Here is a 54886-nt window from a genome sequence, read left to right on the forward strand (position 1 = left end):
AACGTCAAGCACTGGCGGTGTGAGCGGCTTTCTTCTGCCTACTCTTCTTTGCCGCGGCAAAGAAGAGTAGGTGCCGCCCCGCACAGGGGCAACGCCCGCGCCGCGAGGCGCATCGCGGATGCCAGCGCAACGGCAAAAACACCAAAACAAAAGCCGTTGCAAACAAAAGCAAGTGCCGCCCCGCACAGGGGCAACGCCCGCGCCGTGAGGCGCATCGCGGATGCCAGCGATAAGGGCAAAAGAAAGCAGCCCCGCAGACAAAAAAATGAGCCCTTGCCTGCCTCCCCGTTGCGCCGCACAATCTCTGTTCACTCCCCTTCTGGTGCCGCCCATGGCTTATGCTTCGCTCGCCGCCGGCGTGCTGCTCGCCGCAGGATATGGATCGCGTTTCGACCCGGAAGGCGTCCACAACAAGCTGCTCGCCCGACTGCCCGATGGCACGCCCATCGCCCATGAATCCGCGCACCGGCTGCTGCTCGTCGTCCCCCATGTGATCGCGGTCGTGCGTCCCGGCTCCGAAATGCTCGCGCGCGTCCTCAACGACGCCGGCTGTCACGTGATCTTTTCCGTCGACGCCGAGCGCGGCATGGGCGCGACCCTCGCGGCAGGCGTCGAAGCAAGCGAAGACTCCGACGGCTGGATCGTCGCGCTCGCCGATATGCCGCGCATCGCCGCATCGACGATCGAGGCCGTCGCGCGCGCGGCCGACAAAGGCGCGTCGATCGTCGCGCCGTACTATCGCGGACAGCGCGGGCATCCCGTCGGCTTCGGCGTCGGACATCGCGACGCGCTGCTCGCGCTCGATGGCGACACGGGCGCGCGCACGCTCTTCGCGACGCACGCAGTGACCCGCATCGACGTCGACGATCCGGGCGTGCTGAGCGATATCGATACCCCCGAAGACTTGCGCAACCTGTAGCGCTCGACCTGTCCGCCAGCTTCAATCGAAGAAGCGCCGCCCGCGCTCAGGTGAGAAGGTTCGGGACCCCGATGCCCTTCGCGGTGAGCGGATACGGGAAGCCAACCCATTACCGGCTTTGGACCCCGGCTTGTGCGCACAAGCGGACAAAGGCGGGCGCCAAACCGGCACAAACAAAGCCCTCGCAAGCGAGCATCGAACGGGCATCACAAACAGGCAAAAACGGCCACAAGCGGTCACTAGCGCGCACGGCCGGGCACGGCACTTGCGGCCCGCTGCTGCGCCGCGAAAACGGGCGAGCAGGCTTCGCATCGTTGGTCTAAGCTGTCCACGATGACGTCAGCTCTCGCCATGCCGCGCGGCGAACGCGGCACGCCGCCGACCGTATCCGCAGCATCAGCCGCATCAGCCAGGAACCCACCGCACTCTTCTGCCAGGACCCCATGAGCGAAACCAGCCCGCGTCTGTTCATCGTGTCGCCGCATTTCGACGACGCCGTCTTCGGATGCGGCGCGCTGCTCGCGTCGCATCCCGACGCCGCCGTCTGCACCGTGTTCGCCGCGCCGCCCGAGCAGGACATGCACACCGAATGGGACGAGAAAGCCGGTTTCGCGAGCGCGCACGAGTCGATGCGCGCTCGCACGATCGAGGACAACCACGCGCTCGCCGTGCTCGAGACGATTCCCGTGCGGCTGCCTTTTCGCGACGCGCAGTATCACGACTCGCCATCGGTCTCGAAGCTCGCGGCGACACTTGAAGAAACGATCTACGGCTCGACCGCGAACACGCTGCTGATGCCGCTCGGCCTCTTTCACGACGACCATGGCCTTGTGTTCGAAGCGTGCTGCGAAATCCTGCCGCGCATGTCGCATCTCGAATGGTTCGCTTACGAAGAGGCCATCTATCGGCAGATGCCGGGGCTCGTGCAGCAAAGGCTCGTCGATCTCGCCGAACGCGGAATCGTCGCGACGCCTGCCAGCCCGTCGAACGATCATGCGCCCGACCACGAGCGTCAGACGCTGCTCAAGCGCGAAGCCGTCTGTGCATATGAGAGCCAGTTGCGGGCCATCGGGCCACATGGCTACGACGACGTGTTCGCCGCCGAGCGCTACTGGCGTCTGACTGTCGACCGGCAGCGCCGGCACAGGCACTGATCTGCCGCACAACGCGCGGACATGCGCCGCGCGTCCATCAAGCCAGCACGCTCGCCCGTCATCGCCTACGCTATGTAAGCAGGACGCTTCGCACCGTGCCGCCGAGCCGGCGAAAGGGTCCGCTGTCCACTGCCACGAGGTCATGCCATGCACACGAGTCCGATTCCCGACCCGCACGCCGATCCCACGCGCGACCCCGAGGGCGATCCCCTCACGCCGCCGTCGCCGGGCCATCACAACGACGAGCCGCAGCGTCCCGAAGGTCCGCCGGACAAGGACCCTGTCACGACATGACAGCGCAGTGCCGGCGTGCGCTCGCCGAAGCGCTCGCGTCGTCGGCCGTGCGTGGCTGGCGCGCGTTCAGTCCAGTTCGATCGGCTGGCCATGAGGCGTGCGGCGCGCCGCCGCGTCCCATGCGTTCTTCCGGTCGATCAGTCCGTCGTGCGTCACGCAGCCCTTCGCCGTCGCAATGCGTTCGAGCGCCGTCAGCCAGTGCGCGTAATACGTATCGCCGTGATCGGGGTCGCCTTGCGCCTGCGCGTCGCGGATCGCGTCCGCCAGTTGCGCGGCCCATTCGGACCACGTGAATACGCCGCGCTCATGCAGCGCGAGCGCCATCGCGAACGCCGCCGCCTGCCAGGGCGCGGCGAAGACGGGGCCGGCGTCGTCGCGCGGCAAGCCGGGCAACGCGTCGAGCAGCGCTTGAGGCGCAGTCGTGAAAGCCGGCGCGCTCATGCCGGGTGCTCCGCTTCGAGATACGGTTCCCAGCAATCGACGCACACGGAAGCCGCCGTCGTGTCGCGGCCCCACAGTTCGGCGGCGTCGAACCGCACCGTGTACAGCCACTGCGGATCTTCGCCGCGACCGAGCGCATTCGAATCGGGAAACACATGCGCGCCGTGCAAGGCTACGATCTGGCCGCGCTTGCCCCGGCAGTAGCGCGGCAGGCGCGTATGCGTCGACGGGTTGACGAGCCGCGTGCGCACCGTGTCGCCGACTTCAAAGCGCGCCGCACGGGGCGCGGGCCGCGACACGGAACTGCCGCGAAACAGCATTGGCTCGACCTGATCGGCGGCGAGCACGCGCGGCAACGGCGCGGCGGGATGCCGGGACTTGCCGCTGTCGATCTCGTCGTGCGTCGCGAGGCCCGTGTTGATCAGCAGCTTGCGCAAGCCCGCGAACCAGATCTGGTAGTAGCTGCTCGACAGATACTGCGCGGGCGGCAGGCTCTCGCGCGCGGCACGCGACATGTCGATGTTCCATTTGCCCGTTGCGCCCATCGCGATCGTCAGCGCGAGGACGTGCCGCTCCCAGTCCGCGTGGAAATACGGCTCGTCGGCTTCGTGCACGACGGGCCCGAACGACTGCATTCCGCCAAGGTCCTGTGCGCCGTTCATGACCGGCCTCCGCTGCGCGCTGCTGCTTCGTGCGGCGAGAGCGGCAAGCCTGTGCCGATCATCGAGTCGCGCGTGATGAGATCCGCGAGTTCATCGTCGCTCAGCGCTTGCGTGCCGGGCGGGCACATCGGCAGCACGAGATAGCGCACTTCGGCCGTCGAGTCCCACACGCGGATTTCCGTCTCGTCCGGCAGCGCGACGCCGAATTCCTCCAGCACGCCGCGCGGATCGATCACGGCGCGCGAGCGATAAGGCGCCGACTTGTACCAGACAGGCGGCAAGCCGAGCACGGGCCACGGATAGCACGAGCACAGCGTGCAGACGACCATGTTGTGCACGCGCGGCGTATTCTCGAGCGCGATCATGTGCTCGCCCTGCCGCCCCGTGTAGCCGAGCGACGCGATGGCCGCCGTCGCGTCGTCGAGCAGCCAGCGGCGGAAGTCCGCATCGCGCCACGCCTTCGCGACCACGCGCGCGCCGTTGCGCGGACCGACCTTCGTCTCGTACGTTTCGATCAGCATGTCAAGCGCTTTCGGATCGACGTAGCCCTTCTCGACCAGCAGCGATTCCAGCGCGCGCACGCGCAGATCCATCTCAGGCAATGCGCTGCCTTCGTGTGCGTGACGGTGATCGTCGTGATCATGCCTGGCGTCGTGGCTCATCTGCATCTGCCTGAAGAATGCGACACCAAACCAGTATGGTCGGGCCAGGCGTCGAATGCAAACGGGCGCCGCCGTCATGCCGCAAGGCGCGTTCGGAATGCGCGCTGCGCCACATATTTCCGTTCTGCTTAAGGAAGCGGATTGACTTGACTTCGCGAGCGGGCATAGAATCCTCTTATCTCAATTTGAGGGGCGTTGCCTTGGACAGTTGCAGTAGTACGTTTTCGAACAGATTCGCCGCCTGACCGGCAAGACGTCCGCGCCCTCCTCATTAGCCGCCGTCTCGCCAGCAGGCAGACGGTGCGCGTCGCAGTTTCACCCCTCGTGCATCCTGTTTAGCGCCATTGGCGCGTAGCGCATTCGCGCACGCTCGCGGTCGCCCGTCGCGGCCTCGCGTTTGCGTGGCAGCGCTTGCGCCCACGTGTGCGCGTACGCCGGCGCATCGCGGCCATTCGCATCCCGTTTGGCCGTGCATGCCCGCCGCGCCGTATGCGTCGCGTGCCAATGCGCGGGAACAGGTATGTACGCGCCTGTCCCGACGCATCTCGCCGCGAGCCGTTCGAAATCGTGTGCCCTGTGTGTGTCCGTTGTGGCGCGCGCATGACACGGCGTCCCGCGACGCCGTCAACGCATCATCAGCGATAGTGGAGCCGCCATGCCCGACAGTGACAGTCAGCCGATGAATTCAGACACGCCTTTACCGACCTGAGGCAGGCAAGCCGAGCGCATTCGATCACCTCGATTCTCCGGCCCTTGCCGCCTCGCATGCACGAGCCTTCGTGCTGGAGAACCGAAATGCACTTCCTGCTTCTTTCGACATTGCCGCAAACCCGCGAAGCACGCGCGCACTACGACGCGTTCCTTTCGCCGAAGGATGGACGGCGCCGCATGTTTGCGAGGGCCGTTCGCGCGTTTGACGCGATCGTTGGCCGCCTGCGCAGGCGGTCCGCGATTTAAACGGAAATCATTCGACCAACATCCGTTCAAGGGAGAATAAAAATGGCCACGCCACCACAAGCCCTGCCGACGCGCACTGCAGTTCTCGACGACGCGCACATCGGCGACATCCGCGGCGCGTTCGGGACGATCGCGCATCACGACACCGCGCCGCGCAACAGCTGGGGCGCGCGTCTGCGCACGCTGCTCGCGATCGTCGGGCCCGGCCTCATCGTGATGGTCGGCGATAACGACGCGGGCGCCTTCGGCACCTACACGCAAGCCGGACAAAACTATGGAACCACGCTGCTGTGGACGCTGCTGCTGCTCGTGCCCGTGCTGTACGTCAACCAGGAGATGGTGCTGCGTCTGGGCGCCGTCACGGGCGTCGGTCACGCGCGCCTGATCTTCGAGCGCTTCGGCAAGTTCTGGGGTGCATTCAGCGTGATCGACCTGTTCATTCTCAATGCGCTCACGATCGTCACCGAGTTCATCGGCATCACGTTCGTGCTCGACTTCTTCGGCGTATCGAAGATCGCGGGCGTGTGCATCGCGGCCGCATTGACGATGGCAGCCGTCAGCACGGGCGACTTCAAGCGCTTCGAACGCTTCGCGATCGTGCTGTGCGTGATGAGCCTGCTGCTCGTGCCCGTGCTCGTGACGATCCACCCGCCCGTCTCGCAGATGGCGCATCACCTCTTCGTGCCCGCATGGCCTGCGCATGCGAAGCTCTCGGATGTGATGCTGCTCGTGATCGGCATCGTCGGCACCACGATTGCGCCGTGGCAACTGTTCTTCCAGCAGAGCTACGTGATCGACAAGCGCATCACGCCGCGCTTCATGAAGTATGAAAAGGCGGATCTGTGGATCGGCATCGTGTTCGTGCTGATCGGCGCAATCGCGATGATCTCGTTCAGCGCGGCGCTGTTCGTCGGCAAGCCGGAGCTGGGCCAGTTCACCGATGCGGGCGGGATCATCGCCGGCCTCGAAAAGTATGCGGGCCGCACGCCCGCCGTGCTGTTCGCGGTTGCGCTACTCGACGCGTGCATCATCGGCGCGGCGGCTGTGTCGCTGTCGACGGCCTATGCGATCGGCGATGTGTTCAAGATCCGTCACTCGCTGCATCGCGGCGTCGGCGACGCGAAGGGCTTCTATCTGGTGTACTTCGGCATCGTGGCCGCGGCCGCGGGACTCGTGCTGATTCCGGGCAGCCCGCTGGGCCTGCTGACGGAAGCCGTGCAGACGCTCGCGGGCGTGCTGCTGCCGAGCGCAACCGTGTTCCTGCTCCTGCTGTGCAACGATCGCGACGTGCTCGGACCGTGGGTCAACTCGAAGCGGCTGAACCTGTTCACGGGTTCCGTGGTGTGGGCGCTGGTGCTGCTGTCGATCGTGCTGACGGCGTCGGTCGTGTATCCGGACATCAGCGGACACGCGATCATCGACATTCTCGCGGGCGGCACGCTGCTCGCCTTGGTCGTGATAGCGGCAACGACGGCGCTGCGCCGCCTGCGCGGCGCGCAGCCGGCCGCTACTACGGTCCGCTTCGTCAGCATGGCCGAGCGCGACGCATGGCGCACGCCGCCGCTCGCCGATCTGCCGAAGCCCGTGCTGACGCTGTCGCGGCGCATCTGGATGGGCGCGTTGCGAGGCTATCTGGTGGTGGCCGTCGCGCTCGTCATCGTGAAAGTCGTGCAGCTCGCGATCGCGTGAGCAGGAGACTTCCCGCGTCATTTTCGAAGAATCCTGGTACTCGCTGACAGGCTGTTGTGACACAGTATCGGCGGCCGGTCCATGGTGCAGATCACTGTTGGCGCGATGCGGAGCGACGGCGCAAAGCATGAGCATCGCATCGCGGTTGATGGGACGTGGACCGGCCCCGATCGCTCGAACGAATACGACGACACACAAAAACGAGGCGAGCCGCGCTGCGGACTCGCCTCGTTGCATTTGCGGATCACGCAAATGTCATTGCAGACGCGGGTCCTGCGGCATCGGTCCATCGTACGGCATCACGACGGGATGCAACGGCAGTGTCACCTTGGCGGGCATCGTCACGTCGGGGAGCTTGAGCCACGCGGGCGGCTCCGGCGCTTTTATCGTGAGCATGCCGCCACGCACGCTCCTGGCGGTTTCGCGATCGAGTTCATCGACCCTCGGCAGGTCTTTCACAAGCAATGTGTTCATGATGTGTCTCCGGCAACGGTATATGGAATGGTGAGCGCGAGCGGCGCCGTGCTCGGTCCACTTGCTGCACGCACCATGCCATAGCGCCGCAAAGCCTTGTGCGACGGTGCTTGCGTCGACTTCATCACGCCAACGTGATGGCTGCGGACCAACTGTCGCTTGTCGAAGTGTTGCCTGGCGGATGGATGCGGGCGTGCTGCCCGCATGGGTCCATTCATCCGATGTGATGCCGATAAAGCGCCGCGCCCGTTGAACGGAATCGAACGGACGCGACGCAGATTTTTGTGGATTGATCGCGTGCTGATCGCCTGTTTATCGCGGCAGCCACCCAAGCGGATCGACGGGCTTGCCGTCCTTGCGCACTTCGAACTGGATCGACGGCACGCCGTTGTTGTCCGTGCCCACCTCGCCGATCGGCTGGCCTTGCGCGACGGCGTCGCCTTCCTGCACGAGCAGCCGGCTGTTCTGACCATAGGCGGTGATCAGCGTGTCGTCGTGCTTGATGATGACGAGCGGCCCATACGCCTCGATGCCCGTGCCCGCGTAGACGACGCGCCCCGCGGCGGCCGCCCGCACCTGATCGCCCGTACGTCCGCCGATCACGATGCCCTTGGTCCTGCCGGGCACGAACGGCTTGAGAACCGGTCCGCGCAACGGCCACGCGAGCACGCCCTGCACCGGACCGGCCGGAGCGGCGGCGGGCGGCGGCACGGGTGTCGTGGAAGGCGTGGGCGTCGGCACGGGCGTGGTCTGCGCGAAGGACGGCGGCGCGACGCGCAGCACCTGGCCGGGCGCGACGGGCGATGACAGGGTCAGCCCGTTCCACGTGGCCACGTCCTGCGCATGCTGGCCGAACGCGCCCGCGACGCTTTGCAGCGTATCGCCGGGATTCACGCGATAGAAACCGGCGGGCACGCCATTGGCTGCGGCGCCGCCCTGCGTCCGGTAAGTGGGCGCCGGCGCCTGCGTCGTTTCCCACGGATACGTCGTGCACGCGCCGAGCATGCTCGCGGCCGCGAGCGAAACCAGAAGCTGCGTGACGACGTGTTGCCGTTTCACTGTCATTTTTGTGGCCCTCGACGCGGTATGAGACAGCGGCTCATCAGCCGGCCGTCGTTCGAACGTGTAGCGGGATCGAAAATGCAATCTGCGGTGCAAGTATTATGCCTCGCTCATCGGCTTGCAAAATGACGATCGGCCGACGTCGATGAATCAGCATTGCCCGATTCCCAGTCATCTACGCCTGCATCAATTACTTTGCAATCCCAATCAATTTTCGCCGTCCGGCGAGCGGTCATACGCTGCCTTCCGACTCGATCACCAGAATGCGCGCCTCGCCGATGGGATGCGCAACATGCTCGGTGCCGATCGACGCATGGAACACGTCGCCCGTCTCCAGCACCGTCGAGTGTTCGACGCCCGCTTCGCGATAGCGCATCTCCACTCGGCCATCGAGCACGGCGAACACTTCCTCGCCATCGTTGACGTGCCACTTGTACGGCTGATCGGTCCAATGCAGGCGCGTCGTAATGCCGTTCATGTTCGCGATATCGAGCGCGCCCCATGCACGCTCGGCGGTAAAGGTTCTGCTGCGGACAATTTTCATGACCTGCTCGCGAATTCTCAGTGTCGGGAGGGATCATTATAGTGGCCGTCCTGGTCGTGCACGCTGCTTGCTCGCATCCCGCAGACGACCGTTTCATGCGGTTTGCAAGCCATTGCATAGCTGAAGTGCTCGTCTATACTGAACCTGGTGTCCTGTCAGACGAATAGGCGTGCGCGCATGGCGATGCGCGGCGAGACGGTCGGTCCACCATCAGTGGTTCGATGCCAGCGAGGAGGTCCGATGAACAAAGCCCTGTTTCTTGCCGTGCAATTGAACGTCGACGAGATGAGTGCGTCGCCCGCGCTGGTCGAATTGCTCAATGCGCATCTCGTGTTCGCCGTCGATGTCGCCGAAGCCGCCGATGCCCTCGTGCAACTGGCGAGCGTGCGCAAGCTGTCGAGCGGCGTCGAAGCGAGCGTCGAGATTCCTGCCGTCGCCGTCGAGCAACTACGGCAAGCGCTCGAAACTCTCAGCGAATACGACCAGTCGTGGCTCCTCGCGCTGGAATCCGGCCATGCGCTATTCGACGATCTTGGGCGTCGGCAACGCACGCTGCATTGATGCGCCCGCAACCCTGAAGAGGCCGGGCATTTTGCCCGCCTATCGAGGATTCATCGTGAAAAGTCTTCTGCACATGCGTCGCGCGCCGGCCGGCAATGGCGCCGCGCATCAGTTTCACTTCGAAGCGCCCGACGTCTCGCAAAGCCACCCCGCCCAGATCGACGAGGAACCGATGAGCGACAGCACCCCGCCCGACACGCTCGGCCCATCGCCCGTCAATCCGCCGTTGCGCCCTGTCACGCCGCTGCATGCGGTACAGCTCTCGCCCGCGCAGCCGAACGGACGCGCCGTGCAACTGGCGGACGCAGCCGAAGTCGAGCGCATGCTCGACAACGAAGCGCTCACCGTGTTTCACGTATTTCGCACTTTTGACTATTCGGTGAACCTGCTGTTCTATCCGAGAGAACTGAAATACTTCGTCGCGCTGTTGCAGGAAGATCAGCTATGGCGCGTGCTGACCACGAGCGATCTCAACATGGCGAAGCAGCTCTTTCACCACATGCAGGAACAGGCCACACGTCTCGCCGACGGGCAGACGCGGCGCTTGCAGCTCGAAGCGCAGAACGAACAGTTGAAGCGCCTGATCGCCGAATCCGAAACGCAGGCCGAGCGTCTGCGCCAAAGCCTGCAACGCACGGCAGCGCAGGATCAGACCGTCACGAGCCGTCAGCATCAGTTGCGCAAGGAGGTCGCGCAGCTCGAAGCGCAGCGCACGGCCGCGCAGGCCCAGCTGAACAAGATGCATCGCCAGGTGCATCAGCTGAACGTGGCGAGCAACGAAGCGATACCGCATATGCCGCGTTGAACGTCGGCCCTTCGTGCTCTTCGTGCCCTTCTCTTTGGGTATCAGACGCAACAACGCCGGCCAGGGCAATCCTGGCCGGCGTTTCATTTACCGCCTTGCGACGCTTGAACTGTTCAGTCCGGCTTAGTTGCCGAAGAACACCGAGCGCGGACCCTTTTCATCGGCCAGCGAACGGGTGGACGCTTGCGACGTGCCGTTCGTCTGCACGCCGTAGCCGGTCGTGTCGGCTTGCGCGACGGCGTCTTGTGCGTGGACGCGCGCTTCGGCAGCCTGAATGTGCTTCGGGTATTCCGTGCGATCGGACAGCGGATCGTAGCCGGCCTTTTCCAGACGGACCAGATCGGCGCGAACTTCAGCGCGCGTCAGAGGCTGCTGATTCGATTGGGCAAACGATGCGACGGGAGCAGCAACAGCGGCAGCGAGAACGACTGCGGAAATCAGGGCTTTCATGGACAACCTCCGAGAACTTGTTTTTTGATTCGCTTCGAACACCGTGTTCGTTCAGCGTTGAGACTAGTTTAAGGAGGCAGACGAACTAGGGAAATCCCTTATTTGACTAAACTCTATTGTTTGAATTGCAACAATTAGACGAAAACCGCGCGTCATGCGCTTTTGAGATCGTTAAATCGCAACACTGTGTTCCAAAAATCGTGCAACGGGCGGTTGGGAAACCCACTGCGCGGCGCACAAGGAGAAACGCCCCGGCGCCGCGAGTGCGCTGGGGCGTTGCAGGAAGCCGCTCGGCGAAGTGAACCGAAACGCGGCCCACCGGGCCTACCGTTCCGTCAGGACCAGTTCGCGTGGAAGCTACCCGGCTTGTCGACGCGTTCGAACGTATGCGCGCCGAAGAAATCGCGCTGTGCCTGAACCAGGTTCGCGGGCAGACGCGCCGAACGGTAGCCGTCGAAATATGCGATCGCCGACGAGAACGCCGGCACGGGCACGCCCGCCGTCGTCGCGGCGATCACGACGTCGCGCAGCGCGCTCTGGTAGTTCGCGGCGATGTCGCGGAAATACGGATCGAGCAGCAGGTTTGCGAGCGCCTTGTCCTTCGCGTAGGCATCTGTGATCTTCTGCAGGAAGCGAGCGCGGATGATGCACCCGGCGCGGAAAATTTTTGCGATCGTACCGTAGTCCAGATCCCACTTGTACTCTTCCGATGCCGCGCGCAGCTGCGCAAAGCCCTGTGCGTACGAGATCACCTTGCTGAAGTACAGCGCGCGGCGCACGGATTCGATGAACGCGGCGCGGTCGCCGGAGAAGGGCTTCGCCGCTGGCCCTTCGAGCACCTTGCTCGCCGCGACGCGCTGATCCTTCAGCGACGACAGCACGCGCGCGAACACGGCTTCCGTGATCAGCGGCAACGGCGCGCCGAGGTCGAGCGCGTTCTGGCTCGTCCACTTGCCCGTGCCCTTCTGCGCGGCGCGGTCGAGGATCACGTCGACGAGATCCTTGCCCGTCTCGTCGTCCTTCTTGCTGAAGATCTTCGACGTGATTTCGATCAGGTAGCTGTCCAGCTCACCGTTGTTCCACTCGGTGTAGACGGCGCCCAGCTCCTGGTTTGACAGGCCCGCCACCTGCTTGAGCACCGAGTAGCTTTCGGCGATCAGCTGCATGTCGCCGTATTCGATGCCGTTGTGCACCATCTTCACGAAGTGGCCCGCGCCGTCCGGCCCCATGTACGCGACGCACGGCTCGCCGTCGGGCGCCTTGGCCGCGATTTCGGTGAGGATCGGCGCGACGAGGTCGTACGCGTCGCGCTGGCCGCCCGGCATGATCGACGGGCCTTTGAGCGCGCCTTCCTCGCCGCCCGACACGCCCGTGCCGATGAAGTGCAGGCCCGACTTCGCGAGGTCCTGGTTGCGGCGGATCGTGTCGGTGAAATGCGTGTTGCCGCCGTCGATCAGGGTGTCGCCCTTCTCCAGCAGCGGACGCAGCGCGGCAATCGTCGCGTCGGTGCCTTCGCCCGCCTTCACCATCATCAGGATGCGGCGCGGCTTTTCGAGTGAATCGACGAATTCTTCCAGCGTATAGGTCGGAACCAGCTTACGGTCGGGAAACTCCGCGATCAGTTCGTCGGTTTTCTCGCGGGTGCGGTTGAACACCGAAACCGCGTGACCGCGGCTTTCGATGTTCAGAGCCAGATTCCGGCCCATCACCGCCAGCCCCACTACGCCGATTGCCTGTTTGCCCATGTGAATTCTCCAGATTCCAGTAAGTCGTGAAGCCGCGCCAGCCATCGAGGCGCGGCGTCGAGGATGAAAGGATAAAAGAAATGCCCGGATGACGCTCGCGTGCGGTCCGTTCGCCGTCCTTCCTGTCGGGCACGGCATGGACGATGCATGCGTCTTTCGACGCGCTTTCGCGTCGACGGCGCGCATAGCCATGCGGCCGATACCGTCTGCTCGAACGCTTCAATGCGCTCGTTGTCGCGGCGCCGTCGTTGCCTTCGCTTCACCACGATGCGCGCTGGTGCGCGCACGGCACGCCTTTCAAGCTTAGTCCGCGAAACGCGTCGCGGCAGAGCGCGTCGGATGCGTGGGTCAGACTTTCGCCGACGGCCGACGTTTCCGGAACACGAGACTGAAGTTGTTCGCGGGCATCGCGATCGGTTCGTCGAACGCGAAGCCTGCTGCGTCCGCGAGCGCGACGACGTCCTCCATGTCGCGCACGCCCCATGCCGGATTGCGGCTCCTCAACTGCTCGTCGAATGCCGCGTTGCTCGGCGCGGTATGCGCGCCGCCGCGCCGGTACGGCCCGTACAGATAGAGCACGCCGCCCGGACCGATGAGCCGCCCCGCGCCGTCGATCAGCGCCAGCGCCGATGCCCACGGCGAAATATGGATCATGTTGATGCAGATGATTGCGTCGGCGGCATCGATGCCCCATTGAGCATTGCGCACATCGAGAGCGAGCGGCGCGCGCACGTTGGACAGACCGCACGCCGCCGTCCACGCGGCAATCGACGAGCGCGCGCCTTCGTCGGGATCGCTCGGCTGCCAGACGAGTTGCGGCAGCGCCGCGGCGAAGTGGATCGCATGCTGGCCTGTGCCGCTCGCGATTTCGAGCACGGTGCCCGTGGCGGGCAGCACGCGTTCGAGCACGGCGAGGATCGGCGCGCGGTTGCGCTCGGCGGCGGGCGCGTGTTGACGCGCGTTGAGATCAGGCGTGGTCATGTAATTCTGTACCTCGTGATTCAGTACGGACGGGTACGCGTTCGTTATGCGAGGCCCGCGATCATACGCGAGGGCCTGGAAAATCTCATGAGAAATCGCGCAGGCCGATTCGTCAGCCCGCTGCAAGACTCGCCGCCAGCGCCGCGAGCGCATCGCCGCACGGCGCCTGCACTTTCAGCGACAGTAACGGATCGGCGCGCGTGCGTCCGAGATTGATCGCGGCAATCGGCGTGCCCATCCTTTGCGCCCATACGCAGAAACGATAGCCCGAATACACCATCAACGACGAACCCACGACGAGCACGGCATCGGCGGCCTCCAGTGCATGCGTCGCGGCTTCGACGCGCGGCTTCGGCACGCTCTCGCCGAAGAACACCACGGCCGGCTTCAACAGGCCGCCGCAATCGAGGCACGCCGGCACGCGAAACGCGCCGAGGTCATGCCATTCGAGATGTGCATCGCCATCGGCGGCAGGTTCGGCGATCACATCGAGCAACGCGGGATTCTCATCGATCAGCCTCTGCTGGATCGACGCGCGCGAATGCTGTGCGCCGCAATCGAGACACGCCACGGCACCGATGCTGCCGTGCAGCTCGATCACCTCGCTGCTGCCCGCGCGCTGATGCAGGCCGTCGACATTCTGCGTGACGAGCGAGCGCACGTGCCTCGCGGATTCGAGCCGCGCGAGCGCGCGATGCGCGGCGTTCGGCTGGGCCTGCGCGACGACGGGCCAGCCGACCGTGCTGCGCGCCCAGTACCGCTGACGCGACGCGACCGAGCCGAGAAACTCCTGCAGCGTGATGGGCGGCGAGCGCTTCCATTCGCCGTTTTCGTCGCGATAGCCGGGGATGCCGGAATCGGTGCTGATGCCCGCGCCCGTCAGCACGAAAAGCCGTGGATGGCGTTCGACGAAATCTTGCAGTGCGGCGAGCGCCTGAGGTTCGATCAGCGGAGGCGGGATGTCTTTCATGCGTCGGTCATGATCGGTCGGGCGCAAGCATGGGGACGTGTTCTGGTGCGGATTTGCGGCAGGCTCAACGCTTTGCACGCGACTTTTGCGGCTTGCGCGGCTTGTCTGTTCGCGCAGACACGGGCGCGTGCCCGGACGGTTGCGCATGCCGCGCCTCCCACGCATCCAGTGCCGCGCGATACCGTGTGAGCTCGTCTTCGTACAAATCGAAAATGCACGTATCGCAACCGCTATGACAGCACTCGTCGGAGTCGGGCCGCGTCGGCGGCGTGGGGCGCGGATCGTCGTCGGCCGTCTGGCGCGCGGCCTCGTCTGCAGTCACATCCACTTCCAGAGTTCGGGAGAGCGTCCAGTATAAGTCGGGCGGCACGACGGCGCTGTGTCACGCGATACCGTCACGCAACGTCGTCAGGCGATATACCGTCATGCGCCGTGTCATGCGCCGTGCCGCTCGCCACATCGCTTGTCGTCATTCGCGCGCGTCATCCGCGCCCGACGAACGGCATCTTGCTCGCCATGATCGTCATGAACTGCACGTTCGCCGACAGCGGCAGGCTCGCCATATGCAGCACGGCATCGGCGACATATTCGACGTCCATCAGCGGCTCGACGGCGATCGTGCCGTTCGCCTGCGGCACGCCGCGCGCCATCCGTTCGGCCATCTCCGTCGCGGCATTGCCGATATCGATCTGGCCGCAGACGATGTCATAAGGCCTGCCATCGAGCGACACCGACTTGGTGAGACCCGTGATCGCGTGCTTGGTCGCCGTATAGGCGATGCTCAACGGCCGCGGCGCATGCGAGGAGATCGAGCCGTTGTTGATGATGCGGCCGCCCTGCGGCGTCTGCGCCTTCATCATCGCAAACGCAGCACGCGTGCAGAGAAACACGCCCGTCAGATTCGTATCGACGACGGAGCGCCAATCGTCGAGTTCGATCTGGTCGATCTCGACGGGCGGCGCATTGCGGCCCGCATTGTTGAACAGCACGTCGAGCCGCCCATAGCGCAGACGGATCTCATCGAAGAGCGACGCGACGCTCGCCGCGTCCGTCACGTCGCACGCGACGGCGAACGCGTCCTCGCCGCGCTCGCGCGCTTGGTCGGCGAGCGCATCGAGCGGGGCCTGCCTGCGTCCCGTCAGCACGACGCTATAGCCGTTCGCAAGCAGCTTGCGCGCCGTCGCCTTGCCGATGCCGCTGCCCGCGCCCGTCACGAGCGCGACTTTCTTCGCTGCCTGACCTGGTACTTGTTCCTGCGATTGTGCTTCCGACTGTTGCGTCACGACATGTCTCCAGAGTTGATCTGCCCGCGACATGCCGCGACACATGCGCATCAATCGAGCGCGCGATCGTTCGGCTTCGCGAACAGCTGTTTCATCTCCGCCGACAACGGGTATTTCAGGTTGATGCCCTTCGGCGGAATCGGTTGCGTGAACCACTTCTGATAGAGATTCGCCGCTTCGCCCGAAGTTTGCAAGCGCGCGATCACGCCGTCGGCGAGCTTCTTGAAGCCAGGGTCGTCCTTGCGGAACATGCAGCCATACACTTCCGACATCGGCGACGTGCCCGTGATCAGATACTCGTCCGCGTTCGCCTCTTTCGCCTTCGCGCCGTACAGCAACGGATCGTCCATCACGAACGCGACGGCGCGCCCCGTCTTCACGTTGAGGAACGACTCGGCATGATCCTTTGCGCTGATGAGGCGCATGTTCATCGACTTCTCCGCGTTCATCTGGCGCAGCAGACGCTCTTCGGAGGTGCCCGCCGTCGTCACGACCGTCTTGTTCGCGAGATCGCCGAAGTCCTTCACGCCCGAGTCCTTCCTCACGATCATGCGCACGCCGTACTGGAAGAAACTGTTCGAAAACGCGACCTGGTTGTCGCGTTCCTTCGTGTGCGTGGTCGAGCCGCATTCGATGTCGATCGTGCCGTTCTGCACGAGCGGGATGCGGCTCTGCGACGTGATGGGAATCTCGCGAACCTTGAGATCGGCCAGGTTGAGTTCCTTCTTCACCTCGTCGACGATTTTCAGCGCGATCGCCTGCGAATAGCCGATCACATGCTGCTGTTCGTCGTAGTACGAGAACGGCACTGACGACTCGCGCACGCCCAGCGAAATCGCCCCCGTTTCGCGGATCTTCTTCAGCGTCGCGCTCTGCTCGTCCGCGTGCGCGTGGCCGCATGCGAAGGCCGTCGTCATCAGCGCGGCAAGCGCGGCTCTCGTCATCGTCGTCGTTTTCATGTCTTCTCCTGAGTGGTGGTGTAGCGGTTGTTGTTTATATGGCTGTTATTTGATGCAGGCTTTTCGGATGCAGCGGGTTCAGCGATCGTACGCATAGGCCGCGATGTCGATGGATGGCTCGCGCCCCGCGATCGCATCGGCGATCACGCGCGCGCTGCCGCATGCGAGCGTGAAGCCCAGCGCGCCGTGGCCCGTATTGAGCCACAGGTTGCGGTACGGCGTCCTGCCGATCAACGGTTTCGAATCCGGCGTCGCGGGACGGTGGCCGCACCAGGTCTGCGCGCTCGCGTAGTCACCGGCAGCGGGAAAGATCTCCTGCGCGTGGCGCTTCAGCAGCGCGATGCGCCCCGCCCGCTGCGCGTCCTTCAGGCCCGCGATCTCGACCATGCCCGCGATCCGCAAACGCCCGCCGAGCGGCGCATACACGACCTTGCGATGCAGGTCTGTCACGCTGACACAGGGCGTGTTGCGCGGATCGGCGCCGTGAATCGTGAGGCTGTAGCCCGTCAGCGGATAGACGGGCAGACGCACGCCGAGCGCGCCGACCAGCGGCACGCTGCCGAGTCCGAGCGCGACGACGAACGCATCCGCTTCGATATCGCCGTCGGCCGTCCGAGCCGCAACGATGCGCGAGCCGTCGCTCACCAGTTCCCGCACGCGCGTCTCGTAGCGGATCGTCACGCCGTTGCGCCGTTGCAGCACGTCCGCGAGCGCCGAGGTGAAGCGCTGACAGTCGCCCGCCTCCTCCGACGGCGTATGGATGCCGCCCGCGAGCAACGGCTGCGCGTGCGCGAGCGCCGGTTCGAGCGCGGCGCATTGGCTCGCGTCGAGCGCGCGCTGGTCGGAGCCCGCCTCGACGAGCAATTCCATCGTGTGCCGCGCGCGTTCGAACTCGTGCGCATCGCGATAGACGACGAGCTTGCCGTTGCGCACATAGTCGAACGAATCGGACACGAGCGGCTCGCTCCCGACGATCTCATGCAGCGCCGCCTTGCTGAGCGCGCCGAGGCTCAACAGTTCGAGCGCCGTCTGCCGCGCGCGATGGCTGCGGCACGCGAGCAGGAACGCGGCGCACCAGCGCCACTGCCCGATGTCGAAACGCGGAATGAAGCGCAGCGCCGAGTCGCGCTTCAATAGCCACGCGGGCAGCTTCGGCAGCACGGCCGGGTCGGCGAGCGGCGCGACATAGCTGTAGCTCAGTTGTCCGCCGTTGGCGAAGCTCGCTTCGAGCGCCGCGCCGTCGCGCGCTTCGACGATCGTCACGTCGTGGCCGTCGCGGGCCAGACTCCAGGCCGTCGTCAGACCGACGACGCCCGCTCCGAGGACACACACATGCATGAATGCTCACTACCCTTGCGTTTTCATTGCAGGCGAGTGTCGCGCGCCGAAATCGCCGCATCAAATGACGGAAAGCGCGGTTGCATAACCTTAGGTTAAGTCGTTGCAGGAGCGCTTCGCGTCGCGTAACAGCGCCGCGCGCGCCAGCCGTGCGCTTACGCGAAACGCGCGCGCAGCACGTCGATGAATGCGTTGCCTGCCTGCGAGGCCATGCCGCCGTCGCGCCACAACGCGTACACGCCGACCGACAGCGGCGGCGCGATCGGCCGCACGGTCACGGCTTCCGCACCGCTCTTCGCGGTCAGCTCGTCGAGCAGCGCGTAGCCGATGCCGCGCGCGGCCAGCGCGCGTGCGACGTGCCACGTCTGCGCCTCGACGGCGGGCACATGTCCGTCGAGGCCGAGCGCATGCAGCGCATTGCCGATCAGCTCGCCGAGCGGATCGACGTTGCCGATGCTGATCCAGTCGCCTTCGACGAACGTTTGCAGCGTCAGCGGCTCGTCTGCCGGGTTGTCGTCGCGCGGGCCGACGCACACGACGGGCGTGCGCCCCAGCTCGACGGACGCGATGCCCGGACGCGCCGGCGGATTCAGCGCGACGGCGAGATCGAGATCGCGCGTGAGCAGCGCGTTCAGCAGCTCTTCCGTGTGCCGCGTCTGGATCTTCAGCGACACGCGCGGGTACGCGGCCCGGAACGCTTCGACGGTCGATGGAATCAGGCTCAAGCCGAGGCTCGGCAGACAGCCGATGCGCAAATGCCCTTCGGGTTGCAGCGCGAGATTGCGCGCGAGATCGCGGATGCTGTCGAGGCTCGTCTGCAGCTTCTGCGTTTCGGAGAACAGCAGTTCGGCTTCGCGCGTCGGCTGCAGGCGGCCGTGCACGCGGTTGAAGAGGGTCAGGCCGACGCTGCGCTCCGCATGCGCGAGCACCTTGCTCACGGCGGGCTGCGAAACGCACAACAATTCGGCCGCCTTCGACAGCGAGCCGGTGCGCATGATGGCGTGGAAGACTTCGATATGGCGCAGGCGCATGGCGCGGGATCGGGTTCAGCGGATCAGTGGAAAGGGGCAAGCATACTGTCTTTCGGAGCGGGCCAAATTCATGACAGGACACGCGCGAATGGTATCGTTCGCGTTTGACGTGCATCGCAAGACGCCTGCCTGCCCCGCCAAACGGAAGGACGGCAGGCGCAACGCCTCATGAATCAACCGAATCCGCCACTGCGGCGCGACGCCGGGTCGGCAGAGCCCGTCCGCCGCTGGCCGCGCACCGGCAATCCGCCGATGTTCAACGCCACGCTCGCGTGGCATGTGCTGATGTTCGCGGGCTGGATATTCGCGCCGTCGGCGTGGCCCTGGTGGGTCGCGGGCATCCTCGCGAGCCATCTGATCGTCGTGACGATCGGGCTATGGCCGCGCTCGTCGCTGCTCGGCCCCAACTGGACGCGCCTGCCCGACACGCCGCGCAACGCTAACGCCGTTGCGCTCACGATCGACGACGGCCCCGATCCCGTCGTCACGCCCAAGGTGCTCGACCTGCTCGACGCGCACGGCGTGCGCGCGACGTTCTTTTGCATCGGCGCGCGTGCGCAGCGTCATCCGGCGTTGATGCGCGAAATCGTTGCGCGCGGGCATGCCGTCGAAAACCACTCGCAGGTTCACGTGCATACGTTCTCGGTCACGCTGCCGCGTGGGCTGACGCGCGAAATCGACGCCGCGCAGCGCACGCTCGAATCGCTGACAGGCGAGCGCCCGATGTTCTTCCGCGCGCCCGCCGGCCTGCGCAACGTGTTTCTCGAACCGGTGCTGCAAAAGCTCGACTTGCGGCTCGCCGCGTGGTCGCGCCGCGGCTTCGACACCCGCGAGCGCAATCCGCAGCGCGTGCTGGAGCGGCTCGTCGACGGGCTCGCGGCGCGCGACATCCTGCTCGTGCACGATGCGACGGCGGCACTGAGCGCGTCGGGCGAGCCTGTCGTGCTCGACGTGCTGCCGCGCCTGATCGAAACGGTCCGCGCGCGCGGCTTGCGTTTCGTGACGCTGCGCGAGGCGCGCGGCGCGTGACTGCACGGCGGCGCGTGAAGCGTGGCGTCGCGCGGCGTGTACTTGCGTGTGCTTGCGTGTCAGACCCGGCGCGGCGCACGCCGCATCGCACCGGGCTGCGCGACGCCTGTGCGGCGGCGCCTACGCGGCGCGGCGCCGGACGAGATGGTAGATCACGAGCAGCACGATCGCGCCGATAATCGACGCGATCCAGCCCGCCGCCTGCCCCGGCTGATACCACCCGAGCGCGCGCCCGACATAGCCCGCCAGCAGCGAGCCGGCAATGCCGATGACGATCGTCATGATGAGACCCATGCTGTCGTCGCCGGGCTTGAGCGCGCGCGCAATCAGACCGACGATCAATCCGACGACTATCGTACCGATGAGGGAAAGCATGCGAACCTCCGATGAGAGTGGACTCCACGGTGCACTGCTACTGCTCGATACTGCCAGACTGCGCTGCATTTCTGTATGACTGCGTCGCGTGCATTGCGCGCTTTGGCCGCGATGCCGCGCAGCACGCGCCGCCGTCACAACGCGACCGCATGATGGCCCGCCTCATGGCGCCGGACGCCGCGATCAGATGCGGAAATCGGCGGACATGTCGTCGTCGGTGCGCGCCTCGATTTCTCCGCTTCGGCACGCCTTCATGAACGTGTCATAGTCGCGCTCCACCTGGTCCGCGTACGCGGACGCGTACTCGGCAAGCGCTTGCGCGAACTGATCGCTGCGGCCGATATACGCGCCGATCTCGATCGCCTTGCCGCTCGCCTTCGCGTGCGCGCGAGCCAACGCCCAGCCGCACAGACGCGCATAGCCGTTCATCTGGTCGGCATCGAGCAGATCGACGTTCGGCGTCAGCTTCATGTCGCGCAGTTGACGCACATAGAAGTGCCCGCCCGTCGGCCCCGTCGACCAGCCCAGAAAAATATCGCTTGCCGCCTGCAGCATCCGCTGCCCCTGCACGATGCGTTCGCCTTCGTGCCTGGGCTCGGATTTGCGCGAGCCGGCCTTGAAATGCTGCGCGATCACCGAGCGCCGCGCTTCCTTGACTTGCAGGAACAGCGGCTTGCCGTGCGGATCGGCCGTGAGCAGCACGAGGCAGCGCGTGCCGACGCTGCCGACGCCCACCACCTTGAACACGAGATCATGCAGCGCGAAGTTGCCGAGCAGTTCGCGCCGGTCGTCGGAGAGCGTCTTCAGATAGCCTTCGTACATGCCGTGAATCAGCTCGCGCCAGTCGCCGACCCTGAACCAGTCGTCCGCGGAATCGAACAGCGTGCTCGAACCGTGCACGTGAAAGAGGCTGGGCGGCGCGTCGCGGATCACATAGCGCTCCGCCATCTTTTCGAGCATGCTTTCGTGCGTGCGGCCGCTCGCCCTTTCCATCGCGCGCCGGATGAGCCGGCGATTCTCGGCATTCACGGCCGTGTCGACCATGCGATCGAACGTGATGCGCTCGTACCACAGTTCCAGCGCGCCGCTTTGCGCATACTGCGCGATGCGGTCGCGGTACTGGTTGGCGACCGTCATCACGAGATCATAGGCTGCGCCACGGCTGAGCCGCATATGCCGCGCCGCGACGACGAAGCTCGCCGCGAGCCGCTTCAGGTCCCATTCGAAAGGCGCGGCGGACACCTCGTCGAAGTCGTTCAGATCGAACATCAGCTGGCGCTCGGGCGTCGCGAAGCCGCCGAAGTTCAGCAGATGCGCATCGCCGCAGACGGGCAGCGTGAGCGTCGTATGCGGCGTCATGCTGAGGTCGTGCGCCTGCACGATCGCGCTGCCGCGAAAGAACGCGAACGGCGACACTGTCATGCGGCCGTAGCGCAGCGGCACGAGCCGCTCGACGCGGCCTTCGCTGCTTTGGCGCAGCAGATCGACGGGATTGCGATGCATATGGCCGATCGCGCGATGACTGGAGCGCTTAGCGTGCTCGCGGGCCGCGCGCCCGCTGGCTTCCCGTTCCGCGATGGTGCTCGCCTTCATGCTTTTCTCCGTTCTTGTGAATCAGCTTGCGTCGGGGCGCACTGCAACGGCTTGCCGCGACGACGCATCGTGACTTTTGATCGCTTCGGGCTGGCGTGAATGGTCCGCTCCGTGGCTCGCTCGTTCCGTGTTGCGCCGCACAGCGGCGGCAAGCGGCGCTGGCCTCGGGTTCAGTTGCGTTCGGCTATGTCCGGTTTTGCTCGACACGCCGCCGCGTGGTTGGCGCCTGCCGCCGGTTGCCGCTTCCCGTCGATTCTGGCTGCCCCGCCAGAACGTAAACGTCCATCGCTGGACTGTATTAAATCTCGCGCCGCACGGGCACGCAAGTCTACGCGCCGCCGACAGCCGTATGCGGACTGGCCGCGAGCGATGCGCCGAAATCGCGATCGGCGGAAATGCCGATGGCCGCATCGTTGGCCGCCGCGTTGCCGCGATGGCATGGCGTCGCGAATAGGGGCTTCATCGACGAGCAAGCGCTGAAAGCGGCATGCGAAACGGCGAAACGAAATCGATGAGCATCGCTGAATATCCGAAAGGGGACTGTGAAAATAGCGTCAATGACATAGCCCGCGACCGAATTTAGGACAGGTCTCATTTCCCTCGAAGGACCCCGCCGACAAACTCTCCGCCTTTCGACTCCTTCCCGCAGCGTCTCGCCTGCTGCGCCATCGACGTGAATTCGCTACTGCTCAAACGATCCAGCATTGCCTGCTTCGCGCTCCTCACGGCCGCGTGCTCGTTCTTCGTCCCTCACTCCCCGGCGTCGCAAGTCACGCACGCCAACAACGCGCTCGTCATCGCCGCCGCGCGCGAGTTCCCGTATATGCCCGCGCGCGATGGCCACATCACGCCCGACCGCATCGCCAATACGGCGACGACAGCCGTCCTGCTGAAGAAAGGCGTCGAATCGGCCGTTCGCGAAGCGCGGCCGCGTGGCGCAAGTCGGGCATCACCGTGATCACGCGCGACAGGCTGGTGCTGAGCGGCCGGATCGAAGCGTTGTCCGTGGACGATGCGCGCTCGCCCGCCACGTGGACGATGATCGTGTGCTACGTGGTCACCAACGCGTCGACGAAAGAAACCGTCTATGTGAAAACGACGACGGTTCACATGTACCGGCAGAAATTCACCAATCCCGCCTTCTCACTCGACGACATCGTGAAGCTCAGCGTCGATGCACTCGTCAGAGACCCGTCGTTCCGCGACGCGTTGCAGCCCGTGCAGTAAGCGCCCTCCTCCGTGAATCGGCGATGGCAGCGCCGCGCCGCCATTTCGCTACAATCCACTATTCCTTTCCTGATTTCGCTGCCGCGCCGCACCATGCCGATGAGTGCAGCGCGGCGGCCCGTCCCGAGCGAGCCGTCATGTCTCTTACCGCCTGGCTGTTTTTTCTCCCCGCGTGCTTCGCGATCAACATGGCGCCGGGCCCCAACAACCTGCTGTCGATCAACGTCGCGGCGCGGCACGGCTTCATGACCGCGTTCGTCGCCGGCTGCGGGCGTCTCGTCGCGTTCGCGGGCATGATCGTGCTGGCCGCGACGGGCCTCGCCGTCGTGCTGCACGCGTCCGAGCTGTTCTTCCTCGCCATCAAGCTGACGGGCGCCGCCTACCTGATCTGGCTCGCGATCCAGCTGTGGCGCAGCGACGCCGGCCCGATGGACGCGCTCAAGCAGGACGACGCGTCGCTGTGGCGCATCGCGCGCCAGGAATGCTTCGTGGCCGCGGGCAATCCGAAGGCCATTCTCGTGTTCACTGCGTTCCTGCCGCAATTCGTCGATATTGCAAAGCCGATGCTGCCGCAGTTCGCCGTGCTCGGCGGGAGCTTCCTCGTGCTCGAATGGTTCGCGATCGCGCTTTACTCGTGGGCGGGCATGCATCTCGGCAAGTGGCTGACGCGCGCCAAAGTGCGCCGCTGGTTCAACCGCTGCTGCGGGATGTTTCTCGGCGCGATCGGCGTGAGCTTTTTGCTGGTGCGGCGTTCGGCGTGACGAATGGCCCTGTTTTGTGGCCCGGCTTTTGCGTCATGCAACAAGCAGCGGAAGCACGGCCATAAGCGATCGCAAATTCCGTCGGAGAGAGACTTTAACTGTCGCTGATCGTTGCGCGGTCGTATTCTGAGGCCATCACCGCGCAGCCTATGGACGCTCGCCGTGCACTTCCGGCAGGAAACGGCGCCCGCATGCACGCGCGCGCAAAACGATTCCAATGTCAGGAGGCGACAACCATGAAGGTCTGTATCTTCGGCGCGGGTGCGATCGGCGGTTTGATGGGCGTGCAGCTTGCGCGCGCGGGCGCGGACGTCGGCTTTATCGCGCGCGGCCCGCATCTGGCGGCGATGCGCGAACACGGCGCGCGCCTCATCGTCGATGGCGAAGAGGTGTCGGCGCGCGTGCGCTGCACGTCCGACCCTAACGAACTCGGCGTGCAGGACATTGTCATCGTCACGCTGAAGGCGCATTCGCTGCCGGGCGTCGTCGATTCGATGCAGCCTCTGCTCGGCAAGCACACGGCCATCGTCACGGGCACCAACGGCATCCCTTACTGGTATTTCTACAAGCACGGCGGCAGGTTCGAAGGCACGCGCCTCGCGAGCATCGACCCCGACGGCTCGCAATGGGCGAAGCTCGGCCCCGAGCGCGCGATCGGCTGCGTGCTGTACCCCGCCGCCGAGATCGTCGAGCCGGGCGTCATCAAGCACGTGTACGGCAAGAAATTCCCGATCGGCGAGCCGGACGGCGAACGCACGACGCGCATCCAGCAGTTTCACGACGTGATGCAGGCGGCCGGTTTCGAAGCACCGATTCGCGACAACATCCGCGACGAGATCTGGCTGAAGCTGTGGGGCAATCTGTGCTTCAACCCGATCAGCGCGCTCACGCACGCGACGCTCGACGTGCTGACGAGCGACCCCGGCACGCGCGCCGTCTCGCGCACGATGATGCTCGAAGCGAAGCGGATCGCCGATCACTTCGGCGTGCATTTTCGCGTCGACGTGGAGAAGCGCATCGATGGCGCGGGCGCCGTCGGCGCGCACAAGACCTCGATGCTCGTCGATCTCGAACATCGCCGGCCGATGGAAATCGATCCGCTCTTGACCGTCGTGCAGGAGATGGGCCGGCTCGTCGGCGAAGAGACGCCCGCGATCGACATCGTGCTCGCGCTCGTCAAGCTGCGCGAGAAGATGGCGCTTCACGGAGATTGAATCGGACTCGCAATGCCGCGCCGCGCGGGTTTGACGGGAGGGCCGGGCGTGACGCGTCCGGTCCTCTTTTCATTTGCAGCGCCGTCTCTGTCAAAGCTTCAATGCTCGATCGCAAGCCAGATCGCCTTCGGTTCTGTGAAGTTCTCGATCGCGACGTCGCCGTGCTCGCGGCCAAAGCCCGAATCGCCGGTGCCGCCCCACGGCAGGCGCACGTCGGTATAGCCGTAGGTGTTGATCCACACGGTGCCCGCCTTCAGCGCATGCGCGACCCGATGCACGCGGCCGATATCGGCGCTCCACACGCCCGCCGCGAGGCTGTACGCGGTGCCGTTCGCGATGCGCACGGCGTCTTCTTCGTCGTCGAAGGGAACGACGCTCGCGACGGGTCCGAAGATTTCCTCCTGCGAAATGCGCATTTCGTGCCCGACGTTAGCGAACACGGTCGGCTCGACGAAGAAGCCTTTTTGCCCGATCCGCGCGCCGCCCGTGACGATCGACGCGCCTTCGTTCCTGCCGATGTCGACGTAATCGAGCACCGTCTTCAGCTGCGCGGCGGACACGAGCGGCCCCATCGTCGTCTCGCGCTCCGCGGGATCGCCGACCTTGATCGCCTTCGCGCGCGTCGCGAGCCGCTCGACGACGTCGTCGTAGATGTCGCGCTGCGCGAGAATGCGCGAGCCCGCCGAACACACCTGGCCCGTGTTGAAGAAGATGCCGGATGCCGCCGCGCGCACGGCGTTGTCGATGTTCGCGTCGGCGAAGATCACGTTCGCCGACTTGCCGCCCAGCTCCAGCGTCACGCGCTTGAAGTTGCCCGCCGCGCCTTGCAGGATGCCGCGCCCGACGGAAGGCGAGCCCGTGAACGTCACCTTGTCGATGCCGGGATGCGCGACGATCGCATCGCCGACCACGCGCCCCTTGCCCGTCACGATGTTCAGCACGCCGGGCGGCACGCCCGCCTCCAGCGCAAGCTCGCCGACGCGCAGCGCGGACAGCGGCGTGATTTCGGCGGGCTTCACGATCATCGTGCAGCCGCATGCGAGCGCGGGCGCGATCTTCCACATGCCGATCATCAACGGGAAATTCCACGGCACGATCGCGCCGACCACGCCGACGGGCTCGCGCACCGTGTACGTCAGCGCGTCAGGACGCACGGGCACGACCTGTCCGTTGATCTTGTCGCACCAGCCTGCGTAGTACGCGAGCGTGTCGATTGCGGCGGGGACGTCCTGGCGTTTGACGGCTGCGAGCGGCTTGCCCGCATCGAGGCTTTCGAGCGCGACGAGTTCGTCCTGATGCTCGCGCAGGAGTTCGGAGAAGCGCATCAGGATGCGTCCGCGCTCCGCCGCGCGCATGCCGTTCCATACCTTGAGCGCGGCGCGCGCAGCCTTCACGGCCGTGTCGACATCCTGCGCGCTGCCTTGCGCGACGAGCGCTATCGGCTCTTCCGTCGCGGGGTTGATGTTGGTCGAGTATTCGCCCGTGCCGGGCGGCAGCCGTTTTCCATCGATGAGAAGGTCATGGTGTCTGAGGTCGGTTTCAGTGTCCATCTCGTACTCCTTGCGATTAGCGATATGGCATATTCGCGAACCGTCGACTGAACCACCCCTCCCGTCGGCTACGACGCTCTCATCAGCGCCTCGCCTTCAGGGACGAGCGGCATCGGTTCGTCCGTTGCTCCTTGTATTGTTGTGTGAGTTGCAGGTACTGCGCCTAGGTTCGCGTGCGGCCTGACGAGCGGATTCACAAGCGGGCTCACAAGCGTGCTCACTCGCGGATTCGCGCGCGCCGTGGCGCCCGTCGGGGAATCTGCATCGGCGAAGAGCGACCACACCGCGTCGGCATTCGGACGCAGCGAGCGATTGCGGCGGCGCACGAGCATCGTCGTCACCGACACTTCCGGCACGAGCGGACGCGCGACGAGCGAGACGGGCAGCGTCGATGCGTGCGCGCCGATGGGCAGCACGCCGACGCCCAGGCCCAGCTCGACCATGCGCAGCGCCGCTGCCACATGCCCGCACTGGTTCGCGCGCTGCGTGTCGATGCGATGCGTGTTGAGCGCGCGCTCCGTCGCGTTGCGCGTGCCCGCCTCGGCGTTGAGCGTGACGAGCTGCATGACGTGCTCTGTATTGCGCAATGCTTCCCAGCGCAGCGCGGCACCGCATGCGAGGGGATGCACCCGCGGCAGCACGGCGCAGAGCGGCGTCGAGACGAGCGGTTGTGCGTGAAAGACATCGGTGCCCGCGATGTTCGCATCGCACAGCACGCCGAAATCGACTTCGCCCTGCTCGATGGCGGCGAGCACGGCATGTTGAGGCTGTTCCTTCGCAGTGACGATCAGATCGGGAAAGGCCGTTGCGCAGCGTGCGAGCCGCTCGGGCAACCAGCCCGACGACAGCACGGGATCGCACGCGACGACCACGAGCCCCGTGTGCTCCTCGTGCGCGGCGCGCTCTTCGCGCAGCGTCAGCTCGATCTCCTCGATCAGACGCGCGATGCGCCGTTCGAGGCGGGAGCCTGCTGTCGTCAGTTCGACCTGACGCGTCGTGCGATCGAAGAGGCGCAGAGCGATCGCCTCTTCGAGTTCGCGCACGCACCGGCTCACGGCCGATTGCGTCAGGTCGAACTCGCGCGCCGCGCGGGTGAAGCTCCGCTGACGCGCGACGGCGACGAACACCTTCAATTGCTGCAGCGATACGTTCATGTGCTCTGGTCGCCAGGGAGGGAGTGATCCGGACGTTATTCGCCCGTCTGTTCCGGCCAGTGACGCAGGCCGGGGCCGTTTGCCGCGAGCTCAGGCTCGAGTTCGTGCGACGTTTCATTCGATGAAGCGATCCAGCGCGCGCGCATCGGCGCGAGGATGAATTTCGCCGACACGCCCGCCGCGATCGTGACCACGGCCGACACGATGAACACGAGATTCCAGCCGCCTGTCGCCGCGAGTACCGAGGCGATCGGCACGATCAGCGACGCCGTGCCCTTCGCCGTATAGAGCGTACCGGCATTGGCCGCAGCGTACTTGCTGCCGAACGTATCCGCGCAGATCGCCGGGAAGATCGAGAAGATCTCGCCCCAGAACAGGAAGATCAGCGCCGCGAACGTCATGAACGCATACGGGTTCTGGCCGTACTCCATCAGACCGAGCAGCGCGAGCCCTTCGCCGATGAAGATCGCGAACATCGTGTTCTCGCGGCCGATCTTGTCGGAGATGAAGCCGCACAGCGGACGCGTGAAGCCGTTGCAGATGTTGTCGATCGACAGCGTCATCGTGAGCAGCGGCAGCGTTGCGCCGAAGAGCGTCATCGGCAGCTTCGCGAGGCCCCAGTCTTTCGCGATCGGGCCGAGCTGGGCGGTCGCCATCAGGCCGCCCGCCGCCACCGCGACGAACGACAGATAGATCACCCAGAAGACGGGCGCCTTGATCATCTGACCGGGCGTGTAGTCCTTCTTCGTGACGGCGAACTTGCGCTTCGCAGGAGGCGCCTTTGTACCATCCGGTTTGCGCAGCAGCATCGCGAGCACGAAGATGCACACGCCTTGCAGGATGCCGAAGAACAGGAACGTCTGCTCGTAGCCCTTGGCCGTGATCATGTTCGCGATGGGAATCACCGTGACGGCCGCGCCCGCGCCGAAGCCCGCCGCCGTCAGACCCGCGGCGAGGCCGCGCTTGTCCGGGAACCACTTGAGCGCATTGCCGACGCACGTGCCATACACGCCGCCCGCGCCGATGCCGGCGACGACGGACGCGAAGTAAAGCTCCGGCAGCGTCGTCGCGAATGAATTCAGCACCCATGCAAGACCCGCGCAGAGCGCGCCGCCCGCCACGACGGGGCGTGGACCGAAGCGGTCGACGAGCCACCCTTCGACGGGCACGAGCCATGTTTCAGTGAGGATGAAGATCGAGAACGCGAGCTGAACTTCGGCACGTCCCCAATGATGCTTTGCGCTCATCGGTGCGACGAACAACGTCCATGCGTATTGAAGGTTGGCGACGAGCGCCATGCACAAAATGCCGAATGCCAGTTGCCACCAGCGGTTGCGCCAAAACGCAACCGGAGCTTGCTGCGAAATGCTGTTCATGTGCCTGTCTCCGCTATCTATTTAGGGCAACCGGCAAAAACGCCGGTCTCTATCCATGCCGCCTTATAGTTGTGTCCCGACCAAACGGTTTCGGGGTATTTCCTGATGCAATTTCCAGTACTTCTTTTCTCAAAACCTTTAAATCGCTTTACCGATTCCTTTATTGGATCTTTTAGAAGAAAGCCGGTCGTTGTCGCCTGTCTTGCCGCTTCGAGCCTTGTTTTTAAGCGTTAACCCGATGTTTGAGCTTCGAATCGCGCATTACAGAATCCATGCTAGGGTCATTGCTGAATTACTGATAATTAAAGTTTGTTACCATGAAGATTCATCTTCGCTTATACATCTGCCATGACAATGCGTAACGCGACCCTGCGCCAGCTCAAAGTATTCGAAACGGTGGCGCGGCATCTCAGCTTCTCGCGCGCGGCGGAAGAACTGCACCTTACGCAGCCCGCCGTTTCCACCCAGGTCAGGCAGCTCGAGGAGCACGCCGGCCTGCCGCTTTTCGAACAGCTCGGCAAGAAGATTTACCTCACGCCGGCGGGCACCGAAATGCTTCACTACAGCCGCGCAATCATTCAGCAGTTTCATGAAGTCGATGAAGCGATGGGCCAGCTGAAGGGCGTATCGGGCGGCAAGCTGAATGTCGCCGTGATCAGCGCGGGTGACTACTTCTTTCCGCGGCTGCTTGCGGAATTCACGCGCCGCTATGCGGGTGTCGAACTGAATCTTTCGGTGCACAACCGCGAAGAACTGCTGCATCAACTGCAGACCAACCAGACCGATCTCGCGGTGATGGTGCGTCCGCCGCAAGAAATGGATGCGATCAACGAAGCGTTTGCGCCGCATCCGTATGTGATCGTGGCCGCGCCGACGCATCCCCTCGCCAGCAAGCGGAACATCAAGCTGAGCCAGCTTGCGAGCGAAGCATTCGTCGTGCGCGAGCGCGGCTCGGATACGTGGAATTCGATGGAAGAAGGCTTTGCGGGACGTCTCACGAACCTCAAGATCGCGATGGAAATCAAGAGCACGGAGACGATCAAGCAGGCGGTGATCGCGGGCATGGGCATCGCGTTTCTGTCCGCGCATACGATCAGCCTCGAATTGCAGGTCGGGCACCTCGTGGTGCTCGACGTCGAGGGCTTTCCGGTGATGCTCAACTGGTACGTCGTGCATCGCAAGAACAAGCGGCTGCCGCCCGTTGCCGTCGCATTCAAGCGCTTTCTGATGGAAGAAGGCGCGAATCTCATCGAAGAGATCACGCGTGTGAATCAATTGGCGGTTCATAAATGAGCCGCTATGGATTGCCAATAAAACTTTAACTATTGCGGATTCGTTGCGGCTTCTATGCTTGTGTCGGTTCTTATCATTCGACTGCCTGGGAGCATTGCAATGAATCTGTCCGCCGATCCGCACAATGAAGCGCTGTTGAGCGCCTATAACGCCGCATTCAGCGAACTCGGCCTGCGCTTTCGCTGGAGCCAGGCCACGCTGGATTTCTTCGACGATGTCAGCAACGAACTTGCGCGCATCACCGCGTACATCGAGCGCTTTCATTCGCATCTGCTCAACGCGTATGACGCCGACTTTCTCGCGCAACTGATCTTCGACCGGAAGAACCAGTTCTATCGCGAGTCCGTCGCTCAATGACGCAGGGTTGCAGTTCATCGGCACTCTCTTCTTTGGCGTCCCCGCTTCGCGAGTTGCACTCTTTCTGCACTACTTGGCGAAGCAGTGGACGTCATGTGTTTTCGTCAGTGACGCTTTGCCATGTAGCGCTGCCTGCTGCGCACGCGCACCGCTGCGTGCGTCAGATCCATGTTTCGCGCCGACGACGCGCTGCGCGCCTGGGCGGGTCGCGAATTGGTCGTCCAGCTCCAGCGTTGCGTGAAATCGTCTGCGGGTTGCATGTGCGAAGAATCGCCGTCCCACGCGAAGCGCAACGACATCGCGCGCCGCGATGAGAGTCCGCAATGCGCGGGCGTGCGCGCGTGATGCTCGTGCGTCGTCAGCATCACGTGTGCGCCGAGCGCCGCGGCCAGCAGGCTGACAGCAAACAGCGCCGCAATTCCCGGCATCTGCGCAGGCTCGTTGACGAAAGCGTAACCAAGCCAGATACACAATCCGAGCGCGAGCATATCGACGAGCTTGTCACCCGCTGCGCCTTGCCGCATGGTTCGCCTGCCATGATTCATCCGGTTGGCGAGCACCATCGCGGCTATTGCGAAGAGCAACGCACCCGCGAAAACGAACACATATAGTTCCAGGCGCTCTAGCCCCGACCACGCGATGAAGCTCGCACAATCCGGCATGTCGTCTCCTTGCTCTTTGCCGCTTTTTGCATTCGCGGACGTTGGTCCCGTGGTGCTGTCAAATCGCTCCGAAGGTCTGGCTCAAATGGCGCCAGCCGTTCTGAGCGCGTCGATCTGCTTGCGTGAATAGCCGAGTTCGGCCATCACCTCATCCGTGTGCTCGCCAAGCAATGGCGAACGTTTGACGTCCGTCGGGCTGTCCGACAGCTTGATCGGATTGCCCACGGTCAGGTACTTGCCGCGCACCGGGTGCTCGACCTCGACGATCGTGCCTGTTTTACGCAGCGATTCGTCGTCGGCGATCTCCTTCATCGACAGGATCGGGCCGCACGGAATGTCGTGCTCGTTGAGGATTTCCATCGCCTCGAACTTGGTCTTCGTCATCGTCCAGCGCTCGACTTCCGCGAAGATTTCCTTCAGGCGCGGCAGGCGCGCGTCCGGCGTCGCGTAGTCCGGATGTGTCGCCCACTCTTCCCTGCCGATCACGTTGCAGATCTTCACCCACACCGGCGCCTGCGTGATGAAGTAGATGTACGCGTTCGGATCGTGCTCCCAGCCCTTGCACTTGAGAATCCAGCCCGGCTGGCCGCCGCCCGATGCGTTGCCCGCGCGCGGCACCGCCTCGCCGAACGTGCCGTTCGGATACTGCGGGTACTCCTTCATCACGCCCGTGCGCTCCAGACGCTGCTGGTCGCGCAGCTTCACGCGGCACAGGTTCAGCACGCCGTCCTGCATCGCCGCGAGCACCTTCTGGCCGCGGCCCGTCATCGTGCGCTGGTAGAGCGCCGTGACGATGCCCAGCGCCAGATGCAGGCCCGTGCCGCTGTCGCCGATCTGCGCGCCCGTCACCACGGGCGGGCCATCGTCGAAGCCCGTCGTCGACGCCGCGCCGCCCACGCACTGCGCGACGTTCTCGTACACCTTGCAGTCCTCGTACGGCCCCGGACCGAAGCCCTTCACCGACGCGACGATCATGCGCGGATTGAGCTCCTGGATGCGCTCCCACGTGAAGCCCATGCGGTCCAGCGCACCCGGCGCGAAGTTCTCCACCAGCACGTCGCACTTCTGGATCAGCGCCTCGAGCACGAGCTTGCCCTCGGGATTCTTCGTGTCGATCGTCACCGAGCGCTTGTTGTGGTTGAGCATCGTGAAGTACAGGCTGTCGGCGCCGGGCACGTCGCGCAGCTGCTCGCGCGTGATGTCGCCCGCGCCCGCGCGCTCCACCTTGATCACGTCCGCGCCGAACCACGCCAGCAGCTGCGTGCACGTCGGTCCCGACTGCACATGCGTGAAATCGAGAATGCGCACACCGTCGAGTGCTTTGCCCATGTTGTCCCCTCCGAGCAATTCGCCTGACTATCTTTGTTCGTCCGATTTTGTTCGTCCGTGTTCAATACGGTATGTGATATATCAAAACGCCGCAAGCGCTTTCAGCCGCGTAAGGATAATCCCGGAGATACGCCGTAAGCCTTTAAAAACAAGGCTTCCCGGGCGAACGACGAAACCGGCGCGCAATTCGCAAAGGGAAAACCCCGATCGATTTGCCCGCTTGAGAATCGCTGATATATCACATACCATATTTCCACCCTGAGCCGACCGCCTACTTTTTGCGCCGTCAGGCGCCGAATTCAACCAGCGAGGAGACAGGTGAACATTCACGAATATCAGGCGAAAGAGCTGCTGAAGGGCTATGGTGTCGCCGTGCCGAACGGGCGCGTCGCTTTCACGCCGCAGGAAGCGGAAGACGCGGCGCTCGCGCTCGGCGGCGCGGCTTGGGTCGTCAAGTCGCAGATTCACGCGGGCGGGCGCGGCGCGGGCCGATTCGCGGACGATCCGGGCGGCAAGGGCGGCGTGCGCGTCGTCAAGACGGTCAGCGATGTCGGTTTGCACGCTTCGCAGATGCTGTCGCATCTGCTCGTCACGAAGCAGACGGGGCCGGCGGGCCGCGAAGTGAAGCGCGTCTATGTCGAAGAAGGCTGCGCGATCGAACGCGAGCTGTATCTGGGCATGCTGATCGATCGCAGCACGTCGCGCATCACGGTGATGGCGTCGACGGAAGGCGGCATGGAGATCGAAGAAGTGGCCGCGCGCACGCCGGAGAAAATCCTCAAGGTCGCAATCGATCCCGCGACGGGCCTGCAACACTTTCACGCGCGCCAGATCGCGTTCGGCCTCGGGCTGACGGGCAAGCAGATCAAGTCGGCGACGCAGTTCATCGCCAACGCGTATCGCGCGTTCGTCGAGCTGGACGCGTCGATCGTCGAGATCAATCCGCTCGTCGTCACGCAGCAAGGCGACGTGATCGCACTCGACGCGAAGATCAATTTCGACGACAACGCCCTCTTCCGCCACCCCGCCATCGAGGCGCTGCGCGACGAAGCCGAAGAGGACGCAGCCGAACTCGAAGCGGCGAAGCACGGCCTGAACTACGTGACGCTCGACGGCAACATTGGCTGCATGGTGAACGGCGCCGGTCTCGCGATGGCGACGATGGACATCATCAAGCTCTATGGCGGCGAGCCGGCGAACTTTCTGGACGTGGGCGGCGGCGCGACCAGGGAGCGCGTCGCGACGGCGTTCCGGCTGATTCTGCGCGATCCGAAGGTCCAAGGGATTCTGGTCAACATCTTCGGCGGCATCATGCGCTGCGACGTGATCGCGGAAGGCGTCGTGAGCGCGGCGCGCGAAGTGGATCTGCGCGTGCCGCTTGTCGTACGGCTCGAAGGCACGAACGTCGAGCTCGGCAAGCAGATTCTGCGCGATTCGGGACTGCCCATCGTCTCCGCCGATCATCTCGCCGATGCGGCCAGCAAGGTCGTCGCGGCAGTCAACAACACGGCCAAAGTGGCTGCAACGTCGGAGGCGAACTGATATGGCCGTTCTGATCAATCGCAATACCAAGGTGATCTGCCAGGGCTTCACGGGATCGCAAGGCACGTTTCACTCCGAGCAGGCGCTCGCCTACGGCACGCAGATGGTGGGCGGCGTGACGCCCGGCAAGGGCGGCGCGACGCATCTGGGACTGCCCGTCTTCGATACCGTCGCCGATGCCGTCGATGCGACGGGCGCGAACGCGTCCGTGATCTACGTCCCACCGCCGATGGCCGCCGACGCGATTCTCGAAGCCGTCGATGCGGAAGTTCCGCTTGTCGTCTGCATCACCGAAGGCATTCCCGTCATCGACATGGTGCGCGTCAAGCGCGCGCTGGCCGGCTCGGCGACGCGCCTGATCGGACCGAACTGCCCGGGCGTCATCACGCCTGGGCAATGCAAGATCGGCATCATGCCGGGACACATCCACCGTCAGGGCAAGATCGGCGTGGTGTCGCGCTCCGGCACGCTGACCTATGAAGCCGTCGCGCAGACCACGGCGGCGGGCCTCGGCCAGACGACGTGCATCGGCATCGGCGGCGATCCCGTCAACGGGACGAACTTCATCGATTGCCTGGAAATGTTTCTCGCCGACGACGACACGGAAGGCATCATCATGATCGGCGAAATCGGCGGCTCGGCCGAAGAGGACGCGGCGCAATTCCTCAAGGACGCTCGCACGAACAAGCCGGTGGTGGGATTCATCGCTGGCACGAGCGCGCCGCCCGGACGGCGAATGGGTCACGCGGGCGCGATCATTTCGGGCGGCAAGGGGACGGCGGGCGCGAAGATCGACGCGATGCGCTCGGCGGGGATTCATGTCGCGCAATCGCCGGCGGCGCTCGGCGAGACGATGCTGCACGCGATGCGCTAACGGTACGCTCCAAGCCATGAAAAAGGCCAGCGGACATTTCAGGTTCGCTGGCCTTTCTTTCACCGACGCTCGGCTCAGTCGAGAAAATCGCAATTCGCTTCGACAAACGCCGCAAGCCCCAGCGAGTGATCGCGCACCAGGCGCTCGGCGAGTTCGGTATCGCGCTTTTCGAGTGCTTCGACGATCCGCAGATGATCGACGATCGAGCGCGACGCGCGGTCGCTCTGCGAAATCGTCAGGCGGCGGATCGCGCGCACGTGAATGAAGATGTTCTTGATCGTGTCGAGGATGATCTGCGACTTCGACAATTCGACGATCGCCTGATGGAACGCGATATTCGCATCCGAGTACTCGGCGATATGTTCGGCAGGCGTCGAATCGCGGAACTGGTCGAACATGTGACGCAGCCGCGCAATCTCCTCGTCCGTCGCGTGCAGCGTCGCGAGACGCGCGGCCATGCTTTCGAGCGCGGCCCACATCTGCACCATTTCGACGATCTCGCGCTTGCTCTTTCGCACGATGTAGATGCCGCGGCGCGGCACCATGCGCAGAAAACCTTCCTGCTCCAGCAGCGTCATCGCCTCGCGCACGGGCGTGCGGCTCACGCCGAGCGTCTCGCTCAGCACGCGCTCGTCGAGACGGATCTCTTCGCGCGACGCGTAAATGTCAGCGTCCGCGATTGCCTGACGCAACATTGCGTAGGCCTGATCGCGGAGGCTGGCGTTGTTGCCGATGGGCTGCAACGCCAGGGGCAGGTTCAGTGCAGGCGTGGCCACAGCTTAGTTCGACGAGCCAACCGCATTCATCGCCGCTTCGACGCGCGCGCGGTACGGCGTGGCTTCACGAACGGTAGCGGCCGCGAGACCGACATAACGGCCGTGCTTCGATGCGAGCTCGGCCACATGCTGCGGCACCCAGCGGGTCATCAGCACGGTTGCGGCCGAGCCCAGGCCCACGACAGCGACGGCAAAGAAAGCAAGCGAAACGAAATCCATTTGTTGCTCCGGTCATTGAGTGATTGGATGACTCAATCATATGCTGCGTCGCGACAAAAATCAAGTATCTTGTATGTGATATATCAAATACTGTTGTTCAGAAGCAGCAACAGTCCAAACGTAGCACGGGAACCGCAAATCCACAGTGGATAAAGCTTCGGACGAATATTGTGCTTTGCGCGGCATCGGCAAACTGTACCTGTCGAAGGGTCCGTCAAAGAAAAACGCCATCGCGGCGGCGCTTTGAAAAACCTCGCGATCCACCTTTCATGTGCAAATGCAGCAAGAATCATGTCGCTGCCTCATGTTCTTCCTGGCCGGCGCACTCGACCGGCGCGTCACGCCATAGTCTGCGGCCTCTTGTCGCTTGGCATCGCTGCATCCCGCTTCGCACAACGCTGCCGGCGATTTCCATATGCATTCAATTCTCATATTGCCAAGGCGTATCGGGCCGCCTATCGTCTCGCCAATTGCCGAACTCGCCTGACAAGCGGCACATTGTCAAATATGTTGCAGGCCAGCCTATCCGCTTGAACAGGCGCAGTCCCAGTTTCGGCAATTGCAACCGATAACTACGTACGTTCAGCCTGATCGGAGACCGACCATGAGCAGCATTACTGAGCCGGGCGGCAACACCCGCTCGCCGTCCTTCTTTTCAAAGCAGGCAACGATCGCCCAACCCGGCTTTTCCCGCTGGATGGTGCCGCCTGCCGCCCTCGCTGTACACCTGTGCATCGGCCAGGCCTATGCGTTCTCCGTGTTCAACGGACCGCTGACCAAGGTGATCGGCATCAGCCAGTCCGCGCCCGACGACTGGTCGCTGACCACGCTCGGCTGGATCTTCTCGCTCGCCATCGTGTTTCTCGGCCTGTCGGCCGCGTTCGCCGGCAAGTGGCTCGAAAAAGTCGGCCCGCGCCGCACGATGTTCACGGCCGCGTGCTGCTTCGGCGGCGGCTTCATCGTGTCGGCCATCGGCGTGTGGACGCACCAGATCGTGCTGCTCTATCTCGGCTATGGCGTGATCGGCGGGATTGGCCTGGGGCTCGGCTACGTGTCGCCCGTCTCGACGTTGATCCGCTGGTTCCCCGACCGCCGCGGCATGGCGACGGGCATGGCGATCATGGGCTTCGGCGGCGGCGCGATGATCGCCGCGCCGCTCTCCGTCGCGCTGATGAACCACTTCAAGAGCGCGACGAGCGTCGGCGTGGCGGAAACGTTCGTCGTGCTCGGCATCGCGTACTTCATCTCGATGTCGATCGGCGCGCTCGCGATCCGCATTCCGCCCGCCGACTGGAAGCCGGCCGGCTGGACCCCGCCCGTCGAAACGAAGCAGAAGATGATCACGCAAAGCCACGTGCACATCGATCAGGCGCTGAAGACGCCCCAGTTCTATCTGATCTGGCTGGTGCTGTTCCTGAACGTGACGGCGGGCATCGGCATTCTGGGCCAGGCGTCGGTGATGATTCAGGAGAGCTTCAAGAACACGGTGAGCGCCGCTGCCGCCGCGGGCTTCGTCGGCCTGTTGTCGCTCTTCAACATGGGCGGCCGCTTCGTGTGGGCATCGGCATCGGATTACGTGGGCCGCAAGAACACGTACTACATCTTCTTCGCGCTGGGCGCCGTGCTGTACTGGCTCGTGCCGACGTTCGCATCGGCGGGCAACATCGCCCTCTTCGTGCTGTGCTACTGCGTGATCCTGTCGATGTACGGCGGCGGCTTCTCGACCGTGCCCGCGTATCTCGCGGACATGTTCGGCACGGCGTTCGTCGGCGGCATTCACGGACGTCTGCTGACGGCATGGGCAGCCGCGGGCGTCGCGGGCCCCGTGCTCGTCAACTACATCCGCGCGTATCAGGTGGCGAACGGCGTCGCGAAAGCGGACGCGTACACGATGACGGTCCACATCATGACCGTGCTGCTCGTGATCGGCTTCATCTGCAATCTGCTCGTCAAGCACGTGCACGAGAAGCATCACATGACAGAAGCCCAGCTCGCGGCCGGCAACTGAAACCAGACAACGGAGAAACGCAATGTCGACGCAAACCGCTCATCCTACGAACAAGGGGCTGCTCGCCGTGTTCTGGCTTTATGTGCTGATTCCGCTGACGTGGGGCGTGGTGAACACGCTGCTGCAGGCGATCAAGCTCTTTAGCTGACCGAACCCGCAACGAAGGTCGAAAGAAAAGCCGGGCATTGCACATGCAATGCCCGGCTTTTCTTTAACGCCTGCGCATTCGCGCGCCGACGGCATTCATCGCACTACGACTTGAGACGATAGCCCGTTTTGAAAATCCACGCGATCACAGCAAGAAAGACGCACAGAAAGATCGCCGTCATGCCGATGCTGATGCCGACGCTCACATCCGCGAGCCCATAGAAGCTCCAGCGAAAGCCGCTCACCAGATAGACGATCGGGTTCAGCAGCGTCACCACTTTCCATGCGGGCGGCAGCATCGCGACCGAATAGAAGCTGCCGCCGAGAAACGTCAGCGGCGTGATGATGAGCAGCGGCACGAGTTGCAGCTTCTCGAAGTTGTCGGCCCAGATGCCGATGATGAATCCGAGCAGACTGAACGTGACAGCCGTCAGCACGAGAAAGAGGATCATCCATAGCGGATGCTGGATTTGCAGCGGCACGAAGAGGCCCGCCGTCGCGAGAATGATGAGGCCGAGCACGATCGACTTGGTCGCGGCCGCACCCACGTAGCTCACGACGATCTCCACATACGACACGGGCGCCGACAGCAGTTCGTAAATCGTGCCCGTAAAGCGTGGGAAATAGATGCCGAACGACGCATTCGAAATGCTCTGCGACAGCAGCGACAACATGATGAGCCCAGGCACGATGAACGAGCCGTAGCTGATGCCTTCCACTTCGCGGATGCGCGAGCCGATCGCCGAGCCGAACACGATGAAATAGAGCGAAGTGGAGATGACGGGCGCGATCACGCTCTGCATCAGCGTGCGCCCCGTGCGGGCCATTTCGAAGCGATAGATTGCGCGGATAGCATGGAGGTTCATCACGCGTTCTCCTCCTGTTTGCGGTGCACGAGACTCACGAAGATGTCTTCGAGCGAGCTTTGCGTCGTGTGCAGATCCTTGAAGCGGATGCCCGCTTCGCTCAGATCGTTGAGCAGCGCGACGAGGCTGTTGCTCTTTTCGCGCTCGGCGTCGTACGTATAGATAAGCTCGCTGTTGTCGTTCGCGAGTTCCAGCTGATACTGCGCGAGCGCGACCGGCACGCTTGCGATCGGCGCTTCGAGTTGCAGCGCCAACTGCTTCTTGCCGAGCTTGCGCATCAGTTCCGCTTTCTCTTCGACTAGCATGATCTGTCCGCCGTTGATCACGCCGATGCGGTCGGCCATCTCTTCGGCTTCGTCGATATAGTGCGTGGTCAGGATGATCGTCACGCCGCTCGCGCTGAGCGATCGGACGAGCTTCCACATGTCGCGGCGCAGTTCGACGTCGACGCCCGCCGTCGGCTCGTCGAGAAACAGCACACGCGGTTCGTGCGACAGCGCCTTCGCGATCAGCACGCGCCGCTTCATGCCGCCCGACAGTTGAATGATGCGGCTGTTGCGCTTTTCCCAGAGCGAAAGATCGCGCAAGACCTTTTCGATGTACGCCGGGTTCTTCGGCTTGCCGAACAGGCCCCGGCTGAAAGAGACCGTAGCCCAGACGGTTTCGAACGCGTCCGTGGTCAGCTCTTGCGGCACGAGGCCGATCAGCGAACGCGCGGCCCGATAGTCGCTGCGGATATCGTGGCCGTCGACCGACACGCTGCCTTCGCTTGCATTGACGATCCCGCAGATGATGCTGATGAGCGTGGTCTTGCCCGCGCCGTTCGGTCCGAGCAATGCAAAGATTTCGCCTTTGCGAATGGAGAGATCGATACGCTTGAGGGCCTGAAAACCCGATGCGTATGTCTTGGATATATTCGAAACCGAGATGATGGGCTGCATAGACGCGACGATAGCAGATGCCGCTGCGAAACGCCGCTACTCTGCTCAATCTGCCGCTCTTGCGCGGTAAATCCCCGTTGAATCGTCAAACGCCGTCGCTGTCGTCCGCATCTTCCTCGACGACCATGCGCGCTTCGATGCGCACGGGCACGCGCGTCAACGCCGCGCCGAGACACGGCGGCCCGTCGACGCACACGCCGTCTTCGAAACGAAACATCGCGCTGTGATGCGCGCACATCAGGTGCTCGGCCTCGTATGTCCAGAATGTGTCCGCTTCGTAGTTGAGCGGTATCGAGAAATGCGGGCACACGTTGCGGTACGCCCATACGTCGTCGCCGCGCCGCAGCACGACGATCGCGGGCTTGCCTGCGCGTTCGTCGGCGCGGCTGCACGCGATTTCCTTGCCGCCGCCATCGGGAATGTCATCGAGCGGACACAATACAGTGGCCGTCATCATCGCGCCGCTTCCTGCGAACGCACGAGCACGAAATCACGTTGCACGTCGAAGAACGGGTTAGGCAAGTCCCACTCTTTCGCATCAGCCGCGCTTTCGTTCTTCACGTACTCGACCACCAGCGAAGACTTCACGCCGAACACGGCATCCGATTCGACGTAAGGATCGTCGGAACTGAAGAGCGCCGTCGTGATGGTCTCGTAGCCCGGCGCCTGAATCAGGAAGTGAACGTGCGCGGGCCGCATCGGATGACGGCCGACGGCAAGCAGCATCTGCCCGACGGGACCATCCGTCGGAATCGGATACGGCGTCGGCTTGATCGAGCGGAACGCGTATTCGCCGTCCGGTCCCGAGCGGAAACGGCCGCGCAGATTGCTCTCCGGCTGGTCCGGGTCCTGGCCTTCGTACATGCCGTTGTTGGCCGTCTCCCATACTTCGATCAGCGCGTTCGGCACCGGCTTGCCCGTCTCGTCGATGAGCCGCCCGCGAAACAGCGCCGGCTCGCCTTCCGTGCGCGCGATGTTCGCGCCGTACGCTTCGTCGTGTGCGCCTTCGCGGTAGAACGGACCCAGCAGGCTGTTCTCCGTCGCCGCCGACTCCGTCACATCCTGCTTGCGATGAATCGCGTCGAGCATGATCGACAGGCCCAGCGTGTCCGACAGCAGAATAAACTCCTGGCGAATGCCGTCGCACTTCCTGCCGGTCTGCGTGAGAAAGTCGATGCCGCGCCGCCATTCGTCGCCCGTCAACTGCACTTCTTCGGCGAACGCATGCACATGCCGGATCAGCGCCGACATGATTTCCTTCAGGCGCGCATCGCCGCAACCGGAAAGCGTTGCGAGCACCGTTTCGGTGACGGGATGAATGGCGCGATCGGCCGCGCGCTGAATGGTTGTCTCGCTCATGATGTCCTCACGCTCGATGGGCGTTGGTCGAATGCGGATCGAGCGCCCGCTCGACCTCGTCCGGCTGTGGTTGCTGACGCGGCGCGGCGGCATCGCGGAACACGACGCGCCGCCCGACGGGAAAGAGTTGCAGATGCAGGCGCTGCGATACGTAGCCCCACAGCCCCTGCGGAAAACATATCGTCACGACGATAGCCAGCGCGCCGAGACCGATCAGATACCAGGTGCCATAGTCCGACAAAAACTTGTTCAGCACAAAGAAAATCAGCGCGCCGACAATCGGCCCTTCGAGCGTGCCGAGCCCGCCGATCAGCACGATGAAGATGCCGAACGCCGTCCAGTTGACGGAGAACGCCGCATCGGGCGAGATGCGCAGATTGCCGACAAAGTACAGGCCGCCCGCGAGCGCCGCGCCGCACGCGGACACCAGATAGACGATGAGCCGCGCGCGCTTCACGTCGACGCCCTGACTGCTCGCCGCCACCGCGTTGTCGCGCATCGCCGTCAACGCAAGGCCCGCTCGCGAACGCAGGAACAGATACAGCAGACCGATCGCCGCCGCGACGATCGCAAGCGCGAGCCACAACGTCAGCGATTCGCGCAGCGCACGCGGAATGCCGCGCAGCGCAATGAGGCTCGTACCCGAGCCGCCGCCGAGCGCGCTGATATTCGCAAACGTGAGCCTGAACACTTCAGCGATCACCCATGTGCCGATCGCGAAGTAGCCGCCTTCAAGACGAAACGCGATCATCGACACGGGCACGGCGGCCACCGTCGCGATCAGCGCACCGAGCGGCACGGCGAGAAACGGCGACACGCCGCAGTAGTTCGCGAGCACGAGCATCGCATAGCCGCCCAGGCCGAAGAATGCCTGCTGCCCGATCGACACCATGCCGCCATAGCCCGCGAGCAGATTCCACATCATCGCGAACACGAGATACGCGGCGAGCTGCACGAAATCGTGCAACGCTTCGCGCCCTGCCCACCACGGCGCGCTCGCGGCCGCGACGGCGAATGCCAGCAACGCGAACAGCGTGACCTTGCTCGCGCGCGTCGCGCGATGGACTTCGAACGCGCGCGCCCGATTCAGATGCATCGTCATGACAACCCTCTCATGCCGTTTTCGGCAACAGGCCTTGCGGCCGCACGACCAGCACGCACAGGAACACGATATGGCCGAACCAGATGCCCCAGCCCGGATCGAAATAGAAGCCGATCTGCTGCGCGATGCCGAGCGCCATGCCGCCCGCGAACGTGCCCCAGAACGATCCCATGCCGCCGATGATCACGGCCTCGAACGCGAACAGCAGCAACGCGGGACCATCGGTTGGCGACACGGCCGTGCGCATCGAATAGAGCGCCGCCGCCACTGCGATCAGCACGAACGCGATGCCCATCGCGAGCGCGTAAGTGCGCCGGTACGACACGCCCATCAGTTGCACGATCTCGCGATCGTCGGAGGTTGCACGAAACGCGCGGCCAAGCGGCGTGCGTCCGAAGAGCCACTGCATCGCGAACGCGAGCGCCACCGTCGCGCCGAGCGTCACGAGCGGCAAGTAGCCGACCGTGATGCCCGCCAACGTCACGCTCCCCGATTCGAAGCTGCCTGTTGCGATCGAGCGCGGGTCGGCGGAGAACAGTTGCTGCAACACATTCTGAATGACGATCGACAGCCCGAACGTCACGATCAGCGAAGGCAGCGGATCGCGGCTGCTCACGCGGTTGAGCACCGTGTACTGCACCGCATATCCCGCGCCGAACGCGATCACGAGCAACAGCACGAGCGACAGCGCGAGCGGCACATGCAGCAGGCTCGTCAGCGCGAACAGCACGAACACGAGCAGCACGATGAAGTCGCCGTGCGCGGTATTCGTGAGCCGCATCACGCCGAACACGAGCGACTGCCCCATCGCGAACAGACCATACAGCGCGCCGAGCAACACGCCTTGCACGACGATATTGGCGAGCGTATTCATGCGGCCACTCCGAAATAGGCTTGCGTGATCGCTTCGTCGGAGACATCGGCGGACACGCCCGACAGCGATATGCGCCCTTCCCGGAAGCAATAGAAACGCGACGACACGCGCCGCGCGAGCTGCACGTCCTGCTCGACGACGATCGCGCTCATGCCGTCCGACACGATGTCCGGCAGCGCCGCATAAATCTCGCGGACGATCACGGGCGCGAGCCCCAGCGACAGCTCATCGCACATCAGCAGATCGGGATTGCTCATCAGCGCGCGGCCGATCGCGACCATCTGCTGCTGTCCGCCCGACAGCGCCGTGGCCGCGTGATGCCGCCGCTCGCGCAGCGCCGGAAAGAGCGTATAGACGGCTTCGAGATTCCAGCGTCCGGGCCGCCCGCTATACGCGCCGAGCAGCAGGTTCTCCTCGACGGAAAGACTCGCGAAGAGCCTGCGCCCTTCGGGCACGAGCGCAATGCCCTTGCCGACGATGCTCGCCGCCGGCATGCCGCCGATCGCTTCGCCGCGATAGACAATCTGCTCGCGCCTCGCTTTCGTCAGTCCCGCGAGCGCTTTCAGAAACGTCGATTTGCCCGCGCCGTTCGAGCCGATCAGCGCGACGATTTCGCCGGGCTGCACGTCGATGTCGACCCCGAACAGTGCCTGAAAATCGCCGTAGAACGCAGTGAGCCCATGCGTCTGCAGTAGTGCCGCCATGTCACGCCTCCAGTCCGAGATACACGCGCCGCACTTCGGGATCGTCCATCACGGCGGCGGGCTGGCCCTCGGCCAGCTTGCGGCCGAAGTTGATGACGAGCAGCCGGTCGGCGACGGCAAGCAGCGCATGCACGACATGCTCGATCCACACGATCGTCACGCCGTGCTCCTTCACGCGGCGGATTTCGTCGACGAGCTCATGCGTCTCGCCCTGCGTGAGGCCGCCCGCGATTTCGTCGAGCAGCAGCAATTGCGGCCGCGTCGCGAGCGCGCGAGCGAGTTCGAGCCGCTTGCGATCGAGCAGCGCGAGCGTGCCGGCAAGCTGGTTCGCGCGGCGCTTCAGGCCAGTGCGCTCCAGCACGTCGACGCACACGTCACAGGCGGCCCGTTCGTCGAGCGCGCCGCCGAAGCGCGCGCCGACCAGCAGGTTCTCGAACACGGTCATGCCGCCGAACGGACGCGGCACCTGATACGAACGGCCGATGCCCGCCACGCAGCGGCGATGCGGCGCGAGATGACCGACATCGGCGCCGTCGAGTTCGACAATGCCCTCATCGGGCTTCGCGTCGCCGCTGACGAGATTGAACAGCGTCGTCTTGCCCGCGCCGTTCGGCCCAAGAATGCCGTAGGTTTCGCCGCGCCCGACTTCGAAGCTAATCGCATCCGTCACCGTCAGCGCGCCATAGCGCTTCGATACGTTCGTGAGTCTGAGCAATGCGCTCATCGCAACTCTCCTCGTGATGCCGCCGATGCGCTGTCACGCGATCAGCCTGAGCGGCCCGCTGACGGGCACGGCAGGCGCAAGCTGGTTGTTGACGATGGCGAGATTGAAGCGATGCTTCTGACCTCTCACCCACTGCCCGCCGACGAGCGGCGTCTTCGCGACGTTCTTCACGGGCCCATTGCCCCACGCCACGTGACCGACGAGCGTGTCGAGCTTCGTCGATGCCACCGCGTCGCGAATCGCTTCGTTCGAGTCGATGTCCTTCGCCCGCTTGAACGAGTCGATCGCGATTTCGAAGAGCGCGTGTGCGAAGCCGATCGGCTGCGTCCATTGCTTCGACGTGACGCGTTCGTATTCGTCGGCGACCTGGCGCGCGTTCTGCCCCGTCAGCGAAGACTTGAACGGATGCGACGGCGACCACCACACTTCCGTCGACAACCCTTCGCCGAGATCGCCGAGCGCTTCGATCGACGTCGGAAAGAGCAGCGCCTTGCCGATCGAAATGACCTTGGGCTTCAGGCCCTGCTGACGCGCCTGCACGAGAAAGTTCTTTGCGTCGGGCGGAATCACGACGCCAGTCACGATCTGCGCATTCGACTGCCTGAACGCGGAGATCTGCGCGGAGAAGTCCTGCGTCATGCTCTGGAAGCGGCCCGGGTCTTTCAACGCGAAGCCCTTTTGCGCGAGCACGGGCGGAAAGCCGAGCTTCGCATCGCCCCACGCGTTGCCGTCGCCGTCGTTCGGAAAGAGGCCGCCGACGCTCCTGTTCGTCTGCACCGACTGCCACATGCCCGTGTACACGGCGATCACGTCTTCGAGGCCCCAGAAGAAGTGATACGTGTAGCTGAAGCCCTTCTTCGGATCGCCCTTGCGTCCGAAGAACCACGGCTGCCACGGCACCACCGTCGACACGCACGGCGTCTCGTTCAGCTCGCACGCGTCGCTGACGGGGTTTGCCGTTTCGGGCGTGCCCGAGACGAGCATGATGTCGATCTTGTCCTTCAGGATCAGATCGTTCGCCACTTCGCTCGCGCGATTCGGATTCGACTGGCTGTCCTTCACGACGATCGACACGGGGTAGACCTTGCCGCCAATCGTCACGCCGTTCTTCAGCGCGCCCTGCATCTGCTGGATCGTGAAGCGGTCGGCCTCGCCGAACGGCGCGAGCGGCCCCGTCTGCGGCGACACATAGCCGATCTTCAGCGTGCGCGTGCCGGCCGCGAACACGAGCGGCGAGAACATCGGCGCCGCAGCAGCCAGCGCGCCGCCTGCCGCGAGGCGCACGAAGCGGCGTCTTCCTCCGTCGATGAGATCTCCATCCATTGCTGTCTCCTGCTTTTATATGTGTGCGGATCGTTGTGCGAAACGTTTACGTCGCGCCGCGCTATCCGGGCCTGCGCCCTTCGAACGCATCGTGCAGCAACGCGCGAAGCGGCTCGCGTTCCACCGGGCGCGGATTCCAGTAGGGACTCGTCAATGCAAGCTCCAGCGCGACGTCGATATCCGCCTCCTTGAGGCCGATGTCCTTCAGCGCGGTCGGTGCGCCGTGATCGCGCGCTAGATCGAAGACCGCTTGCGCGGCATCGTCCGCGTGCAGTGCGCGCGCGATTCGCTGCGTCGCTTGAGGCGCCGCATCGCGGTTGTACGCGAGCGCGTGCGGCAAGACGATCGTGTGCGTCTCCGCGTGCGGCAGATTGAACGTGCCGCCGAGCGTATGGCACAGCTTGTGATGCAGCGACATGCCGACGCTGCCCAGCACCGCGCCGCACAACCATGCGCCATAGAGGCACGCGGCGCGCGCATCGAGATCGTCCGGCTTGCGGATCACGCCCGGCAGCCCATCACCCAGCGCGCGGATGCCCTCTTCCGCCATCAGGCTCGTGATGGGATTCGCGTCTTGCGCATAGAGACCCTCGGCCGCGTGCGCGATCGCGTTGATGCCGCTCGTCAGCGAGAGCGCGGGCGGCAGCGACACGGTCAGCGACGGATCGTAGACCACCGTCTTCGGAAGCACGCGCAGGTCGCGGCCCGTCTTCTTCACGCCGCCTTCCGTGAGGCCGTAGATCGGCGTCATCTCCGAGCCGGCATAGGTGGTCGGAATCGCGATGATGGGCAGCGCCGTTTCGAGCGCGATCGCCTTGCCGAGACCCGTCGTCGAGCCGCCGCCGATCGCGATCGCGCAATCGGCGCCGAGTTGCGCCGCGACATCGCGTGCCGCGCGCGCCGTTTCGACGGGCACGTGCATCACGGCTTGCGCATACACGCCCGCTGCGCGCGGCCCGATGCGCGCGGCAAGCTGTTCGGCCTGTGCGCGCTGTTGCGGCGTCGCGAGCACCAGCGCGCGTTTCGCGCCGAGCAGTTCGATCTCGCGATCCAGTTGATCCAGGCTGCCCACGCCGAACACGACGCGCGAAGGCAAGCCCTGATAGACGAACGGTTTCATGGCGTGTGCGTGCATGTGCGCTTTAGCGCGGAAAATAAGGGGGAATCTGCGCATCCACGTTGACCCACACCGACTTGGCCTGCGTGTATTCGCGCATCGCTTCGAAACCCATCTCGCGTCCATAGCCGCTTGCGCCGACGCCGCCGAACGGCGAGCCGGGGCTCACGCGCTTGTAGCAGTTGACCCACACCATGCCGCTATGAATCTCGCGCGCGACCCGATGCGCGCGTTGCAAGTCGCGCGTCCACAGGCCCGCGCCCAGGCCGTATTCGGTGCCGTTCGCAATCGCGAGCGCTTCTTCGTCGGTGCGGAACGTCGTGACCGTCATGAACGGGCCGAACACTTCTTCCTGCGACACGCGGTCGGTCGGCTTCGCTTCGACGATGGTCGGCTCGACGTAGCAGCCCTTTGCGAGCGCCGCACTATCCGGCGACTTGCCGCCCGACAGAACGCGTCCTCCCTGCTCGCGCGCGACGTCCACATATGACAGCACGCGGTCGCGATGCTGGCGCGACGTGAGCGGTCCCATTTCCGTCGACGGATCGAGCGGGTCGCCGATGCGGATCGTGCGGGCGAGCGCGACGAACTTTTCGAGCACTTCGTCCGCGACCGATTCGTGCACGATCATCCGCGACGCCGCGATGCACGCCTGGCCCTGGTTGTGGAAGATACCGAACGCGGAGCCCTGCACGACGGCATCGACATTCGCGTCGCCGAATACGATATTGGCGCCCTTGCCGCCCAGTTCGAGCTGCACCTTCTTCAGGTTGCCGCTCGACGCCTGCACGATCTTGCGCCCCACGGCCGTCGAGCCCGTGAACGCAACCTTGCCGATCTCCGGATGCTCGGCGATGTACTGGCCCGCCACGTGCCCGAGCCCCGGCAGAATGTTGACGACGCCTGCGGGAAAGCCCACTTCGGCCATCAGTTCCGCGATCGCGAGACTCGACAGCGGCGTGAGTTCAGCGGGCTTCATGATCACGCAGTTGCCGGCGGCGAGTGCGGGCGCCATCTTCCAGCTCGTGAACATCAGCGGGAAATTCCACGGCACCACCTGTCCGACGATGCCGACGGGCTCGCGTGTCAGGTAGTTCAAAAAGCCCTGCTCGACGGGAATCACGGAGCCTTCGAACTTGTCGGCCATGCCGCCGAAATAGCGGAACGTGGCGGCCGTGCGCGGCACGTCGAGATAGCGCGTGTCGCGAATCGGATGGCCCGTGTCGATCGATTCCAGATGCGCGAGCCTGTCGGCGTTTGCTTCGATCGCATCGGCGAGCTTCAGCAGCAGACGGCCTCGCTCGGCGGCCGCGAGGTTGCTCCACTTCGGAAACGCCGCTTTCGCCGCGGCCACTGCGCGATCGATGTCGGCGTGATTCGCCATCGATACTTCGGCGATCACGGAGTTGTCGTGAGGGTTGAGCGTCGCGAGGGTTTCGCCGCTGAGCGAAGGTACGAAGCGGCCGTCGATGAAGAGTTGCGTTTGCATGTCAGTCCTGCTCGATGAGACGTTTGGGCGTGAGCGTCCCCGCGGCGCCAGTGTTCTGGCGCCGTCCGTTGCATGGTCGGGAACAGTCGGAAGTGCTTAGAACTGGATCGGGTAAGGCGGCAGTTCGCCGCTCTCATACCGCTTCGGCAGATCGGGCGTCGCGTTCTCCCACACGAGCAGCATCGAGCGCTTCTGCGAATAGCCCTTGTGACGGATGTCGGCGGGCATCGCGGCGATGTCGCCGGCGTTCATCGTGATGCGGGCACGCGGCTCGCCCGTGTCCTTGTCGGCCACATCCCAGATGATCTGATCCGACAGTTGCAGGAACCACTCGACGCGATCGTTGCCATGAAACACGGGCAGCACGAATTCTTCCGTGGTCGGGCAGAAGAGGCTTTGCTTGCACACCGACGTGACGGACGGATTCCACGTGACATCCGAGCGCGACAGGTACTTGAAGAGATTGAACGCGTGCAGTTCCTTTTCGAAGCCCGGTGCGGCGTGAATCTCGGGCTCGTCCTGCACGACGTCGGCGAACTGGCGGTTGATGGGGAAGTCGTCGCGCAGCGGCGAATCGCCTTCGAGTCCGGGCATGCGCTTCGTCGCGATGCGAGTGCGCTCGATCGCGGCCACGTTGTCGCCATGTTTCGCGCCGAATGCGGAGCCCGTTTCTTCCGGCGCCGCAAACGGATCGAAGCCTTCGTTGACCCAGTCCTTCAGTATTGCCTTGAACGTCGCCATGATGACGGGCGTGTCGAACTGCTGCACGTGATCGACGCCTGCATCGCGGAAGCTGGCGTTATAGGCGCCCGCATACATGTCGACCTTGCCGTAGTGATTGCGCGTGCCGATCACTTCGTCGAAGTTGACCCAGCCGTAGAAGAAGCCCCATGCGACGTCGCGCATCATCGCGCGAAGGAAGTCGTCGGCGTGCATCTGATGCGAGCGCTGCTGGCCTTTAGCGGGCCACTTGAGGGTGACGAAATAGGCGTCGCGCGAGAACTCGAAATCGCCGAGCTTGAACGTGCGATAACCCGTGACGGCATCCGGCTCGCTCGCGCAGATGTTTTGCAGTGTGTTGACGGTGCTCATGACCTGCTCCAGAAAAGAGAATGTGCGCGACGGGCTATTGAATGCAGATGTCCTGCCACTTCTCGACCGAGTAGCGGCCCAGAATGGTCTGCACGAGCAGCACGCCCTTTCCTGCCGTTTCGAAACGGTAAGCAGCGCCCGCGGGCAGCAGCGCCTGATGACCGCGGCGCAGCCTCACGAAGCCCATGCTCTTGCCGGACGGCGTGCCTTCGAGTCGCACGCTGCCTTCCGTCTCTGCATCGACGAGGGGACCGTCCGAAGGCTTGATGAAGTGCACGTCGATCTCGCCGTCCATCACGACGCAGAACTCGTCGTGCGAGGCCGTGAACCACGGCGACGTGCCTTCGGCGCGCAGCGTCTCGATCACGTACTTGAGGTTCTTGCCGACGACGATCTTCTCGTACGGCGCGGCATGGCTCGCGACTTCGAACACGTTCGACATCGCATAGTGCTCGGGCTTGCCCTTGATGATTTCGATCGAGCCTTTACGGTAGCTGTCGAGACTCGCCAACCAGGTCTGCTGCATGATTGCCTCCTTGGATCTCCGTTGATCTTCGACACGTCGTGCGTGTTTCCATGGACGCAAGAGTAAGTGCCGGAAGGCGCAACAGCAATGATCCGAGGTTCGGCAAATCAGAACGCCGGGTGCGGGCAAAGGACCCCAGGGGAAGTACCTGGGAGCGTCGTGCTACTGGTCGGCCAGTTCCTCGCCGACGCTCTTCATGTCGTCGTCATCGGCGACGATGCCGAGCGCCCGGTCCCATTGCGGCTCGCGCAGATAGCGGGCGCGCAGGAAGTCGACGAATGCCTTCACCTTCGCGGTCGAGCGATGCGACGCGGGGTACACGGCCGACAGCCACAACGGCGGCGCCGCATAGTCGGGCAGCACGCGTTCGAGCCGGTGTTCGAGCAGATCGGCGGCGGCGACCATCGTCGGCAGATAGACGACGCCCGCACCCGCGCGCGCAAACTCCAGCAGCAGATGCACGCTGTTCGTCTTCAGCACCGGGTTCAGCGCAATCTCGAAGCATTCGTTGCCCTTCATCAGCGGCCACTTGTCGCCCCACGGATAGTACGAGTAGCGCGCGAAGTCATGCCGCAGCAGATCGAGCGGCGTCTCGATCACGGGTTCTTCCTTCAGGTAGCCAGGCGCCGCGCACAGCACGCCGCGCACGGGAAACAGCCTTCTTTCGACGAGCAGGTTCGAAGCAGGCGGATAGATCTGCAATGCGAGATCGAAGCCTTCCTGCACGGGGTCGATCACGCGATCGTTGACGGTCACGACGAACTCGATGCGCGGATGCTTCTCGCGAAACTCGATCAGCGCCTGCGAGAAATGCCCGAGCGCGAAGCCGGGCAGCACGTGGACGTTGAGCGTGCCCGCGAGCGACTCGTGCTGCTCGATCGAGCGGCCCGACAGATCGTGGACCTTGTTGACGAGTTCGGCGCACTCGCGATAGTAGGTCTCGCCGAGTTCCGACAGACGCACGGCGCGCGTCGAACGATGAAAGAGCGGCACGCCGAAGTGCTCTTCGAGCTGCTTCACGCGCGAAGTGACGACGGATTTCGCCACGCCGAGCTGGCGCGCGGCGCTCGCGAAACTCTGGGCCTCGGCGGCCCGCACGAACGCCTCCATCGACATGAAAAGATCCATGCTGTCTCCTTGTGTCCCTACTCCGGTCCGATGCAAGGCAGTCGGCAGATCGTCGCTTCCTTGCTGCAATGCACGACGGACCGCCCTTTCTAATGATCCAAGTGTACGTTTTTTCGCGCAGTGGATCGCCTGAGGTGCACGGTAAGGTGCCGCGTAAAAACGATCATGGGGCTTGCACTTTGTACAGGCGCATCACCGCGCGCCATCCGCCGCGCCGCGCCGCTGCCTTGCTGCAGCGCAATCGCGTGCGTCGCACGCTTCCTGGAACAGCCGTTGCTGCAAACGGCGAAAGCCCTTGGCCTGCCCGGAGGCCAACATGCGTCTGTCGATCCTGATCAATACGTCCGACCCCACCGTCAATCACGACTACGCGGTGCTGTGGCTCGACACGCTGAGCCACGCGTGGACGTCGCACGACCGGCGCGGCGTCGAATTGCCGTCGTCGGGCGAGATGCGCGAGGACGGGCACGTCGTCTCGCTGTGCGCGCGCGGCACGGACGAGCCACTCGTGACGCTGTACGGCGTGCACGTCGACCGGCACGGCAACATGACGTCGGCGCAAGGCCAGGCGACGTGGATCTCGCACTCGCGCGCCGATCCCGTCGCTGGCTTCTGGCGCTTGCAGGCCGTCGAGCGCGAGGGTTCGCGCGCGACACGCCGCTAGCACTTGCGGGCGTGCGTTGGATCGTGCGGCTGTTAAATACGAATACCGTTTACGAATACCGTTGATTGAAAATCGAAGCGCCGTTGCTGCGACAGTCACAGCAACGGCGCTTTGCTTCGAGCGCGCGCTCAAAGCGCTGATGTCAATCAAGCAGGCACCGATTCCGCCGACTTCCGACGCGACCACACGCGATGCTTGCCGACGGCTTCGATGAACGGCTTCAGCACCGCATCGACGTCATCGCCCGTCGACACGCCATCGGCGTTGGCCGGCAGATGCGCCGCGTTCAGCAGTTCGTTGCCCGCGCCGAGCGCCGCGATCGCCTTCAGATGCCTGAACGCTTCGAGTACGAAATGGCGCGCATCGCCCGATTGCGCAAGCGTCTTCGCGCCCTGCTCACCGCCGCACACGACGACGCCGTCGAACATGATCGATGGCATGCCGGCGATCGTCGCATCCGGGTTCATGCCGTCGATCGCGGCGAGCGTCGGCGCGATCAGCAGCGGCGTCGCGCCTTGCGCCTTCAACGCGGATTGCACGCCCTTGATGACCGCGCCATCGCTGCCCGGCGCGGCGACCATGGCGATCTTGCGCGTCTTGACGCCGGGCCTCACGCGATTGAGCAGGCTCAATGCAGGCGAAGGCGTCTGCTTGCCGGCGGCACGCGCGCCCTTGCCCGGCTTAGGTAGACCGAGACCTTCGGCTACCGTCGCCGCGAGATCGGCATCGAAGTTCGTGAGGATTTCGTTGACGACGCGCGCGCGAATCTCGGGCTTCGTCACCTTGCCGAGCTCGAACTGGTACGCGAGCGTGATATGTTCTTTCTCGACGTCGCTCATGCTTTGATAGAAGAGCGCGGCCTGCGAGAAGTGGTCGGCGAACGACTCGCTGCGCACGCGGATCTTCGTGCCTTCCATCGGTTCGGGAAAGCTCTCGAAGCCGCCGTCGGATACGGACGGCTTTGTTTCCACGGGCCAATCGTCGTTCAGCGAGTTCGGCTGATACGACGCCTGTCCGACGTTGATCGTCTGCCGGTGCATGCCGTCGCGCTGGTTGTTCACGTTCGGGCTGACGGGACGGTTGATTGGAATCTCGTGGAAGTTCGGCCCGCCGAGACGGCTGATCTGCGTATCGGTGTACGAGAAGAGGCGCCCTTGCAGCAGCGGGTCGTTCGTGAAATCGATACCCGGCACGATATGGCCTGGATGAAACGCGACCTGCTCGGTTTCGGCGAAGAAGTTGTCCGGGTTGCGGTTCAGCGTCATCTTGCCGATGATCTTCACGGGCACGATTTCCTCGGGCACAATCTTCGTCGGGTCGAGCAGATCGAAGCCGAACGAATCCTGGTCCTTCTCTTCGATGACCTGCACGCCGAGTTCGAACTCGGGATAGTCGCCGCGCTCGATCGCTTCCCATAGATCGCGCCGGTGAAAGTCGGGGTCCTTGCCCGCGAGCTTTTGCGCTTCGTCCCACAGCAGCGAATACGAGCCGAGCACGGGGCGCCAGTGAAACTTCACGAGACGCATCACGCCCTTCGCGTTGACGAAGCGGAACGTATGGACGCCGAAACCTTCCATCGTCCGCAAGCTGCGCGGAAGCGCGCGATCGGACATCGTCCACAGCACCATGTGCGCGGACTCGGGCACGAGCGATACGAAGTCCCAGAACGTGTCGTGCGCCGATCCGCCCGTCGGCATTTCATTGGGCGCTTCCGGCTTCACCGCGTGCACGAAGTCCGGAAATTTGATCGCATCCTGAATGAAGAACACGGGCATGTTGTTGCCGACGAGATCGTAGACGCCTTCCGACGTGTAGAACTTCGTCGCGAAGCCGCGCACATCGCGCACCGTATCGGCGGAACCGCGCGGCCCCTGCACGGTGGAAAAGCGCACATACACGGGCGTCTGCACAGACGGGTCCTGCAAAAAGGCCGCTTTCGTGTATTCGGCCATCGACTCGTAGACCTGAAACACGCCATGAGCCGCCGAACCTCGCGCGTGCACGATGCGCTCCGGAATCCGCTCATGATCGAAGTGCGTGATCTTTTCACGCATGATGAAATCTTCGAGCAGCGACGGACCGCGCGCGCCCGCGCGCAACGTGTTCTGGTTATCCGCGATCTTGACGCCCTGGTTCGTGCGCAGCGCTTCGTTCTTCGGCCGCGCGCGCGAGCGTTCGAGGTCCTGCGATTTCAAATCTGCAGCCGGCCCCGAGGGTTGCCCGTTGCGCGGTTTGCTCGTGGATTTGCCTGTCATCGGTCTGACTCCTTGCATGAGTGAATTGCGCGGCGACGGCTCGGCGTGCGCGCGCATCGACGATCGAGTCCGCAAGCAATGTTCCTGGGAGCTGGGCGTTTCGTGTTTCGTTGTGCATTACATTGGGTCTTCGTCGAGCCTTTCGTTTGATCTTTCGTCGACGACGCCGCGTGCATAGGGCACGCAGTACACGCACGTGCAACGGCACTGCGCGGCACAGTGTTTGCGCAATAAAAGGTACGGGCGGGTCGACAG

Annotated in this window: 58 protein-coding genes; 18 read left to right on the forward strand and 40 right to left on the reverse strand. The window is 64.2% G+C overall.

What is annotated here, in order from left to right:
* Positions 1-331: 331 nt before the first annotated feature.
* The 3 genes from AB4Y32_RS18925 to AB4Y32_RS18935 all read left to right on the forward strand — a co-directional run bounded on the left by AB4Y32_RS18925 (position 332) and on the right by AB4Y32_RS18935 (position 2367).
* Complete coding sequence (locus tag AB4Y32_RS18925) at positions 332-919, forward strand: nucleotidyltransferase family protein (protein WP_368722810.1); 588 nt, start codon at positions 332-334, stop codon at positions 917-919.
* A 443-nt stretch (positions 920-1362) separates the two neighbouring features.
* The gene (locus AB4Y32_RS18930) at positions 1363-2073 is read left to right on the forward strand and encodes a PIG-L family deacetylase (RefSeq protein WP_368722811.1); all 711 of its coding nucleotides are present in this window, start codon (positions 1363-1365) and stop codon (positions 2071-2073) included.
* A gap of 147 nt (positions 2074-2220) precedes the next feature.
* On the forward strand, positions 2221-2367 hold the full coding sequence (locus AB4Y32_RS18935) for a hypothetical protein (RefSeq protein ID WP_162849268.1): 147 nt from the start codon (positions 2221-2223) through the stop codon (positions 2365-2367).
* Between the two features lie 66 nt (positions 2368-2433).
* On the opposite strand, the gene AB4Y32_RS18940 is transcribed toward AB4Y32_RS18935, so the two are convergent.
* Genes AB4Y32_RS18940 through nthA form a run of 3 tightly spaced genes read right to left on the reverse strand, consistent with a single transcriptional unit; the run spans position 2434 to position 4132 of the window.
* Positions 2434-2808 carry a nitrile hydratase accessory protein gene (locus tag AB4Y32_RS18940; protein ID WP_368722812.1) on the reverse strand — a complete coding sequence of 125 codons (375 nt, stop codon included), beginning with the start codon at positions 2806-2808 and terminating at the stop codon, positions 2434-2436.
* A complete protein-coding gene (gene nthB, locus AB4Y32_RS18945) occupies positions 2805-3470 on the reverse strand; it encodes a nitrile hydratase subunit beta (protein WP_368722813.1) in 666 nt (221 codons plus the stop codon). Before nthB ends, AB4Y32_RS18940 begins: the two co-directional genes overlap by 4 nt.
* A complete protein-coding gene (nthA, locus tag AB4Y32_RS18950; RefSeq protein ID WP_368722814.1) occupies positions 3467-4132 on the reverse strand; it encodes a nitrile hydratase subunit alpha in 666 nt (221 codons plus the stop codon). Before nthA ends, nthB begins: the two co-directional genes overlap by 4 nt.
* 999 nt (positions 4133-5131) lie before the next feature.
* On the opposite strand from nthA, the gene AB4Y32_RS18955 reads away from it, so the two are divergent.
* Complete coding sequence (locus AB4Y32_RS18955) at positions 5132-6778, forward strand: NRAMP family divalent metal transporter (protein ID WP_368722815.1); 1647 nt, start codon at positions 5132-5134, stop codon at positions 6776-6778.
* Between the two features lie 255 nt (positions 6779-7033).
* Here the strand turns inward: AB4Y32_RS18955 and AB4Y32_RS18960 are convergent, their stop codons facing one another.
* From AB4Y32_RS18960 to AB4Y32_RS18970, 3 genes are all read right to left on the reverse strand, one after another.
* Positions 7034-7252 (reverse strand): hypothetical protein, encoded by a 219-nt coding sequence (locus AB4Y32_RS18960; protein WP_368722816.1) that lies wholly within the window; start codon positions 7250-7252, stop codon positions 7034-7036.
* Between the two features lie 312 nt (positions 7253-7564).
* Positions 7565-8317 (reverse strand): peptidoglycan DD-metalloendopeptidase family protein, encoded by a 753-nt coding sequence (locus AB4Y32_RS18965; protein ID WP_368722817.1) that lies wholly within the window; start codon positions 8315-8317, stop codon positions 7565-7567.
* 229 nt (positions 8318-8546) lie between these two features.
* Positions 8547-8858 (reverse strand): cupin domain-containing protein, encoded by a 312-nt coding sequence (locus AB4Y32_RS18970; protein WP_087737378.1) that lies wholly within the window; start codon positions 8856-8858, stop codon positions 8547-8549.
* A gap of 240 nt (positions 8859-9098) precedes the next feature.
* On the opposite strand from AB4Y32_RS18970, the gene AB4Y32_RS18975 reads away from it, so the two are divergent.
* Positions 9099-9419: a hypothetical protein gene (locus AB4Y32_RS18975; protein ID WP_368722818.1), complete on the forward strand. Its 321-nt coding sequence runs from the start codon at positions 9099-9101 to the stop codon at positions 9417-9419.
* A 55-nt stretch (positions 9420-9474) separates the two neighbouring features.
* Positions 9475-10224 carry a DUF2968 domain-containing protein gene (locus tag AB4Y32_RS18980; protein WP_368722819.1) on the forward strand — a complete coding sequence of 250 codons (750 nt, stop codon included), beginning with the start codon at positions 9475-9477 and terminating at the stop codon, positions 10222-10224.
* 123 nt (positions 10225-10347) lie between these two features.
* On the opposite strand, the gene AB4Y32_RS18985 is transcribed toward AB4Y32_RS18980, so the two are convergent.
* The 9 genes from AB4Y32_RS18985 to AB4Y32_RS19025 form a co-directional block, all read right to left on the reverse strand.
* A complete protein-coding gene (locus AB4Y32_RS18985) occupies positions 10348-10674 on the reverse strand; it encodes a DUF4148 domain-containing protein (protein ID WP_368722820.1) in 327 nt (108 codons plus the stop codon).
* Between the two features lie 335 nt (positions 10675-11009).
* Positions 11010-12419: an NADP-dependent phosphogluconate dehydrogenase gene (gene gndA, locus AB4Y32_RS18990; protein WP_368722821.1), complete on the reverse strand. Its 1410-nt coding sequence runs from the start codon at positions 12417-12419 to the stop codon at positions 11010-11012.
* Between the two features lie 348 nt (positions 12420-12767).
* On the reverse strand, positions 12768-13400 hold the full coding sequence (locus AB4Y32_RS18995; RefSeq protein ID WP_368722822.1) for a DUF938 domain-containing protein: 633 nt from the start codon (positions 13398-13400) through the stop codon (positions 12768-12770).
* Positions 13401-13512: 112 nt separating this feature from the next.
* The gene (locus AB4Y32_RS19000; protein ID WP_368722823.1) at positions 13513-14370 is read right to left on the reverse strand and encodes an NAD-dependent protein deacetylase; all 858 of its coding nucleotides are present in this window, start codon (positions 14368-14370) and stop codon (positions 13513-13515) included.
* A 64-nt stretch (positions 14371-14434) separates the two neighbouring features.
* Positions 14435-14692: an oxidoreductase-like domain-containing protein gene (locus tag AB4Y32_RS19005; RefSeq protein WP_368722824.1), complete on the reverse strand. Its 258-nt coding sequence runs from the start codon at positions 14690-14692 to the stop codon at positions 14435-14437.
* 160 nt (positions 14693-14852) lie between these two features.
* Positions 14853-15653, reverse strand: coding sequence for an SDR family oxidoreductase (locus AB4Y32_RS19010; protein WP_368722825.1), 801 nt, complete (start codon positions 15651-15653; stop codon positions 14853-14855).
* A 50-nt stretch (positions 15654-15703) separates the two neighbouring features.
* Positions 15704-16597: a glutamate/aspartate ABC transporter substrate-binding protein gene (locus tag AB4Y32_RS19015; protein WP_368722980.1), complete on the reverse strand. Its 894-nt coding sequence runs from the start codon at positions 16595-16597 to the stop codon at positions 15704-15706.
* Positions 16598-16690: 93 nt separating this feature from the next.
* Complete coding sequence (locus tag AB4Y32_RS19020) at positions 16691-17950, reverse strand: D-amino acid dehydrogenase (RefSeq protein ID WP_368722826.1); 1260 nt, start codon at positions 17948-17950, stop codon at positions 16691-16693.
* A gap of 155 nt (positions 17951-18105) precedes the next feature.
* Positions 18106-18981, reverse strand: a complete 876-nt coding sequence (locus tag AB4Y32_RS19025; RefSeq protein ID WP_368722827.1) for a LysR family transcriptional regulator — start codon at positions 18979-18981, stop codon at positions 18106-18108.
* Positions 18982-19149: 168 nt separating this feature from the next.
* Here AB4Y32_RS19025 and AB4Y32_RS19030 point away from each other — a divergent pair, with 168 nt between their 5' ends.
* A complete protein-coding gene (locus tag AB4Y32_RS19030) occupies positions 19150-20010 on the forward strand; it encodes a polysaccharide deacetylase family protein (protein WP_368722828.1) in 861 nt (286 codons plus the stop codon).
* Positions 20011-20130: 120 nt separating this feature from the next.
* On the opposite strand, the gene AB4Y32_RS19035 is transcribed toward AB4Y32_RS19030, so the two are convergent.
* The 3 genes from AB4Y32_RS19035 to AB4Y32_RS19045 form a co-directional block, all read right to left on the reverse strand.
* Positions 20131-20385, reverse strand: a complete 255-nt coding sequence (locus AB4Y32_RS19035) for a GlsB/YeaQ/YmgE family stress response membrane protein (protein WP_087737388.1) — start codon at positions 20383-20385, stop codon at positions 20131-20133.
* A 183-nt stretch (positions 20386-20568) separates the two neighbouring features.
* Complete coding sequence (locus AB4Y32_RS19040; protein ID WP_368722829.1) at positions 20569-21978, reverse strand: DUF2252 domain-containing protein; 1410 nt, start codon at positions 21976-21978, stop codon at positions 20569-20571.
* Between the two features lie 328 nt (positions 21979-22306).
* The gene (locus tag AB4Y32_RS19045; protein ID WP_368722830.1) at positions 22307-22441 is read right to left on the reverse strand and encodes a hypothetical protein; all 135 of its coding nucleotides are present in this window, start codon (positions 22439-22441) and stop codon (positions 22307-22309) included.
* Positions 22442-22651: 210 nt separating this feature from the next.
* On the opposite strand from AB4Y32_RS19045, the gene AB4Y32_RS19050 reads away from it, so the two are divergent.
* From AB4Y32_RS19050 to AB4Y32_RS19065, 4 genes are all read left to right on the forward strand, one after another.
* Entirely contained in the window at positions 22652-22936 is a 285-nt protein-coding gene (locus AB4Y32_RS19050) for a hypothetical protein (RefSeq protein WP_368722831.1), read from the forward strand.
* A complete protein-coding gene (locus AB4Y32_RS19055; protein ID WP_368722832.1) occupies positions 22933-23205 on the forward strand; it encodes a hypothetical protein in 273 nt (90 codons plus the stop codon). The genes AB4Y32_RS19050 and AB4Y32_RS19055 overlap by 4 nt, the downstream gene beginning before the upstream one ends.
* Before the next feature lie 137 nt (positions 23206-23342).
* Complete coding sequence (locus AB4Y32_RS19060) at positions 23343-23966, forward strand: LysE family translocator (protein WP_087737401.1); 624 nt, start codon at positions 23343-23345, stop codon at positions 23964-23966.
* 236 nt (positions 23967-24202) lie between these two features.
* Entirely contained in the window at positions 24203-25180 is a 978-nt protein-coding gene (locus AB4Y32_RS19065) for a 2-dehydropantoate 2-reductase (protein WP_368722833.1), read from the forward strand.
* A gap of 98 nt (positions 25181-25278) precedes the next feature.
* On the opposite strand, the gene AB4Y32_RS19070 is transcribed toward AB4Y32_RS19065, so the two are convergent.
* The 3 genes from AB4Y32_RS19070 to oxlT all read right to left on the reverse strand — a co-directional run bounded on the left by AB4Y32_RS19070 (position 25279) and on the right by oxlT (position 29260).
* On the reverse strand, positions 25279-26730 hold the full coding sequence (locus tag AB4Y32_RS19070) for an aldehyde dehydrogenase family protein (protein ID WP_368722834.1): 1452 nt from the start codon (positions 26728-26730) through the stop codon (positions 25279-25281).
* A gap of 68 nt (positions 26731-26798) precedes the next feature.
* Positions 26799-27884: a LysR family transcriptional regulator gene (locus AB4Y32_RS19075; RefSeq protein WP_368722835.1), complete on the reverse strand. Its 1086-nt coding sequence runs from the start codon at positions 27882-27884 to the stop codon at positions 26799-26801.
* Between the two features lie 35 nt (positions 27885-27919).
* Entirely contained in the window at positions 27920-29260 is a 1341-nt protein-coding gene (gene oxlT / locus AB4Y32_RS19080; RefSeq protein WP_368722836.1) for an oxalate/formate MFS antiporter, read from the reverse strand.
* Positions 29261-29608: 348 nt separating this feature from the next.
* On the opposite strand from oxlT, the gene AB4Y32_RS19085 reads away from it, so the two are divergent.
* Both AB4Y32_RS19085 and AB4Y32_RS19090 read left to right on the forward strand, forming a co-directional pair.
* On the forward strand, positions 29609-30553 hold the full coding sequence (locus AB4Y32_RS19085) for a LysR family transcriptional regulator (protein WP_368722837.1): 945 nt from the start codon (positions 29609-29611) through the stop codon (positions 30551-30553).
* 99 nt (positions 30554-30652) lie between these two features.
* A complete protein-coding gene (locus AB4Y32_RS19090) occupies positions 30653-30910 on the forward strand; it encodes a hypothetical protein (RefSeq protein WP_368722838.1) in 258 nt (85 codons plus the stop codon).
* A 104-nt stretch (positions 30911-31014) separates the two neighbouring features.
* On the opposite strand, the gene AB4Y32_RS19095 is transcribed toward AB4Y32_RS19090, so the two are convergent.
* Both AB4Y32_RS19095 and frc read right to left on the reverse strand, forming a co-directional pair.
* Positions 31015-31572: an NADP transhydrogenase subunit beta gene (locus AB4Y32_RS19095; protein ID WP_368722839.1), complete on the reverse strand. Its 558-nt coding sequence runs from the start codon at positions 31570-31572 to the stop codon at positions 31015-31017.
* A gap of 81 nt (positions 31573-31653) precedes the next feature.
* Positions 31654-32901, reverse strand: coding sequence for a formyl-CoA transferase (gene frc, locus AB4Y32_RS19100; RefSeq protein WP_368722840.1), 1248 nt, complete (start codon positions 32899-32901; stop codon positions 31654-31656).
* Positions 32902-33219: 318 nt separating this feature from the next.
* On the opposite strand from frc, the gene sucC reads away from it, so the two are divergent.
* Entirely contained in the window at positions 33220-34443 is a 1224-nt protein-coding gene (gene sucC / locus AB4Y32_RS19105; protein WP_368722841.1) for an ADP-forming succinate--CoA ligase subunit beta, read from the forward strand.
* A gap of 1 nt (position 34444) precedes the next feature.
* A complete protein-coding gene (gene sucD / locus AB4Y32_RS19110; protein WP_368722842.1) occupies positions 34445-35317 on the forward strand; it encodes a succinate--CoA ligase subunit alpha in 873 nt (290 codons plus the stop codon).
* 74 nt (positions 35318-35391) lie between these two features.
* Here sucD and AB4Y32_RS19115 read toward each other — a convergent pair whose 3' ends face one another.
* Both AB4Y32_RS19115 and AB4Y32_RS19120 read right to left on the reverse strand, forming a co-directional pair.
* Complete coding sequence (locus AB4Y32_RS19115) at positions 35392-36093, reverse strand: GntR family transcriptional regulator (RefSeq protein WP_439899808.1); 702 nt, start codon at positions 36091-36093, stop codon at positions 35392-35394.
* Positions 36094-36096: 3 nt separating this feature from the next.
* Positions 36097-36312 carry a hypothetical protein gene (locus tag AB4Y32_RS19120; RefSeq protein WP_087739909.1) on the reverse strand — a complete coding sequence of 72 codons (216 nt, stop codon included), beginning with the start codon at positions 36310-36312 and terminating at the stop codon, positions 36097-36099.
* Positions 36313-36916: 604 nt separating this feature from the next.
* Here AB4Y32_RS19120 and AB4Y32_RS19125 point away from each other — a divergent pair.
* Positions 36917-38320 carry an L-lactate MFS transporter gene (locus tag AB4Y32_RS19125; RefSeq protein WP_368722843.1) on the forward strand — a complete coding sequence of 468 codons (1404 nt, stop codon included), beginning with the start codon at positions 36917-36919 and terminating at the stop codon, positions 38318-38320.
* Between the two features lie 22 nt (positions 38321-38342).
* Positions 38343-38468, forward strand: coding sequence for an MFS transporter small subunit (locus AB4Y32_RS19130; RefSeq protein ID WP_087739906.1), 126 nt, complete (start codon positions 38343-38345; stop codon positions 38466-38468).
* A gap of 103 nt (positions 38469-38571) precedes the next feature.
* Here AB4Y32_RS19130 and AB4Y32_RS19135 read toward each other — a convergent pair whose 3' ends face one another.
* The 14 genes from AB4Y32_RS19135 to AB4Y32_RS19200 form a co-directional block, all read right to left on the reverse strand.
* Positions 38572-39333 carry an ABC transporter permease gene (locus AB4Y32_RS19135; protein ID WP_368722844.1) on the reverse strand — a complete coding sequence of 254 codons (762 nt, stop codon included), beginning with the start codon at positions 39331-39333 and terminating at the stop codon, positions 38572-38574.
* Positions 39333-40274 carry an ABC transporter ATP-binding protein gene (locus AB4Y32_RS19140; RefSeq protein WP_368722845.1) on the reverse strand — a complete coding sequence of 314 codons (942 nt, stop codon included), beginning with the start codon at positions 40272-40274 and terminating at the stop codon, positions 39333-39335. The genes AB4Y32_RS19135 and AB4Y32_RS19140 overlap by 1 nt, the downstream gene beginning before the upstream one ends.
* An 85-nt stretch (positions 40275-40359) precedes the next feature.
* Positions 40360-40728 carry a Rieske (2Fe-2S) protein gene (locus AB4Y32_RS19145; protein WP_368722982.1) on the reverse strand — a complete coding sequence of 123 codons (369 nt, stop codon included), beginning with the start codon at positions 40726-40728 and terminating at the stop codon, positions 40360-40362.
* On the reverse strand, positions 40728-41633 hold the full coding sequence (locus AB4Y32_RS19150) for an intradiol ring-cleavage dioxygenase (protein ID WP_368722846.1): 906 nt from the start codon (positions 41631-41633) through the stop codon (positions 40728-40730). The genes AB4Y32_RS19145 and AB4Y32_RS19150 overlap by 1 nt, the downstream gene beginning before the upstream one ends.
* A 7-nt stretch (positions 41634-41640) precedes the next feature.
* A complete protein-coding gene (locus AB4Y32_RS19155; protein WP_368722847.1) occupies positions 41641-42735 on the reverse strand; it encodes a branched-chain amino acid ABC transporter permease in 1095 nt (364 codons plus the stop codon).
* A 10-nt stretch (positions 42736-42745) separates the two neighbouring features.
* The gene (locus AB4Y32_RS19160) at positions 42746-43609 is read right to left on the reverse strand and encodes a branched-chain amino acid ABC transporter permease (RefSeq protein ID WP_368722848.1); all 864 of its coding nucleotides are present in this window, start codon (positions 43607-43609) and stop codon (positions 42746-42748) included.
* Positions 43606-44313 carry an ABC transporter ATP-binding protein gene (locus AB4Y32_RS19165; RefSeq protein ID WP_368722849.1) on the reverse strand — a complete coding sequence of 236 codons (708 nt, stop codon included), beginning with the start codon at positions 44311-44313 and terminating at the stop codon, positions 43606-43608. The genes AB4Y32_RS19160 and AB4Y32_RS19165 overlap by 4 nt, the downstream gene beginning before the upstream one ends.
* A 1-nt stretch (position 44314) precedes the next feature.
* Complete coding sequence (locus AB4Y32_RS19170) at positions 44315-45037, reverse strand: ABC transporter ATP-binding protein (RefSeq protein WP_368722850.1); 723 nt, start codon at positions 45035-45037, stop codon at positions 44315-44317.
* 33 nt (positions 45038-45070) lie between these two features.
* On the reverse strand, positions 45071-46360 hold the full coding sequence (locus AB4Y32_RS19175) for an ABC transporter substrate-binding protein (RefSeq protein ID WP_368722851.1): 1290 nt from the start codon (positions 46358-46360) through the stop codon (positions 45071-45073).
* Positions 46361-46421: 61 nt separating this feature from the next.
* Complete coding sequence (locus AB4Y32_RS19180) at positions 46422-47480, reverse strand: maleylacetate reductase (RefSeq protein WP_368722852.1); 1059 nt, start codon at positions 47478-47480, stop codon at positions 46422-46424.
* A 22-nt stretch (positions 47481-47502) separates the two neighbouring features.
* Positions 47503-48966, reverse strand: a complete 1464-nt coding sequence (locus AB4Y32_RS19185) for an aldehyde dehydrogenase family protein (RefSeq protein ID WP_368722853.1) — start codon at positions 48964-48966, stop codon at positions 47503-47505.
* A 96-nt stretch (positions 48967-49062) separates the two neighbouring features.
* Positions 49063-50058 (reverse strand): hydroxyquinol 1,2-dioxygenase, encoded by a 996-nt coding sequence (locus AB4Y32_RS19190; RefSeq protein WP_087739895.1) that lies wholly within the window; start codon positions 50056-50058, stop codon positions 49063-49065.
* A gap of 34 nt (positions 50059-50092) precedes the next feature.
* The gene (locus AB4Y32_RS19195; RefSeq protein WP_368722854.1) at positions 50093-50584 is read right to left on the reverse strand and encodes a hydroxyquinol 1,2-dioxygenase; all 492 of its coding nucleotides are present in this window, start codon (positions 50582-50584) and stop codon (positions 50093-50095) included.
* Between the two features lie 162 nt (positions 50585-50746).
* On the reverse strand, positions 50747-51712 hold the full coding sequence (locus AB4Y32_RS19200) for a LysR family transcriptional regulator (protein WP_368722855.1): 966 nt from the start codon (positions 51710-51712) through the stop codon (positions 50747-50749).
* Positions 51713-52028: 316 nt separating this feature from the next.
* Between AB4Y32_RS19200 and AB4Y32_RS19205 the strand changes: the two genes are divergently transcribed.
* On the forward strand, positions 52029-52376 hold the full coding sequence (locus AB4Y32_RS19205; RefSeq protein WP_368722856.1) for a DUF3564 family protein: 348 nt from the start codon (positions 52029-52031) through the stop codon (positions 52374-52376).
* A 146-nt stretch (positions 52377-52522) separates the two neighbouring features.
* Here the strand turns inward: AB4Y32_RS19205 and katE are convergent, their stop codons facing one another.
* Complete coding sequence (gene katE / locus AB4Y32_RS19210) at positions 52523-54631, reverse strand: catalase HPII (protein WP_368722857.1); 2109 nt, start codon at positions 54629-54631, stop codon at positions 52523-52525.
* Between the last annotated feature and the right edge of the window lie 255 nt (positions 54632-54886).

Source organism: Paraburkholderia phymatum (assembly GCF_040965635.1).
Taxonomy (GTDB): domain Bacteria; phylum Pseudomonadota; class Gammaproteobacteria; order Burkholderiales; family Burkholderiaceae; genus Paraburkholderia; species Paraburkholderia phymatum_B.

Coding starts and splice junctions, on each gene's coding strand:
- AB4Y32_RS18925 (WP_368722810.1), top strand. CDS start 332: ATGGCTTATGCTTCGCTCGCCGCCGGCGTGCTGCTCGCCGCAGGATAT.
- AB4Y32_RS18930 (WP_368722811.1), top strand. CDS start 1,363: ATGAGCGAAACCAGCCCGCGTCTGTTCATCGTGTCGCCGCATTTCGAC.
- AB4Y32_RS18935 (WP_162849268.1), top strand. CDS start 2,221: ATGCACACGAGTCCGATTCCCGACCCGCACGCCGATCCCACGCGCGAC.
- AB4Y32_RS18940 (WP_368722812.1), bottom strand. CDS start 2,808: ATGAGCGCGCCGGCTTTCACGACTGCGCCTCAAGCGCTGCTCGACGCG.
- nthB (WP_368722813.1), bottom strand. CDS start 3,470: ATGAACGGCGCACAGGACCTTGGCGGAATGCAGTCGTTCGGGCCCGTC.
- nthA (WP_368722814.1), bottom strand. CDS start 4,132: ATGAGCCACGACGCCAGGCATGATCACGACGATCACCGTCACGCACAC.
- AB4Y32_RS18955 (WP_368722815.1), top strand. CDS start 5,132: ATGGCCACGCCACCACAAGCCCTGCCGACGCGCACTGCAGTTCTCGAC.
- AB4Y32_RS18960 (WP_368722816.1), bottom strand. CDS start 7,252: ATGAACACATTGCTTGTGAAAGACCTGCCGAGGGTCGATGAACTCGAT.
- AB4Y32_RS18965 (WP_368722817.1), bottom strand. CDS start 8,317: ATGACAGTGAAACGGCAACACGTCGTCACGCAGCTTCTGGTTTCGCTC.
- AB4Y32_RS18970 (WP_087737378.1), bottom strand. CDS start 8,858: ATGAAAATTGTCCGCAGCAGAACCTTTACCGCCGAGCGTGCATGGGGC.
- AB4Y32_RS18975 (WP_368722818.1), top strand. CDS start 9,099: ATGAACAAAGCCCTGTTTCTTGCCGTGCAATTGAACGTCGACGAGATG.
- AB4Y32_RS18985 (WP_368722820.1), bottom strand. CDS start 10,674: ATGAAAGCCCTGATTTCCGCAGTCGTTCTCGCTGCCGCTGTTGCTGCT.
- gndA (WP_368722821.1), bottom strand. CDS start 12,419: ATGGGCAAACAGGCAATCGGCGTAGTGGGGCTGGCGGTGATGGGCCGG.
- AB4Y32_RS18995 (WP_368722822.1), bottom strand. CDS start 13,400: ATGACCACGCCTGATCTCAACGCGCGTCAACACGCGCCCGCCGCCGAG.
- AB4Y32_RS19000 (WP_368722823.1), bottom strand. CDS start 14,370: ATGAAAGACATCCCGCCTCCGCTGATCGAACCTCAGGCGCTCGCCGCA.
- AB4Y32_RS19015 (WP_368722980.1), bottom strand. CDS start 16,597: ATGACGAGAGCCGCGCTTGCCGCGCTGATGACGACGGCCTTCGCATGC.
- AB4Y32_RS19020 (WP_368722826.1), bottom strand. CDS start 17,950: ATGCATGTGTGTGTCCTCGGAGCGGGCGTCGTCGGTCTGACGACGGCC.
- AB4Y32_RS19025 (WP_368722827.1), bottom strand. CDS start 18,981: ATGCGCCTGCGCCATATCGAAGTCTTCCACGCCATCATGCGCACCGGC.
- AB4Y32_RS19030 (WP_368722828.1), top strand. CDS start 19,150: ATGAATCAACCGAATCCGCCACTGCGGCGCGACGCCGGGTCGGCAGAG.
- AB4Y32_RS19035 (WP_087737388.1), bottom strand. CDS start 20,385: ATGCTTTCCCTCATCGGTACGATAGTCGTCGGATTGATCGTCGGTCTG.
- AB4Y32_RS19040 (WP_368722829.1), bottom strand. CDS start 21,978: ATGAAGGCGAGCACCATCGCGGAACGGGAAGCCAGCGGGCGCGCGGCC.
- AB4Y32_RS19045 (WP_368722830.1), bottom strand. CDS start 22,441: ATGAAGCCCCTATTCGCGACGCCATGCCATCGCGGCAACGCGGCGGCC.
- AB4Y32_RS19060 (WP_087737401.1), top strand. CDS start 23,343: ATGTCTCTTACCGCCTGGCTGTTTTTTCTCCCCGCGTGCTTCGCGATC.
- AB4Y32_RS19065 (WP_368722833.1), top strand. CDS start 24,203: ATGAAGGTCTGTATCTTCGGCGCGGGTGCGATCGGCGGTTTGATGGGC.
- AB4Y32_RS19070 (WP_368722834.1), bottom strand. CDS start 26,730: ATGGACACTGAAACCGACCTCAGACACCATGACCTTCTCATCGATGGA.
- AB4Y32_RS19075 (WP_368722835.1), bottom strand. CDS start 27,884: ATGAACGTATCGCTGCAGCAATTGAAGGTGTTCGTCGCCGTCGCGCGT.
- oxlT (WP_368722836.1), bottom strand. CDS start 29,260: ATGAACAGCATTTCGCAGCAAGCTCCGGTTGCGTTTTGGCGCAACCGC.
- AB4Y32_RS19085 (WP_368722837.1), top strand. CDS start 29,609: ATGACAATGCGTAACGCGACCCTGCGCCAGCTCAAAGTATTCGAAACG.
- AB4Y32_RS19090 (WP_368722838.1), top strand. CDS start 30,653: ATGAATCTGTCCGCCGATCCGCACAATGAAGCGCTGTTGAGCGCCTAT.
- AB4Y32_RS19095 (WP_368722839.1), bottom strand. CDS start 31,572: ATGCCGGATTGTGCGAGCTTCATCGCGTGGTCGGGGCTAGAGCGCCTG.
- frc (WP_368722840.1), bottom strand. CDS start 32,901: ATGGGCAAAGCACTCGACGGTGTGCGCATTCTCGATTTCACGCATGTG.
- sucD (WP_368722842.1), top strand. CDS start 34,445: ATGGCCGTTCTGATCAATCGCAATACCAAGGTGATCTGCCAGGGCTTC.
- AB4Y32_RS19120 (WP_087739909.1), bottom strand. CDS start 36,312: ATGGATTTCGTTTCGCTTGCTTTCTTTGCCGTCGCTGTCGTGGGCCTG.
- AB4Y32_RS19125 (WP_368722843.1), top strand. CDS start 36,917: ATGAGCAGCATTACTGAGCCGGGCGGCAACACCCGCTCGCCGTCCTTC.
- AB4Y32_RS19130 (WP_087739906.1), top strand. CDS start 38,343: ATGTCGACGCAAACCGCTCATCCTACGAACAAGGGGCTGCTCGCCGTG.
- AB4Y32_RS19135 (WP_368722844.1), bottom strand. CDS start 39,333: ATGAACCTCCATGCTATCCGCGCAATCTATCGCTTCGAAATGGCCCGC.
- AB4Y32_RS19140 (WP_368722845.1), bottom strand. CDS start 40,274: ATGCAGCCCATCATCTCGGTTTCGAATATATCCAAGACATACGCATCG.
- AB4Y32_RS19145 (WP_368722982.1), bottom strand. CDS start 40,728: ATGACGGCCACTGTATTGTGTCCGCTCGATGACATTCCCGATGGCGGC.
- AB4Y32_RS19150 (WP_368722846.1), bottom strand. CDS start 41,633: ATGAGCGAGACAACCATTCAGCGCGCGGCCGATCGCGCCATTCATCCC.
- AB4Y32_RS19155 (WP_368722847.1), bottom strand. CDS start 42,735: ATGACGATGCATCTGAATCGGGCGCGCGCGTTCGAAGTCCATCGCGCG.
- AB4Y32_RS19160 (WP_368722848.1), bottom strand. CDS start 43,609: ATGAATACGCTCGCCAATATCGTCGTGCAAGGCGTGTTGCTCGGCGCG.
- AB4Y32_RS19165 (WP_368722849.1), bottom strand. CDS start 44,313: ATGGCGGCACTACTGCAGACGCATGGGCTCACTGCGTTCTACGGCGAT.
- AB4Y32_RS19170 (WP_368722850.1), bottom strand. CDS start 45,037: ATGAGCGCATTGCTCAGACTCACGAACGTATCGAAGCGCTATGGCGCG.
- AB4Y32_RS19175 (WP_368722851.1), bottom strand. CDS start 46,360: ATGGATGGAGATCTCATCGACGGAGGAAGACGCCGCTTCGTGCGCCTC.
- AB4Y32_RS19180 (WP_368722852.1), bottom strand. CDS start 47,480: ATGAAACCGTTCGTCTATCAGGGCTTGCCTTCGCGCGTCGTGTTCGGC.
- AB4Y32_RS19185 (WP_368722853.1), bottom strand. CDS start 48,966: ATGCAAACGCAACTCTTCATCGACGGCCGCTTCGTACCTTCGCTCAGC.
- AB4Y32_RS19190 (WP_087739895.1), bottom strand. CDS start 50,058: ATGAGCACCGTCAACACACTGCAAAACATCTGCGCGAGCGAGCCGGAT.
- AB4Y32_RS19195 (WP_368722854.1), bottom strand. CDS start 50,584: ATGCAGCAGACCTGGTTGGCGAGTCTCGACAGCTACCGTAAAGGCTCG.
- AB4Y32_RS19200 (WP_368722855.1), bottom strand. CDS start 51,712: ATGGATCTTTTCATGTCGATGGAGGCGTTCGTGCGGGCCGCCGAGGCC.
- AB4Y32_RS19205 (WP_368722856.1), top strand. CDS start 52,029: ATGCGTCTGTCGATCCTGATCAATACGTCCGACCCCACCGTCAATCAC.
- katE (WP_368722857.1), bottom strand. CDS start 54,631: ATGACAGGCAAATCCACGAGCAAACCGCGCAACGGGCAACCCTCGGGG.